The following is a 57,671-nucleotide window of genomic DNA, read 5'->3' on the forward strand; positions in this document are numbered from 1 at the left end:
CGCAAAATACAGGCCGATAAAAATAAATAGCGACCCGAAAACGCGGAATACAGGCCGATAAATAAAATTAGCGACCCGAAAACGCGAAATACAGGCCGATAAAAATAAATAGCGACCCGAAAACGCAAAATACGGACCGATAAAAATAATTATCGACCCGAAAACGCGAAATACAGGCCGATAAATAAAATTAGCGACCCGAAAACCAATAATTTTCGGGTCGCTTCCACTGTTAAACTAATTTTTTTCTAATTTTACCTGAGATGATGTCTATCACGGCTACCATAATAATTAATCCAATAAGTATGATACCAACACGATCCCATGTTCTTGTCTGTAGTGCAAATATTAATGGTGTTCCGATTCCGCCTGCACCTATTAATCCTAAAATTGATGCTGATCGTAAATTGAGTTCAAATCTATATAATACTAATGAGATGTACGATGGTAATATTTGTGGTACAACTGCAAACATTAGAGTCTTAATGGAGTTTGCACCACTTGCTACTAATGATTCTGTTGGACTTAAATCTAAATTTTCTAGATCTTCAGCAAACAGCTTACCCATCATGCCTATTGAATGGATACCTAAGGCTAGTACACCTGAAAATGATCCTGGTCCGACTGCTTTTATAAATATAATGGCCATAACGATCTCTGGAAATACACGTATGACACTTAAAATAAACTTACTGACACTTGATACGGGTTTGAATTTAACCATATTTTTTGCTGCTATAAAAGCGAATGGTATACAGAATATAGCGGATAAAAATGTACTAATTACAGCGATTGCGAATGTTTCTAAAAGTCCGCGTAATAAATCTTCTCCTTCAGGTATGTATACGTAAGACCAATCTGGATGGATTAATCCATCTAAAATTGAACGCATAATTGTTCCTGATTGTTCTTTTATTTCAAATGCTGAAACACCTACGAATGCCCAAATTAATAAAATCACAACGACGATAGTTGAAATCCATCGATATAATAAATTTTTCTGTTGAGTAGGGGAATGAAGTTGCTCTGTTTTGTTTGTCATACGAGTTTCTCCCTCACTTTCGTGCTAATGAAATCTATAATCACAACGATAACAAGTGTCACGAGAATGATTGTTAATGTCTTTGGATATTGGAATAAGCCTAATGTTTGATCGTAATACAATCCGATACCACCTGCACCGACTAATCCAAGAACGGCAGCTGCACGAATATTGATTTCAAATGCGTATAATACATAAGACATATAAGGTGCAATGGCTTGTGGAATAACAGCATATGTAATCCATTTTAATTTGTTAGCACCAACAGCTGTCATTGCTTCTAATGGACCATCATCAATACTTTCTAAAGATTCATACATTAGTTTAGAAATGATGCTGATTGATAAAATAATAATGGCTAAAATACCTGGAATTTGTCCTATTCCAAAAATAGCTACAAACACCGCTGCAAGTAATAAATCAGGTATTGTTCTGACAATGTTTAAAAGAAATCTACACGGAATAGAAATCCAATTTGATTTGATAACATTGCTCGCACATAACATTGAAATAGGAATGGATAATATTGCTCCAATGAATGTACCTACAACTGCCATACGAATTGTATCTAACATCGGCTTTGTAATATTTGATAAATAATTTAAATCTGGTGGAAACATGCTTTTAAACAGTTCCACCATTTGAGGAATACCATACATTAAATCGCCTAAACTAAATTTCGTATACAAAAAACTCCAAATAACTAGGGCAGCTACTACTAATATTGAAAATATTTGTTTTAATGATGATTTTCTTTCCAGATAAGGTGCTAAATGATCATTGTCATTGTCCATTTATCTCACTCCTAACTTTTCATCACTTTTAATATGACGTCCGTATATTTCTGCAAATGTATCATCATCTGCTTCTGAGGTAGGACCATCAAATACTAATTCTCCGGCACGTAAGCCAATTATGCGTGAGCCATATTCTCGAGCTAAATCTACAAAATGCAAATTGATAATAATTGTAATTCCGAGCTCTTCATTAATGCGTTTTAAATCATCCATAACTTGTTTAGTAGTGAGTGGATCTAAAGAAGCTACCGGTTCATCTGCAAGTATGATTGATGGTTCTTGGCAAAGAGCACGTGCTATAGAGATTCTTTGTTGCTGACCTCCAGATAATTCATCTGAACGACTATATGCTTTTTCTAAAATATTTACTCTGTCTAATGCTTCTAATGCTTTAAGTTTATCTTCTTTAGGAAACATACCGAGTACCATTTTCCAAGTAGGGTGATAGCCTACGCGTCCACTTAGGACATTTCTAATAACTGAAGAACGTTTTACTAAATTAAAATGTTGAAAAATCATACCAATATTACGTCTCATAGCTAATAAATTTTTACCAGAAGCTTTAGATATAGATTTTCCTTCAATAATGATTTCTCCTTCACTGATATCGTGAAGACGATTGATTGAACGGAGTAGTGTGGATTTACCAGCACCAGACAAACCAACGATGACAGCAAAATCACCTTTTTCTATATTTAAATTGATATTATCGAGACCTTTATGACCATTTTTATATACTTTAGTGACATTGTTGAATTCTATTTGACTCATATGAAATCACCTTTCGTGTAAATAAAGAGCCCAGCTCGCTAAATAGGAGCTGAGCCTTTATATTAGAATATTCATGCTTAAATCTTATTTTTCGTTTTCGTTAACTTTTTTACCGTATTCACGTACAACATCAAACTTAGAGTCTTTACTGTCTACATAACCTTCATGGCTATAAACTTCACTTACAATATCATGCCCTTTTTTAGTTTTAGCGATATCTTTAAACGCTTTTTTCAATTTATCGCGCCATTTATTATCCATATCACTACGAACTGAAATTGTGTCATTTGGAATAGGTTCTGTTAATTTTACAATTTCAGTATCTTTGAATACGTTAGGTTGGTCTTTTTTGACAATGTTACGAGCATCTTGGAACGTAACTGCAACGTCAACATCTCCATTTAATAAAGCGATAATTGCTTGGTCGTGACCTTTCACATTCGTAATATCCATATCGTTCATTGGATCGATTCCTGCATCTAATAATTCTGCTACAGGATATGTGTAACCAGCAGTTGATGAAACATCTTGTAGTGCGATTTTCTTACCTTTCATATCTTTTAAAGATTTAATATCTGAACTTTTTTTAACAATAAATTGTGATTTATATTCATCGACTAATTCATCACTATTTGAACCGTCCTCTTTAACACCGTAACGTTGTGCTTGTAATAGAACATCAGCTGCTTTTTGATCATGTGCTAATGTGTATGCTGTAGGAGGTAAAAAACCAACATCAACTTTTTTTGATTTCATTGCTTCTACAATAGTATTGTAATTTGTTGACACTGATACTTTGACTGGAATATCTAATTCATCTGATAGTAGCTTTTCTAAAGGTTTTGCTTTTGCTTCCAATGTGTCTGCATTTTGAGAAGGAACGAATTGAATCGTTAATTCTTCAGGCTTATAATCTCCACCTTTTTTATTATCCGACTCTTTCGATTGGATACTAGATTCCCCGTTGCCACATGCTGCTAATACGAAAATTGCGCCTAATAAAAAGATGAATAGACGGCTAAAATATTTCTTTTCCCTCATAATTTTACGCCTCCGAATATGTATTCTAATGCCCTACATATGAAATCCTATCACACTGAAAATACATATTTTGTTTGAAATTGGTAAACTATGTAAAAGTTTCATTATGTGTGTTAAGTACAATAGAATTATGTATATTTTTATATAATATATGGTTAATATTCATTTATTTAAATTTTTATAAACTAAAATGAATACATAAAAGATAAAGGAGTGTCACAATGTCTTATTTTAAAAAGTTAGTATTAACAGGTATGGTATCCATTTCAACATTATCAACTGGAGCGGTATATGCAGATGAAGCACCAGTTATAGGTAGCGATAGTGGTAAAGGACAAGTGCTAGTAGATAATACGCATGGACAAACAGCTGGTGCTGCTGATTGGGTGATAGATGGCGCATTCTCAGATTATGCAAATTCAATCGCTGAACAAGGTTACCAAGTTAAAGAATTACGAGATAAGTCAGGCATAACGACTGAGCGTTTAAATGGTGTTTCGATACTTGTAATACCTGAAGCAAACATTCCATTTAAATCAACTGAACAACAAGCCATTTTAAATTATGTTAAAAATGGTGGCAGTGTCATATTTGTTTCTGATCATTATAATGCTGACCGAAACTATAATAGAATTGATTCTTCAGAAGTGATGAATGGATATCGAAGAGGCGCATATGATGATATGACTAAAAATATGACTGAAGCTGAAAAGAATTCTGAAGCTATGCAAGGTGTTACAAGTTCTGACTGGTTATCAGAGAATTTTGGCGTAAGATTTAGATATAATGCATTAAACAACCTCAATGCAACTGATGTTGTTCAAGGTGAGGAAGGACTTGGTCTTGGAAATGGCATACAGTCTGTATCCATGCATGCAGGTTCAACAATTGCAGTGACAAATCCTAAAATTGCAAAAGGTATAGTATACGTTCCCGATAAATTGAGCGAAGCGGATAAATGGGGTCATGCTGTAGATCAAGGTGTCTACAATGGCGGAGGTAGAGAAGAAGGTGCATACATAGCCGTATCTAAAGTAGGTAAAGGTAAAGCTGCATTTATAGGAGATTCTTCCATGGTTGAAGATATTACACCTAAATACAAAAGAGAAGATGATGGAAGTACAAAGAAAACATATGATGGATTTAAAGAAGAAGATAACGGCAAGATGCTGAATAATTTAACAACATGGTTAGGTGAAAAAGAAGACTATACAACATTTGAAGAATTAGGAATTAAATTAGATCAAACAACGCAACTACTAGATTCAGAAAAGCCAGAGAACAGTAAAGAAACACAAGCAGAACCTTGGTCACAACCAAAAGCAGGTTACGAATGGTTTAATAGTGAAACATTCGCACCAGGAAGTTATGGCGGTTCAGAAGGTTCTGGTGGAAATGATAACCCAGGAAATACTCAAGGAACAGCTACATTAGAATTTCCTGATTCAGTAACAAACGGTGAAACTTTTACAGTAACAACATCATTAAGTGGATATGCTGCAAATAGTACAATTAAAGATTTGAAGTTAGGTATGTATACTGAAGGTGGTAATCAAATAGGCAAAATAAGCAAAGAAGGCGAGCAAGCTAGTGACTTTGGTTATAGTAAGCCAATTACCGTAAATACAGATAGTAAAGGAAACGCTAAAGTATCATATACAGTCGAAGTGAAGTCTGGTGTATCTGGAACAGCTAACTTAAGATTGAAACAAGGTAGTAAAAATATAGTTACAAAGCCTGTAAATATTCAATAGAAACGATAGGGTAGAAATGAGAAAGGATGGGACAAATTAATTTGTCCCATCCTTTTATTGTTTGGTGTTTTAGTCAATCTCTTCGATTAACTTCCGACTTAATCTACAATTCATCATTAAGTCATCAATAAACTACTTCAAAGTCCATAATGGATGGTAATGTTTCAATGGAATGGTTTTGTAAATATTGGATGATAAGCTCTGCACCTTCTAATTGTATTTCTTTTACTATTTGATTTGCATTAAACATATGGTAGCCGCCTCCTCCAACTGATCTATAATTGTTAACGACTATTTTGTACGTTGTGTCTAAGTTCAATGGTTCGTCTTTAATATAAATATCTTGAGCGCGTTCTCCTATAGGTTGTCTTATGTTTAATTTATATGATAATCCACCAAACATATCATAGTTGAAGTGTTGTGGCTTTGGTTCTAAAAATTCAGGATTAATGGTCAATTCGTTATCAATAATTGCAAAGTATGAAGCGGATCGTTCTAATGCTAACTTTAAGGTAGAGCCTGTTACTTCTAATACATTAAAAGTATTTGGAAAGGGATAATTATTAATAACATCTCTCATTGTGACATCTGTTCCAAATCCAGTAGCAGAATCAAATAATGCTGTTGCTGAAATATCTGCACCGCTAGTTTCCATCTGAGCATAATTTAATAAATTAATTAAAGGATGTGGCTTTATTCTTGCGGTAAAAGCATCTTCAATGTACATTGGTTCTGATAAATGCGTTATTTTTTGGTCTAACCATTGATTAACTTCTTCGTTTATTTTTCTCTTCGTACCTTCATCATTAATAGTTGGATTGGCGTCTTTTACATATAAAATTTCACTCTGAGATGAAATGATTTGTTGTGAGGCTTCGTCAATATTTAAAATGATTTTCCCTAAGCAATCTCCCTTTGAACCAGCTTGAATTACTTGAGTATTATTGATCTTTTCAGCAATTTCTCGATGCTGGTGACCAGTAATTAAAACGTCAATTCCTTCTACTTCATTGAGTAAATCATAGCCTTCATTCTCTCCAGTAATTAATTCTGTTGGTTCACCAGTTTGAAGGTCTTTCTCAAATCCGCCGTGGTAACATACGACGACAATATCTGATTGCTCACGAACATCTTCAATTAACTTAGCAGCAGTTTCTTTAACAGAGTAAAAAGACAAATCTTTGATTGTTTCTGGCTGCTCCCAATTAGGTATGTATTGAGTTGTTAATCCAATGATGCCAATTTTTGTATCGTTTTTATCAATATAAATGACGTCGTGACCTGTAAATGGCTTGTTATGTTTAAAAATATTTGCTGATAGTACAGGGAAATTAAAAGATTTAAGCGTTTCATATAAATAAGGCAAGCCGTAATTAAATTCATGATTACCAATTACTGCAAAATCGAAACCAATTTCATTATATATATCACTTAAATATTTACTAGAATGTAATTGTGAATGTAAATATGAACAAAAAGGCGATCCTTGTAAAAAGTCTCCATTGTCCATCAAGATGACATGCTCATGTTGCGATTTTATATCTGATATCATGGATTTTATTTTTAATAGTCCTTTAGGTAAATCTTGATGACTTGTTTGATAATCAGTTGGGAAAATATAACCATGAATATCACTGACAGTTAGTATTACGATTTCATTCATATTTTAAAGCCTCCAATTTTGGATATTACATCAATTATATCGATTAAATGTCATAGCATTGTGAAAAAAATAATAAGAAAACGTAAAATACTGGCTGAAAAAGTAATCAGTACTACCAAATATAAAATCATAAAAACAAAAGAATAGACAATTTTTAAATAAGTGCTATTATAGAGTTGTAATATCTATGATTAAGAGGTGTGTTATGAAAATTTCAAAAGGGACAGATTATGGTTTGCATGCATTAGCATATTTAATTGCTAAAAAAGAGCAACAACCTATTAATGTTAAACATTTATCTGAAGTATTAAATATATCTATAACATATTTATCTAAAATTTTAACTCAATTAGTAAAAGCGGGTGTTATTAAATCAGCTTCTGGTGCTAAAGGTGGTTATTATTTAGTGAATAATTGGGAACAGATTTCTGTATATGACATTATAACAGCGATTGATGGACATCAGAGTACATTAGAAGATAGTTTTAATCATGGGCCAGAATGTAAAATTCAAGCAATTTTATTATCTGCAGAAGATGAAATGACTAAAGCTTTAAAAAATAAAACTTTAAAAGATTTAATGTGAGTTAAATCTTTTTATTTGGACTAATCATAGATATTAGCACTCTATAATAGACGGGAAAAGGTGGCGTATAAAATGTTTGATTGTATCGTAATAGGTGGAGGGCCAGCAGGATTGGCTAGTGCTTTAACTTTAGGTAGAGCTTTGAAGAAAACTTTAGTAATAGATAATAATAATGCAAGAAATAAAGTGACTCGAAAATCACATGCATTTTTAACACAAGATGGTGTAACACCAGAAGAACTGAGAGCTAAAGCAGAACATGATGTAGATCAATATAAAGATGTTTCTCGTGTAAATGACACTGTTGTTAAATTGATAAAAGAAAATGATCATTTCATTGTTGAAACAAAACAACAAAAGTATACTACGAAAAAAGTGATGATATGTACTGGATTGAGAGAATCTTTGCCGGACATTAAAGGTTTAAAAGAAAGCTATGGTAAATCTATATTTTACTGTCCTTGGTGTGATGGTTATGAATTAAAAAATAAAGCATTGCTCATTTCTGTACAACCAGAACAAGTAAAACATATGGCATTACTTTTAAGTAACTGGTCAGAAGATATAGTTATAAGCAGTAAAGATTTTTCTGTTTTAACAGCAGAGGATAAAGCTTTCATGGATAAGAAAAAAATAAAATTAATAGAAAGTGAAGTAACTGAATTTAAACATATCGATGGAAACATTAATGAAGTTGTCTTTGAAAACGGAGAAAGTATACCTAGAAGTGGTGCGCTAATTGGTGTTAAATGGGATACGGAGTTTGAATTATTAAAAGGTTTAAATATTGAAAGAGAAGAAAATGGAAAAATTAAAATTAAACAATTTGGAGAAACATCAGTTCCAGGATTGTTTGTAGCAGGAGAAAGTAAAGATACAATGGCATCTCAGTTAATCGATGCAGCAGCAAATGGTAATCAAATTGCTAAATTTGTAGCAATGCAAATTATTATGGAATCTAATTAATAAAAAGATATAAAACTATGTACTTAAAAAACGCCTTATCAGCTTAATATAGCCGATAAGGCGTTTTGTTTGATTATTTTCTAGTGATACTAATATTAATTTCTAAGTCATCAAATGATAATTTACGATTGTTTGATTCGCTAGAATATTGTTCTTCTGTTTCGATTCTTACAAGTTCTGAAATTAATTCGTTCTTTTTAGCCGTTTTTGCAATTGATCCTGAAAAGCTTTTTGGTGGGTTTGCCTTCAACTCTGCTAATTCTGCTAAAATATCTTCTCTTGTTCTCATTTATATTGCCTCCTAAAGTTTTAGTTACAATAAAACAGCTCATCTTAAGATTAAGAAGAGCTGTTTAGAGAATCTTCTTATCTTTCAAGTTAAACTTGTTGGATTTAGCACAGTACTTACGCCTGTTGCTGAGGTTTCACAGGGCCAATTCCCTCCACCTACTCTTAATAAGACTACGAGCTATTTTATTGTTTCTTTATCATAACGAATAATATAAATTTTGTCTAATTTAAAATTTATATGTTTGGAAAATTTAGGAAGGTCTATATATAAAGTAAAGAGATATTAAGGAGGTATTAAGTATGAAGTTTAAAATGATTTCACTATTATTAGCGTCAGGCATCGTTTTAGCAGCATGTGGAAATGATAAAAGTGATGATCAAAAAGAAGAGAAAACTGAACAAACAACTGAACAAACAACAAAGGATGAAAGCAAAGACGATGAAGATACAAATAAAACAACTCAAAATACTATAAAATGGGATGATGTTAAAGTATCCCCTGAAGATGCTGTTAAGACAGCCCAGAAAGAATCTAAAGGTGAGTTGAAAGATTTATCTTTTGAAAAAGAAACAGGCGATTGGAACTACAAAGTAGAATTAGTAGATGGTAAAAATGAAAACAAAGTATTAGTTAATGCTGATGATAAATCTGTTGCTAATGTTGAGAAAGAAACAGATGACGATGATAATGAACAAACATTTAAATTATCCGACGTAGCAAAATTTGAAGATGTATTAAAAGTTGCACAAGATGAAGCAAAAGGTGACTTAAAAGAATGGTCATTAAGTGAAGATGATGGCCAACTTGTATATTCTATTGATCTTAAAGAAGGTAATAATGATTCAACAGAATTTAAAATAGATGCTAAATCAAAAGAAATTCTTGAGCAAGAACAAGATTAAATTAAAAAGCATATCTCTAAAAACCAACAAAGTTATAAAACTTTGTTGGTTTTTTATATTTAATTAATGATTATCATTCTCAATTATAAATAATGATTATTTTTAATAGATTTTCTACATTTAAAATCACTTTAGGTAAGGGGTTAAATTTGTATTTTTAATGAATTATATAAAATTTTTATTGACTATTTCTCTTTATAGGAATAAATTAAAGATGATAATGATAATCAATTAGATGGGAAGTGTAGAATTATGAAGAAGTTAGCTACAACATTTTTAGCGAGTGCCTTAATTTTAACGGCATGTAGTAATGATGAAGAGAAAAAGACATCTGAGAACAAAAAAGAGACGAAAGAAACAGCCAAAGTTGATTTTTCTAAAGAAACTAAAGCTTATAAAGACTTTACCACTGAGCAATTAGATCATTTTTTAGCGGATACTGAGAAGTTTGTTGAAGCAGTAAAAGCTGATGATATGGAAAAAGCTAAAGAAATATATCCTAAAGCACGTATGTATTATGAAAGATCAGAACCAGTTGCCGAGAGCTTTGGAGAATTAGATCCAAAGATTGATGCACGTTTAGCGGATATGAAAGAAGAAAATAAAGAAGACGAGTGGTCAGGTTATCATAAAATTGAAAAAGCATTATGGGAAGACAATACAACGAAAGATATGGGACCTGTTGCTGATCAATTGTTAAAAGATACTAAAGAATTAAGAGCTAAAGTTGATACTGTTGATGTGACGCCTAAATTGATGTTACAAGGCTCAATTGATTTATTGAATGAAGTTTCAAGTTCTAAAATAACAGGTGAAGAAGAAATTTATTCTCATACAGATTTATATGATTTTAAAGCAAATATTGAAGGCGCAGAAAAAATATTCGAAATCTTTAAAGATAAAGTTACGAGCAAAGATAAGAAACTTGCCGATACCACTCAAGAAAGATTTGAAAATGTAAATAAATTATTAGCTCAATATGAAACTAACAATGGTGGATATGAAGATTATACAAAACTTTCTAAAGAAGAAACGAAAAAGCTTTCAGAAGCTGTTGATAAATTAGGTGAATCATTAAGTAAAATGGCAGTGATTACGGAGTGATAAAGCATGTCTAATGAGGAGAACTATATAGCTAGAAGAGACTTTCTTAAGCTTGCCGGAGTTGGAGGAGCAGGATTATTAATAGGTTCTACTGGAGTTGGTGGAAGCATACTGGCTTCTCAATACTTTGCGAAAGATAAAAAGAATGTTAAAAATAAAATTAATTTCTATGGTAAATATCAATCTGGTATCACTACTGATGCACAGAAACATATTTATTTTGTAGTTTTAACTATTAACAAAATGTCCGTTTCTGATGCTAAAAAAATGTTTAAACTGTGGACGAATTATAGCGTGCATTTGATGAATGGTGAATTTGTAAAAGAACTTGGAGATAATAAAATGTTGCCGAGTCCTGATACTGGAGAAACAATTGGTTTGGATGCTAATCGACTCTCTCTTACTTTTGGAATTAGTCCTTCATTTTTTGAAAAAGTGGGATTAAATAAACATAAACCTGAGTTATTAAAAGACTTACCTCATTTTCCTAAAGACCAATTAGACGATGCTTATACAGGTGGGGACATTTGTATTCAAGCATGCTCAGATGACCCTCAAGTTAATTTTCATGCAATTAGAAATTTAATTAGAGTTGCTAAAGGTGAAGTTTCAATGAAGTGGAGCCAGGCAGGATTTAATTCATATAAAGAAAAAGATGGCAAAATAGAAACGCCTAGGAATTTATTTTCATTTAAAGATGGAACAGGTAATCCTTCCTTACATAAGCAATCCGAATTAGATAAGTATATCTTTATTCAAGATGGATGGGCTAAAAACGGCTCTTACTTAGTGGTGAGAAGAATTCAAATGTTAATGGAAACTTGGGATCGAACAGCTTTAGAAGAACAAGAAGCAACATTTGGAAGATATCGTCATTCTGGAGCACCAATAGGAAAAGAAAAAGAATTTGATACATTTGATCCGAATGTAAAAGATAAAAATGGTGAGAATTTAATTGAAAAAGAATCACACGTTAGCTTAGCAAAAGCATCAAAGACCAATTTATTAAGAAGATCTTATTCTTATTCAGATGGTATTAATTCACAAACTGGAACATTCGATGCAGGGTTATTATTTTTATCATTTCAAAAGTCACCTGAACAGTTCATTAAAATACAAAATAAAATGGGTGCAGTAGATAAATTAAATGAATACATTACGCATAGAGGCTCAGGTATTTTCTTATGTTTACCTGGTGTCCAAGAAGGAGAATATTTAGGTGAAACGCTATTTAATCGTTTTTAGTATTGCAACTTTAATTTGTTTAATTGCGCCGTTAACGATAAAAGCAGAAACAAGTTTAAGTGACATTTATATTAGTGTGACTGATGCAAAGTCAGCATTACAAGATAAAGATAACCATGCATTTGATAAACATTTTAAAGAAATTAAAGATAACTGGCAAAAAACAAATAAAAAAGAGCATAAACTCGTTCAAAAAATTAATGACGATATAGAAAAAGTTAAAAAAAGTAAGTCATCAAAAGAGAAAGAACAATCGTTAAGTGCACTTACTTCAGATTTAATTGATTACGAAAAAGTATTGAATCCTGTCGATAAGCAAAAGAAAAGAAATCAATTGCAGAACGAGATGCAGCCACTCATTAAAAATATATCAAAAGCAATATCTAATAAAGACTTTGAAAAAGCAAAGTCTATCAATAATCAATTAAATGCTACTTGGACGAAAAATGAAAAAATTGTACGCGAGGAAGATATAGGAAGATATGGCCAAATTGAAACTGCACTGATGTTTACTAGAATTGAGTTAACTAAAGATAAAGTTGATGCGACAAGTGCACAAATGCAAGTTGATCAGTTAAAAAAAGAGTTAGATGAATATCATGCAGGTAATAAATCAGGTGCTAAATCAGCCAATCAAGATGCAACTATTTTAAATAAGCATTTAGATCAAGCTATTAGTAATATCAAAGATGATGATTTAGCTAAAGCTAAACAAGATTTACAACAGTTTATTATTGTATGGCCAAATGTAGAAAGTGAAATTAGCACTAAAAATGGCGCGTTATATACAAAAATAGAACAAAAAATCCCACAATACGTAGGGCAACTTGATCAAGACAATAAAGATGAAATTCAAAGTAACTTAGAAACAATTAATCAAGAAGTTAAATCTACCATATCTAAGACGAGCTATTCATTCTGGGATGCCACGCTAATACTGTTACGTGAAGGGATAGAAGCATTACTTATTATTATGGCTTTATTAACTGTTACAAGTAAGTCAAAACAAACAAAAGCATCAAATTGGATTGTTATAGGTAATATAGTTGGAATTATGATAAGTATCGCTTTAGCATTTATATTTAAATCTGTATTCGACAACTTAGGATCAACAAGAGAGTTAACTGAAGGTATCGTCGGTATCGCATCAGTCGTATTGATGATTATCGTAGGCATATGGTTGCACTCTAAATCAAGCTTAGCATCATGGCAGAACTTCATTAATAAGAATATGGATAAAGCCATGTCTACAGGTAGTATCATAACATTTGGATTAGTCGCTTTCTTATCAGTGTTTAGAGAAGGCGCTGAGACAATTATTTTCTACTTAGGAATAGTAGGGAAAATATCAACATGGTCACTTATATTAGGTATTATAGTAGCGTTGATAATATTGGCAATCATTGCGACATTCTTTAATCAAATAACAAAATGGATTCCAATACACCGTTTATTCTTAATCATGTCATTATTTATTTTTATATTGGCATTTAAAATATTAGGCGTGAGTATTCATACATTACAAATATTAAACATTGTGCCACAACATACGATAAACAAATTACCATTTATTGATTTAATAGGATTCTATCCAACATATGAAACACTCATACCACAACTTGTACTTGTTATGATTGTAGTGATTTATTATGCGATGCGTAAAAAAATAGCATAATATATAAATGAGCGCTAAGACAAAACTTTGTCTTAGCGCTCATTTTTAGTCGCCAATGTAATTAAGGTAATAAACATGATCTATAAATTTTTGGGTAAGTTTATCTTCATATTTATTTGCTATTTTCTCAAGAGTATTTTCATCTAAAGATATATTGTTACTTATATAATCTTGATAATGTCCAATTTCATGCGCTAGTACTCTTAGAATGTTTAAGTCGCTATCAAAAAGTGACATTTCTTTTTTTAATTGTTCATATCTATTTGTAGAAACGACAATTTTTGGATAAGTAAATAAAGAAGTTGGATGTTGAAAATAACCTTGAGCACCTTCGAGTTTACTAGATGTAATATGAATATTAACTTTTAAAGGAAAATTCAATTCTTTTTTAATAAAATCTCTAAATTGTAAAAAAGCGTGCTTTAAATGATTATTTATTCCTGAATCGAATTTCATCGTAAGTCCATCTTTATAGGATATAGAACACTTATTATGATTAAATAAATATTTAAATGTTAAATAATTGCTGATGCGCATAATGTTATCTTCATAACAATCAAAATGACTAATTAGATCTTTATATGTAATATGTTCAAAACTTAAAATGTAGAAATGCGCTATATGATAATTTAAATCAAATATAATTTCAGATAATGCATATTCTAAGTCATTTACAATAATGTTATTTCGTTTCTTAGTAACAATATATTCTTCTATATTATACAAAGAATAGTATATATTTCGATTATCAAAATCTATTTGGCAATCAGATAGTTGACCGTATGAATATACGGGTGAATCATGGATAATAATTTTAATATTTTGGTCTAATAATTTTTTATTACTATTAATCCATTCAATATAACTTGTAATGCTTTTAACTAAATTTACGTAATTACTTTGATTAATTATTATAATTTTATTCATCTCTTTTTCTTATTTGATCCTTTAGTTTTTTTACCAAAGTTTCCATATTACACTCCCTCCTTTTATATATTATTATCTTTAAATTACAAATATTGTCAAATGAAATTCTGAATAATCATGACATTTTTCACATCACACTTGTAACACTTTGTAGTTGTATAATATATGTTAAGTAGGAGATAGTTAATTTACAGTCGATAAAAGTAATTACCAGTCCAAAAAATGAGATAAGTTGTAGATTAAGTCTGGAGTTAATCTAAGAGATTGCCCAAGTTGTAGATTAAGTCTGGAGTTAATCTAAGAGATTGCCCAAGTTGTAGATTAAGTCGGAAGTTAATCGAAGAGATTGTCTAAGTTGTAGATTAAGTCGGAAGTTAATCGAAGAGATTGTCTAAGTTGTAGATTAAGTCTGGAGTTAAGCGAAGAGAATGACTAAGTTGTAGATTAACTCAGTAGTTAATCGAAGAGTTCGGCCAAGTTGTAGATTAAGTCAGGAGTTAATCGAAGAGATCGACCAAGTTGTAGATTAAGTCTGGAGTTAATCGAAGAGATTGTCTAAATTGTAGATTAATTCGGAAGTTAATCGAAGAGAATGACCAAGTTGTAGATTAAGTCGAAAGTTAATCTACGACATCCTAAAAAACCAACAATATACAGTAAAAGGCAGGGACAAATTAATTTGTCCCTGCCTCTTATTATTATTTTGTTTTTACTGTGTGTATAAATTCATACAATCCGTCAAGTTGATCGAGTTGTTGGTTACATCTTTCGCTATCATGACAAATATAGTTGCCGTTTTTAGTATATGTTCCATCGCCTTTTGATTTAGTCGTAGATAAGAACATAGAAACATTTGATTCTTTCTTACATATGCTACAAATTCCAGGTTTAATGGTAGGTGATAATTCTCCTGACACGCCTGTCAATTTATCATTTTCATACATAATAATAAATTTCTTTTGTTTTCCTGAATCATTCCATCCTATATAAGATGACTCTTTCAAATCAATATTATCCCAGTCTGGTTGTTTTAACTTCTTAGTTTTTATAAAAAGTTTTTCCAATTGTTTACTTGATGGTTGTTCAAATGGGATGACATAGTTTTTAAGTCCGAATAACAATTTCTCAATTTGAGCTCGAGAAATTCTTTTATTCATGATTATATTTGTGAATTCTTCTATTTCAGTATGCTTTTCACTAAAAAGTTGTGAAATATGGTCATACGTAATTGCTTGGAAAGTATCGATTGTTTTGAAATCATTGACTGATTTATAGACATTAAATAATTGTTCTGATTTTTCTTTTATACTTACGAATTGATATGGTTTTATATAATTATTCATAAAAAATCCCTTCTTTAGTTAATTTGCTCGTTGGGTATGAATAATTGTAGAGAACATGACACATTTAGTAGCATCTTAAGATCCCTCCTTATCAAAAACTAGTATAGTCCTTTATCTAAGTTATTTCAAATGTATAATTTGTAATTGTTAATCATGTGTTTCTTTCTTCTTTGGTGGCCATATGAAATATGTAATACAAATGATTAAGTCTATTATGATAACAATTGTCCAAATATGAATCACACCATCCATAGCTTCTGTACGACTTTTATCATGTATTAAGTAAACGATCAAATGTAGTATTCCCGTTCCTATAATGTAGGATAGTAAATGTTTTAGCCAACTTTTAGCATAGCTTTTAGAGTAGGCATATCCTACAGGTTTATAAGGTTTTGGACCTTCTTTCATTACATAATATCTGAACCTATCATCTGCCCACTTTATCATGCTTTTTCCAAATACAAGGGATACAGAAATATAGACTGCTGCAATTGCATGTGGCGTTTCAGCTGTTGCACCATTCATTAAATCTACACTAGTTGTTATAAGTAAAATTAAATCTATAACAGGTGTAAGTGCTAGAAAGAATAATCCGAGTGCTTTCTGCTTTAATATATATCTGCTGACTAAGCCGAGTAATATAACTACCCAAAAAGCTACTTCACAAAATATAATAAGCCATATTATAAAATTCATGATTGTTCCTCCTATTTAAGTTAGCTTAATTATCCTTTATTTTGTAAAATGTTACAAATTTCATTGACTTTAATGTATACAATATCTATGATGAAACTACAATTAATAAATTTACAAAAAGTTTACAATCCTTACAAATAATTAACATTAGGAGGGGTAACTATGGCAAATTTCTTGAAACCAGCCAAGCATATTGATCCACTACCAGAGGAACAGGTGGATGATACATACAAGAAATTAAGACTACAAGTCTTTATAGGGATATTTCTTGGTTATGCTGGTTATTATTTATTAAGAAAGAACTTTTCACTTGCTATGCCTGCTTTAATTGATGAAGGCTTCACTAAGACAGAATTAGGGTTTGCTTTATCAGCAATTTCTATAGCATATGGATTCAGTAAATTTATCATGGGTACAGTGAGCGATAGGAGTAATGCAAGAATATTTTTAACGTTAGGTTTAGTATTAACCGCTATCGTTAATTTATTAATGGGGTTTATTCCTGTATTAACTTCAAGTGTATTTATTATGTTTATTATGCTGTTCTTAAATGGATGGTTCCAAGGTATGGGATGGCCGCCATCAGGAAGAGTACTCGTACATTGGTATAGTGTAAGTGAACGTGGGGGCAAAACAGCTATATGGAACGTTGCGCATAATGTTGGTGGAGGATTAATGGCACCAATTGCATTGCTCGGTATTTCTATAACTGGAACACTATCGTTTGGTTATTTAAAAGGATTTGAAGGGGCATTTATTTATCCAGCTATTATCGCATTAATTATTGCAGTAGTGTCATACATTCTTGTTAGAGACACACCTCAATCGATGGGTTTACCACCAATAGAGGAGTATAGAAATGATTATCCGAATAAATCACAACAAACATTAGAAGTTGAACTTACAACGAAGGATATTCTGTTTAAATATGTATTAAATAATAAATGGGTTTGGATGATTGCAATTGCCAACATTTTTGTTTATTTCGTACGTTACGGTGTACTTGACTGGGCACCAACTTATTTAAATGAAGAAAAAGGGTTCGATTTAAATGCTTCCGGTTGGGCATACTTCTTATATGAATGGGCTGGTATTCCTGGCACTTTATTATGTGGATATATATCAGATAAAGTGTTTAAAGGTAGAAGGGGACCAGCAGGATTTATCTTTATGCTAGGTGTCACAATAGCAGTTATCATATATTGGTTAAACCCTCCTGGAAATCCGTTAGTTGATAATATTGCATTAATTGCTATTGGATTCTTAATTTATGGTCCAGTTATGCTTATTGGATTACAAGCTCTGGATTATGTCCCTAAAAAAGCAGCAGGAACAGCTGCAGGATTAACGGGATTATTTGGTTATCTAGGTGGAGCAGTAATGGCTAATATTATTATGGGGTTAATAGTTGATAAATTAGGATGGGATTCAGGATTCTTATTATTAACGATTGTTAGTATACTAGCTATGTTGAGCTTCATATTTACTTGGAATAAACGTGGACAAGAAGTAGTTAAATCTTAAATAATTATATAGCACGCCCTAAAAGATAGACCATAAAGTCTATCTTTTAGGGCGTTTTTATTATGTGTATATCGTCATGCAATATATAAAATTAAAAATCTGATAATTTTGATTTTATATATTTACTCATTAAAGTTTTCCAATTATAATATTATTGTTGTAATTCAATATTTTATATTATATTTTGCCATGAATGATTTTCAAATGTACAAAAAGATTAAAATTAATTAGGAGATTTGTTGTGAGAAATATATATGAAATCAAATACCTAAAGCGTTCTGCCACTAAATACCGTAATCATGTTGGGGTTTCTTTTTTTGTAGTTCTGAAAGGAAAGGCTATGATTACAGTCAAAGATGTGAGCACTTTTTATGAAGAAGGTGACACATTTATTGTAAAGCATAATGAGTGTTACAAACTTGATGTAAGGGAAGGGAATATCGTCGTACAAATACATTTTTACAAATCATTAATTGAAACGATGGTTCCTGAATTATTATGTAATCATAGTCATGTGACTACACAATCAGAAATGATACCGTTAAGAAATCAACTTATATATCTTTGCTCTTTATACTTAACACAAGAAAATGACCGGAATTTTAAAATTATGAAGCAAATCATTGCTATATTAGAAATTTATAAAGAACAATTACATATAGATAACGAAGATAGTTCGAATATGTATAAAGACGTTAATCCGATTATTGAAGAAATTAGAAATTATATTCATGAACATTATAATGAGCGTATTACAATTAATACATTTACAAACAAATATCGTTTGTCTGAATCTTACTTTTCTAAAATGTTTAAAGAACAATTGGGTGTTAATTTTAAAGACTATTTAACAGATATTAGATTATTAAATAGCATATATGATTTAATTCATACTTGTGAAAAGATCATAGATATATCTGAAAAGCACGGTTTCTATAATGTGTCCGCATATATTCAAGCTTTTAAATTATATTACGGTGTCACTCCAAAGAAATATAGAAATATGATACAAAATAAACATGCACAATTTGAGAGACAAAACTTTTTTAATGAAGTGGATTAAGAATAATAAAGTGAAAAGTACTGTTATATCAATGCTTTGAGTGGTATTTATATCTATATTTTCAATAAAAAAGGGCAGAAAAAGGGCACTATGTGAGAAAGTCTTTATTTTATACATAAAAAATAGAGCCGATATTTCGACCCTACTAACTATTAACCGCTTCTAATTTACTCATCATATCTTTATCCATTTGTTCAGTAACATGACTGTATATTTGTAACGTTGTTTTATGATCTGTATGTCCTACTCGTTGCATAATTGCTTTTAATGAAACGCCTAATTGAGATAATAGTGATATGTGTGTATGTCTCATTGTATGCGTTGTAACATGCTTATCTATTCCAATATCACTACATGCAGATTGTATAAGTCTGTTTATACATGGTATTGATAAAGGGCTACCTTTAAAGTTAGTGAATACAAAGCCTCTCTCAATATAGTCGTCTCCCCATTTTAAAGACTTTTTATTTTCTAATATAACCTTTTTCAATATCTCACAACTTCTATTAGTTAATGAAATAGTCCTATAAGATGCTTCTGTCTTTGTTGTATCTTTGATACCTATATGACCTTCTTTATCTCTAATCCATTGAATAGTACCGTCTATTGTAAGTGTTTTGTTATCGAAATCAATATCTTGTGGCTGTATAGCTAATAATTCGCCTATTCGCATACCATTTAAGGCTTGAAATTCCATGATATAAGCAGAAATTAAGTAAGTTCGTTTAATATGTTCTGAAACCTTTTGTTTAGCAACCTCATTTAATCTATTAGTTACTTCTTTAACTTGATCCATTTCTAAATAGTTCTCACGTTTAGCCTTTATTTCGTCTCTTGTTTTTGCTTGCTTAGGTAAATCGACATCATCAATAAAGGATATATCTTTTATTTTATACTTTTTCTGTAAGTACTTCATAACATGCCTTACTAATCTAATTGTATCTTTAATATATTTATGACTTATACCGTCCTCATCAACACTCTTTACTAAATCATTGAGTATGTTCACATTAATCTTATTGGCTAGAACATCAGCAGCTATATGTTTCTTTGCTAGTTTAACCCTACTTGCTATCGATGTGATCGATGACTGCTTACTTCCCGAAACAGTTTTATAGTGTTCAAACCACTCATCACATGCTTGATGAAACGTTAACGTCTTTAATGTGCTGGGCGTTTTATCGTTCAACTTCACTTCAATACGCTCATTTAACCGCTTCTGTGCCTCTTTCTGTGATTGCTTACCGTTCTTATTCATAACTACGCTTACACGCTTCCATTTGTCTGTTAATGGATCTTTATACTTTTCATAGAAGCGGTACTGTACAATGTCATGCTTATTAGTAAACTCTTCAAACCACATATTTATTCACATCCTAAAATTTTATTTTTGAGGAATTTTCGAAACATTTTTATGCCATGATAATGGAAATCCATATGATTCTAGTACTAAATTCATACTACTATCATTTAATTTTTTGCTCATATTAATAGTTCTTTTTAAAATTGAATTATGTAATAAAGCATAATCCTCTGTAGGTAAAAAACACTTAAGCGCAATAAATACATGAAAAGGTGTTTGTCTAGAAGATTTAGAATCTATTTCTAAAGAACCATACAAAGCTGGTATGAATTTTATATTATTATTACACTTATATTTTAGGAGTTTGTTGTTATGTGCAACACAATTACGAACATTTAATACATTGTCTAATATTTTGTCTAAGTAGTTGGGTTCTAAGTTTATTTTTTGATGAATGTTAGTATCCAATATATCGGACAATTCTTTAGCTATTTCATTTCTTGTTTTATTATCTATAAATTTATAAAGCCTTATAATGTTACCTAAAGTTAAATCATTTACTATGACCCAAATAGGAACATCTTTATGATTAGAAAAATGATGTTTAATGGAATTTTCTTTTTTAGATCTAATTTGTTCATTAACTTTTTTTGAAATATAAGATAATGTTTGTGTTAGTGCAAGTGGATTGCTATTAGAGTAATTTGATGTATCAAGATACGCAAAAGGCTTATTGTGATATTTTTTTGCGAAATGATAGGCGAATATCGATTTAAAATGTTTTTCTGCAATAATTATATATTTCATTAATAAGTTTTTAATCTCAGTATCAAAAATATGTAAAGCTTTAATTTCCTCAAAAGTTGTCCCTTTAATATAAAGGTTTTCTTTTTCTTGAAATAACTTACTATACATATTTACAACATTATAATAATTATTATGGATTAAATATCGCTTAGCCTTATTGTAATCTTCGATAAGTAGTCCTCTATCTATTAGTATATTTATTTGTTCATCAATATTTTTAAATGGTCTCATCGTTTAATTTCTCCCTATATATAACAAAAACGCCCCTTATTACTACAAAGTAGTAGAATAAGAGGCGTTTTGCGCGAATAAGTCCTCCCAACTAAAAGTTGAGTCAGATACTTATTGCTTAACTTGATTCTTATTCTATAACTACAATCATTAAAAGTCAATTAAGAACTTTGCAATTTGTATAGTTCTTGTTTTCCAAAATTGATTTTGTATTGATATTCTTCATACCACATAGGCTAGTCCTCCTTTTAATAGTAATTAAGGAAATCATTTGTAATTTTTATTTCAGTACGATTTAAAATATCATTAATCGGCTCAACAAAAACATTTGGACTGTTATCTTCGAGGCTTTCGTATAGATGGATTTTAATGTCTTCTACAAGATTTGAATATAAAATTTTCTTCATTCCTTTAGATAATTTGTTATATGTCTCGACAATTAATTTTTTATCATCTGTATTTTCGAAAATAATTTCATAGTAAATCGTTGAAGATTCTAATAGTATTGCAGATACTTTTGTTAAATTTACTACTTTGAGCTCGCTATCAATACTATTCGTAATGCCATTATGCTTTATATCAATTAATAAATCTAAATTCAAATGATAATCACTGATTATTTTAGAGTCGTTATTATTTATATATATATTTTCAGAGTCAATGGTGAAGTCAATATCGAAAGGATAAAATTCAAAAAACTCACTAGGATCAATGTTTAGATATTGACAAATTTTATTAATTGTTTCCATTCGTAACATTTCACTGTCATTTTGTGCAGTATTTGTAATTGTATTCCTCGAAACACCTATTTCCTTTGCCATGCGTACAGTTTTAATGTCTCTTTCGAACATTAGTTCAGCCAGCCTATTTCTAATCATGATAATTTCCTCCTATTTTGTTCATATATCCATAATAAAGAATTTTAAGAAAATAAACAATAGAAAGTAATCAAATGATTACTTTCTTGTGCTTATGTTTAGTTTATGTGTTGACATATTTATGATACTTAAGTAGTATTAAGTTATCAGTTGCACAAGTAACTGAACATTACAGAAGGGGGGTGTGCATTTTGAAGTTATCATCTAAGAGTTATCAATTGAAAGCGACTTTAATGAAGAAGGGTTATTCTATAACTCATTTAGCCAAATCGACAGGATATAACATTTCGTATGTTAACCAAATTATTAATGGTAAACGTTACCCAAGTCCCAAAACTGCTTCAATAATTGCGAAAGAGTTAGAAATGGAAATCGAAGACCTATTCGAAATATACGAAAAAGAGGAGGTGTAAACAATGAAAAATATAACCGAAATACCAACACGTCAGAACACGGTAACAAGCGATGAACAGATTAAAGTAGAAGCTATCTACGCAAAAGTACCCCAATTGGCAAAACTATGCGGTATGAGCAAATCAACTATATATAGAATACTAGACCGTTGGGAAGATGAACCGAATGGAATCGATGATATGTATGTCAGTGTTTCAGCAACACTTAAGGTAGTTGAAATAGAAAAATTTAAAACTTATTTAAGAATAATTAATAAAAAATGGATGTAGGAGGTTTGTTATGAGTAATGGAAAGAAACTGCAAGATATTATTGATCGCTTAACTAGAGCGAGTGACATGAACAAAGATGAACTTGAGTATATTGGTAAAAACATCAATCGTCATGTAGATAAAGAAGAACTTTTGTATTACTTACTTGAAGATACGTTTAAAGAATTAATAACTTTAGAGGCAAAGTCTATGTCTAAAAGAGCAGTTGGTATCGTTATCAACATACAAACATTATTGGAAGAAGTTAGTTTTAACACTCAATGTGAGGTTAATATTGGCAATTTAAAGCTTACAAAAATTTCATTTCTTGTAATGGTTACAGGCTTTGTTAAACATCAATTAGAAACGATTTTAAAGGAGGAAAAGTAACATGGATAAAGTACAAGTGAAGATAGTTAAGACAGCGATAGGGTGGTTTAATTTACGTTCTAGTGAAACAGGTGAGTTATTGCTAAATGCACCATTAGAAACGATACAAAAATTGATTCCTAATTTTAGCGATAAGACAACACTTGCAGCTGCGGAATTAGATTTAAAGTTAATTCAGGAGGTACAACATGGCTAGATTCAAAGAAATTGAAGCGGGTTTTTTAGTAGTAGCAGAAACAGAAGAGGAAAAGATTTTACTAGAAAAGAATGACAGTCAGTTCCTTAAATTCTTAGAGCAACACATGAATCGTTTAATTATAGAATCGCATAAAAAGAACCTTACACACCGTAGCGACCAAACTGCAAGTGTGCAAGGCGTTTAGAACATAGATGAAATCATTCGATTAAAAATTTCATCTACTCAAATTATAGCATGAATTGAGAAAGTGAGGGAGTGATGCATGAGTGAAAACTTAGGTTGGATAAGCTTGCATAGGACTATCCAAAATCATTGGTTATTTCAAGAAGACAGAAAGTTTTCAAAGTTTGAAGCATGGATTGATTTAATCCTAATAGCAAATCACAAAGACGGAAAAGTTATGCACGATGGACAATTGATTGATGTAAAACGAGGTCAAAAATTAACGTCTTTAAGAAAACTAGGTAATCAATGGAGTTGGTCAATTACTAAAGTAGATAAGTTTTTAAACATACTCCATGAAGATGGAATGATAGTCGTAAAAAAAGACACTAAAAAAACACTTGTAACTATTGTAAACTATGATGTTTATCAAAATATAGATTTAGAAAAAAGACAGAGAAGTGACACAGAAAAGAATCAGAAAGAAATCAAAAAAGAATCAGAAAAGAATCAGAAAGAAACAAACAATAATGTTAATAAAGCTAATAAGGATAATAATGTTAATAATCATCAGAGCGTGAGCGATGAAGATTTTAAAAAGATAGCTGATTATTACAATAAAACAATCCAAGCATTAAATGGAACTGATTATGTTCATTTAGGAGAAGATGTTGAGAAATTTGGTAAAGAATTAGTTTGTAAAGCTATTCAAGAAGCTGCACGGAACAGCGCTCAAAGATATTCGTATATAAATAGAGTACTTATTGATTGGTCTAAGAATGGTGTTAAGACCAAAGAAGAAGCTGAACAATATTTAACAAAAAGGCATCATACTTTTAATAACAAAAATAAATGGCAAAAGGAAGATGGACATCATTCTCCTTATCAGGAAATGGAATTTGCCGAGATTCCAGATGATTCACTTCCTTTCTGATTGGAGGTTAAACGATGATACAAATGAAATATAGAGAAGCTGAAAAAGGATCGCCAGTAACATATGAATCCGAATCTTATATATGTTCTGGTTGTGGACGGATAGTGAGTGACTTGGAACATGCAAACGGGTATGAGTGGCGATATAACTGTCATTGTAATTTAAACGAATTAGCTAAAAGCAATATTAAACAATCCGAAAAAATCAATAGAGATAGATACTTTAATAAATCACTCTCTTTTATTCCTAAGAAATTTCAGAATGTTCATTTTGATGAATATGAAGTAGAAAATGAAATGAACGCTAGGGCAATGAGGATATGTAAAAGGTATTCAGATAACTTTGATTTATATAATCCTCAATCATTATTTATCTATGGTGATTATGGAACAGGGAAGTCAATGTTAGCAGCTTCAATAATGAATGACACTAGAAAGAGTTTCAGAGTAATGTATCTAGATATTAATTTACTCTTAAACAATATAACCATGAGTTGGAACTCTAATACAGTATTAGCAAAGCAAAATTACCAAGAAACAATGTTAAAGCTAATTAGAACGGCAGATTTAGTTATCTTCGATGATGTTGGTGCTTCTGCTAACTACAAAGCGCAAATGTCAATACTACTAACAATCATTCAATCGAGATTAGGTAAGCACAATATTTATACGACCAACCTTACTCAAAAAGAGCTATCAAGCGATAAAGATTGGGAACGGATATTTTCAAGAATGATGGAGAATACAACACCAATAGAAATGCGAGGCACTGATAGAAGGAGAAAAGGTAAATTTAAGAACACATCAAATGAAGAAAAAAAGAAAGTCGGAAAAACGAACGATAATAATTTGCCTTATGATATTAGCAATCCACCATTTTAGGAGGTCATACCATGCACATAGATGAATTAGAACATAAGTGTATTAAATCTACTAAAGACTTCACACAAGGTGAGCTATACGATTTAATACCAACTGAAATCAGAATAGATGAAAATGTGTATAAATGGTTTAGTCATGAATTAGGTGTGTTATTCGATGATGAATTTAAAAAAGAACACTTCGACCAAATCCATTTAAAAAAAGAGAATAGAATAATTGAATTTGATTAAAATTATAGGCTATTCAGGACGATAACATGTTAAGTAATACTAATTATCATAAAATGGCAAACGTTCCAAATATAGCCTTTAATATGCAAATTAACAACAGGTGTAATTAGGAAGCTGGGGTAACGATTCGTTCCGTCAGCTTAAAGGGGATAACAGTTCGTTCAGTCCTTTCGAAGTGAGTGGGTATATTACCTAGTCATCTCAAAGGGATAGGCAAATCAACCAGTCCTTTCAAAGGGGCTCGTGAAACACGAGGTCATAACTTATCGTGGTGAAACATGATGTCCTTGAATGGGATTACGTCACATATTCGATATAGGAAGCTGATGCACCAATTTACAGTATCAGGTGAAAACTCAAATGTGAGTTCTCAAAACGCAAAATTGCGTTCTGCTATTAGAAAACCGAAATGTCGGCTCTCTAATAATGATTTCATCGTCCAGATTTGGACTGTGAGATTTAACTGGTCGAAATGTCGGCTCGTTGATTAACCAAAGCAAAATTGCGTTCGTTAATATCCTCAAAAGTGAGGACATTAGATACGCTCAAATTCGAGCTGATTAGAAGCCGCTTCATTATAAATTGACAAAATTGACACATTAAAAAGTACGTGGTCAAAAAAGATCGCATACTATTGCTCAAAAAAGAGCGATAGCTGTTACTCAAATATAAGTAATAGTAACACTAAATATAAAATACAGTCGGACTAAACCACATTGTTAATTCAGCAAGATGGTTCGAATTATAAATAAAATACAGTCGTACTAAATTGTACAAGTGTACTTACAAGTACGGTTGTAAAAAAGTCCATAACTTAAAACTAAAGGAGAAATTAAAAATGAAAACAGATAAATTTTATAAAGCATACTTAGAGGCAAATAAAAAGGTAGATTCAGAACTAAAGGTGTTAGAACAAAAAAGAAGTGAATTAATCACTGAATTATCAGAAGTAGAAGCAGAGTACGGTTTGGTTACTAATAACGGTGAATTTGAAAAGGCGCAAGAGACATATAAAGAAGTTTTGAAAGCTAAAGAGAAATTAAAAGAACACGATGACTTATTAAAAATTAAGCAAGATACTGTACCTGCAATCAAGAGAAAGAATAAATTTGAATTGCTGAACAAAGTAAATGACTTAAGATCGTTTTATCAAGAAGAAGCGGAAGATATACAAGTAAGAATGAATAAAGTGATAGATGAATATAACGGCATTATAGAAGAACTTAGAGATTTAAATATGCTATACAACTCAGATTTATCACAATACGATAATTTACATTATTATTTACCGGTTAGAGAAAAAGATTTGTTTAAAAAGGAATATGGAGAATGGAGATATAAAACTCGACATATGATTACACCTAAAAATGAAATAGAAAAAGTTGAAATTAATGAATATTAATAAAATGAGGTCGTGTTTTACGACCTCATACTTTAAAAGGAGGCAACTATGAAGGGTCTTAACAGTAACTTTAAAGAGCATTTTAAAGAGCAATATAAATACGCAATACAAGAGTTTAGTGATGAGGGGTTGCGCTGGGAACTACATCGACATGAGTGTTTTAATACTGATCCTAACGAGTGGTATAAAAATACTATGTTAGAAGTGTTACTTGAGGAGTTTGAAGAACGAGACCTATCACGTATAACAAAAGATGAAGTGATTGCTCAATATTATACAAAGCTTAGGTTTTGCGAATACCAAATCGCTACAAAACTTAAAGGATATAAATTCTTAATTAATGTATTAGAAGATATGAAAAATCATCCTTATATGCCCGACAATTATTTGAAGTGGATAGATGAATTAATAAATGTAATTGTAGAAGAAACCAAAAAAGAGCAAAGTGAAAAGATTGATAATACACCAGACATTGAAACGGAAAAAGAACGTGAAGCAATAGATTTTACTAACTTTCTGTGAGGTGTTTTAAGTGACATATTCCGTTACTGATAGGGCGTTATTAACTAAATACAATAGACTGTATCAACGAGCATATATTAAGCATAGACAAGAGGAAATAGAAGAACTGTACCATATGAATTGCTCGACAATGGGCATTGATGAAGCAATGGGTTTAAGAACTAAAGTGTTTAATATATGCGATTTATCAATTCATATCATTGAGTGTAAAGAACGATTACAACGGAAAATAGACGTGTTTAATCAAGCTAACGATGATGTTGAAAATGCTTTTATAGAAGCTAATGATTATAACACTGTTAGAGCGGTTAGATACTTTCAAAAGTATGGCGTGAGAAGAAATCGGAACGACCAATACCCGATAAACAAGTTCAAAAAAGCGTTAGCAAAGATACACGATGAAAGACTACATGATGATCCAATTGAACAAGAAGTGGTCGACGTATTAAGCGATGAGATACAAAGTTATATTGATTATGAGTTTAAGGTCGAGCCAATAGTGATTGATTGGCGTGAAGTACACGCTCATTTAAGTGGTAAGCATTTAGCTGAACAGAACGATTTCAAACGAAGAAAGGAGGTTATGTAATGGCTAGAGTTAATTATAAAGATTGGATAACTAAAGAGGGACTAACTAAGATAGAAGGTTGGGCTAGAGATGGATTAATTGATGAACAAATAGCACATAACATAGGGTGTAGTGTAAAAACATTATACAACTGGAAGAAAGCTCATTTACCTATTTTACAAGCCTTAAAAAGAGGTAAGGAAGTTGTAGATAGAGAAGTCGAAAGTTCGCTACACAAACGAGCATTAGGCTACTATGTTGAAGAAATAACATACGAACAAGGTATTGAAGTAAAAAGAGTTAGAAAACATGTTGCACCAGATACAACAGCGATTATATTTTGGCTTAAAAATAGAAAGGTTGAATGGAGTGATAAGCACTCTATCGAACATACAGGGGATATTACGTTCATTGATGACATCATGACTGATATGACAGAAGAAGAACTACGTAATTTAGCCAAATTAGACGACTAGGAGGCACAGAATGAACAGGGAACAGTTAAGAGATATAAAGTTATCTGCTGAACAAGTAAAGCGTGTAATGGCTTTATATGGTCAATCTATTAAACAACAGTCTAACAAGATTAAAGAATTAGAAGCGGATAACGAAATGCTATCGAATAAAATTAATGATATAGATAATCAAACATCAAATGATGATAAAAGAGTATTGGAATTAGAAAGTGAACGTGACTACTTAAATCAAGAGTTAATACGTCATAAAGATTTAATAAATGAGTGTGAGTTAGATAAAGCAATATTAAAGAACGTTGCACGTGATATGCACGATCCAGGCGATATATTCAAAGTGTTGGATAGAAGCCGCTTCAAATTCAATTCAGAGACAGGCGAGATTATTAATCTTGATGAGGTGCTGGAAGAGTTAAGAGAACAAAAGAAATATTTATTTAAAGCATAAAAAGAAGCCTTGTACAATTAAGTACAGGGCTTACTTTTCGCAAAAGAAAGTGAGAACGATGATTGATAACCAAACCGAAAATAGAATAAAAACCAAGCATTAGTATTTCATCAATAAATATGTGGATTTATATTTTGTAAATTCATTATACCACACATTAGAATTTGGTACTATTACTAGGTGCTAATTATATTCAAAAACTCAAGTTTATAGTATAATATACATATTAAGAGCTGTAGGCTCACTTTAGCCTTTAACAAGTCTCTGAGGGCTATAATTTTATAACGAGAGAATGCATTTCCTAAAGATGTAAGATTCTTGATAGTTGAACCGTTCCCTTCTCGTATTGCTCTTAATGTTTTATAAGAACTAGCTAGTGCAATTGCTTTACCTAAAATTTCAAATACATTTGTAGCAGTTCCGTTGCTATAACTATATCTCCTAGCTTACTGGAATAGGCTAGGGTGTTTTTTTGTTCGCTTTTATGTTCTACCTTTTGCCCAATTAAATTTTAGTGTAATATTAATTTAATTAGACTAAAAAGGGGAATACATTTGGATATATTAATGAATTTTGAAGATGAAATTAGATTAGTTGAAAACCACTTAAAACTTGTAAAAAATACATATACCAATAAAGATAAAGATAACGTTACACTACTTGATAAAGTAAATTTATTGCGGGATATGGCTATCATTAATTATTTAGAAAAGAATAATATCGAAATTGATATATTTGAGAAAGAAATTGCTGAGATGATAAAAAATGTAGGTAGTAGTATGATCAAAAAAGATACTATCTCAAATAAAATCTATAACTCTTTTATTGTTAAAGTTGACGATGATAACGAAATTCAAATAAAAATGACACATCCAGGATTATTGAATTCCTTATTTAGTAAAGAAGAAGAAAACGACGAGTTTAATGAAATATTTGGTTATAAAACCGTTTTGTATAATTTATGTTCGTCAATAGAGAACGTTTTTAGCAGTATACTAAAAGATTTTTATTTGAAAATTGATCAGTCTAATAGAATGGATAAATTGAATTTAACTTTGAAAGAACTTAAAGAAATAGATAGTATTAAAGATGCAGAAGTTATGCTTCTAGAAAAAGAAATTGAGAACAAATTTTATAATTCATTTAACAATTGGCTTGAACAGATTGAAAGAGAAGTTAATTTAAAAAATATTAAGAAAATACCTAACTTAGAAAACGAAAAAGAATTTATTAATGAAATGTTTTTAATTAGAAACTTATTTATACATAATTCAGGTATAGTGAATGATAAATTTAAAAATAAGAGCAAAATTTATGGTGATTTAGAAAAAGAAGTAGAATTTCCTATTGATTTAAAGTTCGTTAACAAATGTGTTAATACTACACGCAACTTTGTATTTAATTATATATATGAGTATTATTTTAGTAAGTATAAAGACAAAGAAATTATTTCAGATTATTTCAGTATTTTGAACTCTATTTTACTAAAGTACATAGATAGTGAGTTAATATCAATTCCAAGGATTTATAAAGATTTATCAAAGAATGACATATTAAATAATATGTGCACTAGTATTGCTTTAGTTAATTACTATATCAATCGTTATCATAAATTAAATGAAAAAGAATTTAATTCGTTGGTAAATGAGATTGATTTTTCTGCACATGACCTTCAATTCAAAATGGCAGAAGCAATTTTGAAAAAGAATGAAAATTCTCTCGATTTAATAGAAGAATTTTTAAATACCACAGATGAAGATTTTGTTTTTAATGTCTTCGATTGGCCACTAATTAAAATTGCAAAGAGTAACGATGAGAGAGTTAAAGATTTGTTGAAAAGAAGAATATTTGATATATTATCTATTGAGGGAGATGAAAATGATGGATATGAACAAGAAAAAAACTAGTAAACTTAAAGGTGTAAAAATTAAATAAATTGCTAAGCTCACCTTAATTGGTGGGCTTTTTTGTGTCTACTCATATCTCTTTTAAATGTAATATAACTAATGCTATACTTTATATAGATTCACATATTATCTCCGTAATTGTGATGACTCGTAATTAATTATCTTTACACCTCACTATTGTGGGGTGTTTTTTTATGTCTAAAAACATAGTGCACATGGTATAATGCACCTAAAAGAAGGTGTTTATATGTACATGCTATTTGAATATATATGGGACTATGAAAATTCACAAACTAATGTAATATGTGTTAGTGAAAATAAAAAACTGATAACAAGCATATTATCAAATTATAAATTCGGTAGAATATTAGAACTAGAAAATAGAGTTATATACGAATTAGAAGATAGAGAGTTTATTCTAATTTATACTATTAAAGATAATTTCCTTAAAAAAGAGGTAGTTATATGAAGAAATATATTAGATTAATCATTATATTTATACTACTCGTAATTATAATAGCTAAATATGCAATAAACTATGATTATCCAGAAAATAGCCAAAATTTTTTTGATGAAAGTATCATAAGTTTTTTAGCCTTATTAATTTTAGCGATTACTACAATGATGCAATCTTATGAACTAAAATTGCAAAGGGAGGATATAAAATATAGTAATGAAGCTCAAATAAAACAAAGTGAAGAGTTATACAATAGTAATGCTTTAACTAAAGAATCGGTATATCAATCTAGATACTTTGAATTGTTAAGACTTAAAGAAGAAATAACTAATAAAATTAATATGGGTTTATTTTCGGATAAGATAGAAACATGTACTAAAATGATAAGTGTAGATACAATTAATGATTTGAGTATAGAAGAAACCATTGAGTTTGGAAACTTTATTTATACATATTGCCATGTAACTGAAGATGAAATGAGAGAGGCATACAATATACAAGACTTTGATGAAAAACATGGTGAAAAGACAGAAATAATAGAAATATTACCTAGCTTAAAATTTAGTTTTGAATGGTTTAATAATTTACTTAATAATAGAGAGAGTATGCGTACATATTTTGATGACACATATCCAGATGAAATTTTAAATAAGTATGAAAAGGTGTTTAGTTCAATTGTAGAAAAAAACAAAAACAGAAATCATGAAATAATAGTATCCATGTTAGATGAAAAATTAGAAAAATTATACAATATACAGAAAGTTATAATTGAATTACTCTCAGACATAAGTACTGATAAAAGCAATTTAATGAGTTTGAGTAATATGCATAAGTCATTACTATCAAAAGATGAGGATATAGTTTATAAAATAATCGACAAGGGATTAACATTTCATGAGATCATGGAAATTGAAAGTTCTAAACATAAAAATGTTTAGAATAATATATTTATAGAAAATTTTTGAATTACAAAACAAATTAGTTTATTAAAGGGCAGAAAAAGGGCAAGTAAATGATAAAAAGGGCAAGCATCTGAAACAACTCAAACAATCCTAACACTAATAAGTGTTGTAAAATCAATGTTTTGGGGAACTAGGAATATGGTGTAAATAAATTATATGAATGAAGTGGATAATGAAAGAAACCTTACTTTAGAAGAAATTAAATTTTATTTAAGAAAATTTAAACAAAAATATACAAAAACGCTCTGCATATACGCTTAATATAAAAAAGGGCTGAGACACAAATTGTCTCAGCCCGTAGTTTGAACTTATGATTGTGCGATATAATTTTTGATGATGTCTTTGTTCTTTTCTTTAAATACATCATTATGACTTGAAACACGACCGCCTTCTTGTGCTTCAGGATCGATATAACTTTTAGCTAAGTTTGCTGCATTAGCTGCATCTGTAAAGCAAGCTGCAATTAAATGTACTTTTGCTTCGTGTTTAAGGATGTCTCCAGCTCCAAATATACCTGGAACAGAAGTCTTGCTGCTTCCTAAACCTTCTATAAAGAAATCATTTACTAAGTTAATTTTCGTTTGTGCATTGTGGAGTAATTCTGATTCATAATCAAATCCGTGACTAATAATTACTTCATCAACTGGTACGATTTCTTGTTCTTTTGTTTCAACATGTTCTAATACAACTTCTGAAATAATGGGTTTGTCTGGATGACTGTTAAGTTGTTTAATTACCATACTTGGCTTTTTAGTAATGTTGAGTTTATCTAATAAGTCACGCATATGTTCATGACCGGAAATTTCATCTTTTCTATAACAAATCGTGACACTTTTCGCATATTCAGATAAATCACATGCCCAGTCTAGTGCTGAATTTCCTGCTCCAGAAATAAGAATGTGTTTATCTTTAAATTTTTGAATAGATTGGACTACGTAATTCAAATTCGAAAGTTCAAAGCGCTCAGCACCTTCAATATCTAGCGTAAGTGGTTTGATTATCCCGCCACCAACAGCAATAATAATAGATTTTGAATGGTATTCATTCCCTTTTTCTGTATATAAAATAAAATGTTGTTCTTCAACTTTTTTTATATCGATAACTTTTTCTTCTAAGCAAACTTCAGGTCCAAAATGAGTACCTTGTTTCACTAAATCTTCTATGACTTCATAGCATGGTTTTGGAGCTATCGCGCCAATATCCCAAATGATTTTTTCAGGGTATACATGCATTTTGCCGCCTAGTTTATCTTGAAAATCTAGAATTCTGACGTTCATTCCCCTTAACCCGGAATAGAAACTCGCGAATAAACCAGCAGGACCTCCGCCAATAATCGTAACGTCTGTCATATTCATAAGTCATGATTCCTCCTATACTTCTACTTGGTTTCATTATCCTACATTTGCAAATGATAATCAATATCAATAGAAGAAAAAGCTGAGACAATTATTTTGTCTCAGCTTTGAATGATGTGAATTATGAAATTGGGAATAAAGACTCTATTTGTTTAATGTTGTCTTCAGTTAACTGAACATCCAATGTTTTAAGGTTATCTATTACTTGCTCATTTCTTTTAGCACCAGGAATAATAACATCTAATGAAGGTTTAGTTAAATAATAGGCAAGCACAATATGTGCAACATCGACGTTGTGTTCTTTAGCAATATCTCTTAGTTTATTAACTTTTTTAAGATTTTCTTTGAACTGTTCACCTTGGAAATCAGGTTTACTCGCTCTTAAATCATCGAATGTTGTATTTTCGTCATACTTACCAGCAAGTAACCCTGCAGCTAATGGAAAGTATGGTATAAATGTAATATTATGTTCAGCTGTATATTCTAAAATATGTTCATTTTCACGATTTAATAAGTTATATTCATGTTGAATTACGTCAACATTTCCATTCTTATTCGCTTCTTTTAATTGATCCAAAGTAAAGTTAGAAACACCAATTGCTTTAATTTTGCCTGCTTCTTTCAATTCTTGTAATGCAGCAACAGCTTCATCTTTCGGTGTTTCTTCATCTGGAAAGTGAATATAATATAAATCTATATAGTCAGTTTGTAATCTTTTAAGACTATTCTCAACTTGTTCTTTAATGAATTCTGGGTCATTAGAAAGTTTCGTGTCGTCTCCTTCGAAATAATGAGCACCTTTAGTAGCGATAACAACATCTTTTCTATCGTATTCTTTAACAACTTCACCTACAAGTTCCTCAGATCTGCCTGGACCATAAATAAAAGCTGTATCTAGTAAAGTGACACCATTATCAATAGCAGCTCTGACAACATCTTTACCTTGTTCTTCATTGAGGTTAGGGTATAAATTATGTCCTCCTACTGCATTCGTTCCTAAACCAATCGGATTGACTTCAATATTTGATTTACCTAATTTAGCCATTTGAATCGCTCCTTTTAAAAATGTTTATATCTATTCATTTTAATAATATTTATTCTAAAATTCTTCGTGAGTTGCTGGGTCTTGGCCTTTAAGACGTCCATCTTTCCTTGTTAATGAATCAATTTCAGCTAAGTCTTCTGATTCTAAATAGAAATCAAAGATATCTTTGTTCTGTATTTGTCTGGCGATTGATGTAGATTTAGGAATTGGTACTACACCGTTTTGTACATGCCATTTCAAGATAATTTGTGGAATAGTTTTATTATATTTCTTAGCAATTTCTCCAATTTTCTTGTCGTTTATTACTTCTGATGCACGACCTAATGGACTCCATGCTTCTATTATAATGCCTTTTTCTTTGTGATATTCTAGAACATCTTTTTGATTAAAGTAAGGATGTAACTCTATTTGATTAACTGCTGGTAATACGCCTGTTTCTTTTTCTAGTGTTTCAATGTGTTCTTCTAAGAAATTACATACACCAATAGATTTAATGAGTCCAAGTTTTTGAGCATCAATGAGTGCTTTCCATGCTTCGACATACTTACCTTGTTTAGGATTTGGCCAATGTATTAAATATAAGTCTAGATACTCAACACCAAGTCTATATATTGACTCTTGGATAGCAGTGATTGCTTGATCATAACTATGATAACGTCCTGGTAATTTAGAAGTTACAATAATTTGATCTCGATCTACGTGACTTTCTTGTATTGCTTTTCCGACTGTACCTTCATTCTCATAATTATATGCCGTATCAAGAATTCGATAGCCATTGTTCAAGGCATTTACAATTGCACGTACTCCAGTTGATCCATTCAGTTTATATGTACCAAACCCAACTTGTGGTAATACTTGTCCGTCATTTAAATGATAATTTTCCATGAAAAATGCCTCCTATTTAAAATGTAAAGTCTCTACATTTGTAAACTATATCATATCCTTTATAACGTACTTTAGTAATCAGCTTGTATGAAAAATTCCAAATCAAAAATTTCTTTTTTAAAATTTTAGTAAAACGTATTGAATTCATAGAATGAATGTAGTAATATGAGTCTCATTGCGAAAGACAAGTAGCTAATAGCTAGAGTCATATTATGGAGTAAAGAAGGGTTAGAATGGAGCGCTTATGTGTTATTTCATTAAGCATTGTAGATGCGATAATGATACTCATGTTGTTGCTGTTTAATACAATGATAATATCTAATATTTATGTGTTAACAGTTTATGCTTTAATCATGGTACTGGTTTCTGGTTATATAGTGTATTTAGCTATAAGTATGAAATGTGATCAATCAATTAATCAATTTGATCAATATCCAAATTAATAATAATTAACGAGTATATGATAATAAATGGTAAGAGGCTGGGACAATTTAATTGTCTTTGCCTCTTGTTTTTTTATGAAAATCATTTATGTCCCATGATTTTTCATTGTATGGTGTTGATTTTGAGTATGTCTTAGATTAATGATGGAATTAATCTACAACTAGGCCGAACTCTTCGATTAACTCTTAACTTAATCTACAACTTGGTTAAACTCTTCGATTAACTTCCTAATTAATCTACAACTTACTTTATGTTTTATAAAAAATTGTAAAAGTGTCTTTAAAATGTAGTAACATACTTTTAATTTGCATGTTATAATAATGTTGATTTTAATAATAAAAAAGGGTGGACAAAAACAATGTTTCTAATCATCAATATAATTGGTTTGTTGATATTCATTGGTGTCGCTTTTCTTTTTTCTAGGGATAAGAAGAATATTGATTGGAAATCTGTTTCAATACTAATCGTAATTAACTTAGTATTAGCATGGTTCTTCACTCAATTTTCATTTGGAGCAAAATTCGTTAAAGGTGCGGCTGATGGTGTGTCGTGGCTTTTAGAATCTGCTTTTTCGGGAATAGGATTTGCATTTGGTAGCTTTACAGCACCAGGACCAGGGAATATGGATATGGCAGTTTCAGCGTTGCTACCAATTCTACTAGTTGTACCAGTATTTGATATTTTAATGTATTTAGGGATTTTACCGAAATTTATTTCAATTTTAGGTTGGGTTATTTCAAAAATAACAAGACAACCTAAGTTCGAGTCATTCTTCTCGATTGAAATGATGTTTTTAGGAAATACAGAAGCTTTAGCAGTATCATCTAAACAGTTAACTTCTATGAATAAAGTTAGAGTACTGACAGTTGCAATGATGTCTATGAGTTCAGTTTCAGGTGCAATTGTTGGTGCATATGTCACAATGATACCTGGGGAATATGTATTAACTGCTATACCATTAAACATAATTAATGCAATTATTGTAACAACTATTTTAAATCCATTTGATTTAGATCCAGAAGAAGATGTTGTAGCTGAGATAGACGAAGGGGAAAGACAACCATTCTTCTCATTTTTAGGGGATTCAGTAATCAATGCAGGTAAACTTGTATTAATCATTATCGCGTTTGTTATCGCGTTTGTTGCAATCGCAGACTTGATTAATAAATTATTAGGTATTATGGATCCTATTCCATATTTACCAAACATAAGATTAGAGTACATACTCGGTATCTTTATGTTCCCATTTGCAATTTTACTTGGTATGCCAGTTGGAGAAGCATGGGTAGTTGCTCAACAAATGGCACTTAAAATTGTAACAAATGAATTTGTTGTGATGAGTACAATTAGTAAAGAGATAAGTGAATATTCAACACATAGAGCGGCAGTAATTAGTACTTTCTTAGTATCATTTGCTAACTTCTCTACAATTGGTATGATAATAGGAACACTGAAGGGCATTGTCAAAGACGATGTATCTAATTTTGTATCTAAATATGTACCAATGATGCTGCTTTCAGGTATTTTAGTATCACTGTTAACAGCTGCATTCGTTGGATTATTTGCTTGGTAAGCTTAATAAATACTTATATAGATTAAATTTAAAAGCAACAAGCACATTTAATGTACTTGTTGCTTTTTTTATAAGGGGGAGATATCATGCTCAGACGTGTGCTAGATATTTCAAGTATTGTTATGTGGTTATTTTCTATAATATTAATTATAATTAATTTTGACGTGTTGCCCGATAATATACCAAGTCATTATGATTTTGCAGGTAATCCAGATGCATGGGCAACAAAAGCCTTTATCTTTTTTATGCCAGCATTAGGAATATTTATCTGGTTAATATTGCATACTATTGTAAGTAGACCTGAATTAGATCAATACATACATGTTCCATCACTTTATGGTAAGCCAAACGAAGAACAAATAGAAAATGCTAAATTACTTATTTATTTTATAAAATTTGAAATTATGGCGTTATTTACATTTATCGTAGTTAAAGATTTATATACAGCATTGGGGATGCCTTTTAAATTAGGCGTTTGGGAGACGATTTTAATATTAAGCGTATTTGGAATTACAATTATAATATTTATGGTTCGAAATCATAAGTTAGATAAAAAATATGGAATGAGTGATTAAGCATGACTGAATGCACGTGGCCAAGTAGTGATTTAATGAAAGTATATCATGAGAAAGAATGGTGTAGAATAAATAAAGATGATCAATATATATTTGAAATGCTTTCTTTAGAAGGCGCTCAAGCAGGTTTGTCTTGGGAAACTGTTATACAAAAACGTCATGCATATCAAGAAGCATTTAAACAATTTGATATCGAAAAATGTGCACAATTAACAGACGATGAATTAGAGGAAATTAGAACAGAATACAACGTTATAAAACATAAAGGAAAAATCAAATCCGTAAGAAACAATGCATTATTAGTGCAAAACATTCAACAACAATATGGAAGTTTAGCAAACTTTTTATGGTCTTATGTAGATGACAAACCTATAATCAACGAATGGCATAATACAACAGACATACCAGCTGAAACAGAACTTTCAATTAAATTAAGTAAAGACTTAAAAAAAATTGGGTTTAATTTTGTCGGTCCAAAGATTGTCTATTCATTTTTACAAAGTATAGGAATTATTGACGATCACATTATCACATGCCCATATCATAGTTATAATAGGTAAGAGAGTGTGAGTGGTGTTGAAAGGGACTAAGGGACAAAATTCCGAGAAATGTCCGTAAGAAGTGTTGTAAGGGACATAATTCTGAGAAATGTCCGTAAGAGGTAGTATCTAAGGAGCACAATTCAGAATTCTGCCAGTAAGAACAATCTAAGGAGCACAATTCAGAATTCTGCCAGTAAGCTCAATCTAAGCTCACTCTAATCAGCAATATTAGAAAAAGCAGTAGAAATTCAATGTTTACAATGAATTTCTACTGCTTATTAAATATCAAAAGACATTATACAATGTGGTAGTTAATTAATTTATTCTGCTATGTCTTTGTTAAGCGTTGTTTGTATGAATTTTTCTATAGAATCTCTTAATTCTAAGGATTTCTCAGAATTTACTTCTAATCCTTGAAATACTTTTACGATTTCTTCTGAGATTTCAGATTGTGTTTCAATGCCTTGTTCAGTTAGTGAAACGCGTAAATTTCTTTCATCATTAATCGCTCTTTCACGGTTAATGAATCCTTTTTCTTCTAGTTTTTTTAATAATGGTGTTAATGTTCCAGAATCTAAATATAGTCTGTCGCCTAAAGTTTTAATATTGATGACTTCGTTTTTATCTATAGCTACAAGAACGATATAACCTGTATAAGTTAAGTTATATTTCTTCAATATCGGTGTATATTTTTTAATAAGCTCTTTTGACGCAACATATAATAAGAAACCAAGCTGTTTGTTGATTGGTGGTGTTTCCATTTTATTTTCCTCCTTACGTCAAAATTAAGCCTATTATGAAATTAATGTAAAGTCAAGTTGTATCGAAAATGTTCATAAAATAGAAAAATTTAGCATTTTAAATGTAGTTTTTGAAAAATCTTTTGAAATCCCAAATTTTTTTATTTTTATTACTTTTAAAGTTAAAATGTAATGTTATATTTGATATTCTTATATAGATGTAACTAAGAAACGAGGTGTGTATAGTATGAATCAAAAAAAGCATTCAAAAGAATTAGTTCAAGAAATAGTGATGAATGCGGGTCTAGTTCTTTTAGAAGCGGGTTCAGAGGCATTTCGTGTTGAGGATACGATGTTTAGAATGGCTAAACGTCTAGGATATCCTAATAATCAATGTTATGTAAGTTCAACTTTTATAAATTTTGCTTTAGATATAGATGATAATATAAGAGTTTATAGAGTGAAAAAGAGAGATACTAATTTAGGCAATATTCATCGTGTAAATAATGTATCGAGAATGTTAGAAAAAGAACAAATATCGGCAGAAGAGGCTTTAAAGAGAATACTTACTATACATAATTCACCATATCCATATTCTTTACCATTTAAAATGGTTGCTGCAGGACTTATATCAGTATTTTTCCTATATTTATTTAGTGGAATTAAAGAAGATATTATCGCAACTTTCATTGCCGGCGCAATAGGGTATTGTATCGTAGAGTTATTACATTCTTGGACGAATGTGAAGTTTATAGCAGAAATAGTTGCTGCTAGTGTAATTGCTTTAATAGCTATATGTAATCAAATCATAACTGGTGGGAATACAGTAAATATTTCAATAATATCTGCAGTCATGCCTATTGTACCAGGGGTATTAATAACAAATGCGATACAAGATTTATTTCTTGGACAATTGTTAGTTGGTATTTCTAAAGGTTTAGAAGCAACATTTACTTCAATAGCGATAGGAGTAGGTGTAGGCGTTGTATTATTAATTTTCTCTTGAGAGGTGAGTTATGATAATAACAATAATATTAAATATTGTATTTAGTTTTGGAGCATCTTTATTATTTGGCGTATTATTTAATTCACCTAAATACTTGTTAGTACCTGCAGGAATAGTTGGTGCAATAGGATGGATGGCATTTCAATCAAGTCTATTATTTAATGATTCAGATGTACAATCTTCATTTATAGGTGGTTTCTTTATTGGAATCATGAGTCACTTTATGAGTAAGAGATTCTTTTCGCCAATTATTTTGTTTATCATTCCTGGAATTATTCCACTTGTACCAGGAGGGACAGCTTATGAAGCAATTAAAAATTTAGTGCTAAATGACTATCATGAAGCTTTGATAACAATGATTAAAGTAGCTTTAATATCAAGTTCTATTGCACTTGGATTGCTCATAGCAGATTTATTATCAAAAGTTTATTTTAAATATAAGAAACAAATGAAAATGAAATTGAAATGATTAATAAAAAGGAGTGGAACAGAAATCTATTTTTTAAAACTAGATTTCTGTTCCACTCCTTTTTAAAATTTTTACTCATAAATGTATTTAATAACATCTAATGCTTGATCGACTGTTTCTACAGTGACATTAGCTTTGTTTGATAGTTCTTTTAATGGATGGATTAAGTCTGTTGGACGTACAAGAATCAATGGTTTGTTGAGTGCAATTGCAGTTGATGCATCCATAGCTGTATTCCATTGTTTATATTTTTCTCCAAATAAAGCAATTACGATATCTGCTTTGTTCATCAATACTTGTGTACGCAAATTATTGATGTCTGATGCTGCGTTATCTTTATAATAATTGTTTGGTTGTTCTCCTAATATGGCTTCACCTACATTATCAGAACGATCATGATTTGTTTGTGGCCCAACAAAAGTTAATGGTAAATTACTTTCTTGTGCTTTTTGGGTGATTTCTTCTCTCCAATTATCATGTATTTGTCCTGCTAGATAGACTGTTAATTTTGTCATAAAATATTTCATCCCCTATAAATTCTTTATAATTAACTCATGAAACTTTGAATAGCATCTACTAAACTATAAATACCTAAGAACGAAACGACTAAAACAACGAATATTCCAATGATATTAAGCACGATGCCATTTGCAAATTTGCCCATCATATTTTTCTTGTTTAAGATAATAAAAATTAATACTGCAATAAGCGGTAATATAATACCATTTAATGCTTGAGCAATTAATAATACTTCTAATGGTTCAAATCCAAGAGAAGAAGTGATTATGCCGATAAATATCACGATAGCAAAGACTAGTCGATATTTTTTACTCTTTACGCCACCTTTCCAGCGAAGACAACTACTTATAGTAGCTGCAGCACCCATAGGAGAGGCAATGGCAGATGATAAACCTGCAGAGAATAAACCGATACTCATAAATAATGGAGCAAAATCACCAAGTATTGGTTTAAGCGGTTCAGATAATTCAACTAAACTCTTAACTTCTCTGCCTTCTATTAATGTACCTGCAGTTATTAGAATGGCAGCTGAAATCAGACCGCCTAGCCCAATAGCTAGAATTGTATCTATTCTAACAATTTTTAAATCTTTAATACCATTAAAACGTTCGTGAATAGATGTCGCATGTATAAAAAAGTTATACGGAACGACTGTTGTACCAATTAACGCAATCACTGTTAGAAGTGATCCATTAGGTATGCTTGGTACGAATGCTCCTTTAAGAACAGCACCAAAATCTGGTTGAATAACAATTACAGTTGTTATAAAAATAACACCCATAATAAGAACGAGCACGGTCATGACTTTTTCTATTAAATCATAACTTCCTTTTAATCCTATTAATAAGATGATGATACCGATTACTGGTGCAATGAGATGTTCAGGTATATCAAGTAAGTAGGCAGCACCTAAAGAAGTACCTAGTAAATCACCAGATATATAAGCGGCACAACCTACTGCGACAGCAACCATACTAAACCAAACAGTGATGATTTTTAGGAGGTGATGATTAAAAATATCACGTATTGCTTCACCTAAACCTTCATTTGTAACGAGCGCTAATCGAGCAACCATCTCTTGTAATGCAATTGTTGCAATAATTGAGAATATCACTGCCCAAAGTAGACTATAACCAAACCCGGCTCCACCTTGAGTCATAGTTGTAACTGTCCCTGGTCCCACAAATGAAGCGGTTATAATCATGCCAGGACCAAATATGCTGAACTTACTTCTTTCTCTCTGTTCTGCCATATGAACCCATCCCTTCGTATGTCAGGCATTAAACTTTATTTAAGTATTTAATGTGTCCGGCTAATACATAAAGCACAGCTGTTGATACAAAGTGAGATGAATTTTGGTTAGCATCTTGCATTGGATAGACTTCAACAAAGTCCATACCTACAAGGCCTAATTTACCAAATTCATATATCATAGTAAGTAATTCGTAACTTGTCAGTCCGTTACCATCAACTGGACCGCCTGGATTAAATGCGAAATCTAATACATCGCTACAAATTGTTAAGTAAACAACATCTACATCTTTACTAGCTTGTGCATAGATATCTCTTGCAAATTTTCTTAAATCTGACGTTTCTTTGATTTCGTTAATCGTGATTGTGACAGCACCATTTTCTTTAGCGAATTTACCTGTTTCAGGCTGATTTCGAGGTCCGTGTATACCAGTATGAATTAAACTTTCATTACGAATGCCTTCAGTTTCATACAACCTCATAAATGGTGTGTTTCGTGCAAATCGTTCGTTTTCATAGTGTGGCATATTATCGTAATGTGCGTCTAAGTGAATAATACCTACTTTTTTTCCGGTATTTGTTAAACCTTTTAAAATTGGATATGTAATACCATGGTCTCCACCTAATCCAACTAAAAATTTATTAGAGCGCCATAAATCTTCTGCAAATGTCTCAATATTATTTACTGTTTGTTCAACATCATGAGGTATAGTTGAAACATCTCCAACGTCACCGATTGATAAATGTTGATTAACATCTATATGATCTAATTCAGGGAGATAGCCACTATATCTAGCAGATGATAATCTGATTTGTTTAGGGCCTAATTCACACCCCGTATAGTCTCCCCATGTGCATGGGCCTTCGAAAGGTACACCATATACGAGAACATCTGTCGAATAATCTTTTTCTTTAGTTAAATTTTTACCACCTAAAAAGCAAGGCGTATTACCATAAATTCGTTCTGTCATTGTAAAAGGACTCCTTTCAACTAGTTAATGACCATTATATAAAAGTAAACAAACGTTTTCAAATTTTTCTGAATATTATCTTTGAAATAGGGAATAATAATTTTAATAAATTTAGCATTATTTATTTAATTGAGTTAGGAGGGATTTATATTAATGAAATATAAATTTTTATTTATCATTGCGACGATACTACTTTTATCGGGATGTAGTATTACTATAGGAGATCCACCAAATAAAAATAATCATAATAAATCATCTCAATCAAAAAAACATAACAGTAATAAGAGTGAATCTGCTCCGAAAATTGATATTTTGTCACAAGATTTTTCAGATCATTATATGAATGAAAATCATGTAACGGGTTATAAAGGTATGATGAAAACGATGAATAAAGAGAATATAGAATCAAAGTTTGGGCAGGAAGAAGATGTGCGTAACTTCTTAGGTAGAGAAGGGCATGTATATGGAAATTTCATGGTCATGTACTATTTGAGTGAAGGTAGACCTGTAGAACAATTTAGTATTGTTCCTACAGACCATGTAACTTATAAAGAATTTATAGACTTTCATGGTGAGCCAGCTCAAGATTTAAGAACGGGGCAAGGCCATTCATTTGTTATTTATAATAATACGCCGAACAATGGATATCAAATTGCAGTATATACAAATGGGAATGACGATAATGATAACATTCAATATATTATGCAATATCCTGATGACTTTGAATTCGTAAATTCTAGTGATAATCAAAATACTGTCATAACAAGAGATAACGTGTTTGATGCTGTAGAAGCATTTGAAGGTATAGATAAAGTGGATACAGATGAAACAGTTTGGAAAGAACCGGAGAAACATGGAGATAAATTTGGTTTTTCATATACGAGTAAAGATGGGGAATTATTAGGATCATATAATGTAAGCGAAGATGGTTATGTAGAATCATTTGATGAAGAAGGCAAAAAAATTAGAGCAGGTTACATTAATTTAAATAATTGATAGAACGTCAATCATAATATTTGTTTCATACTCTATTTATTTCGTACAATAGAGAGAGTAATGAATGGAGGTTTCAAGCATGAAATTAAATGAAATTGATGAAAATGAATTATATCCTACTGAAAAAGTTGGACCAAGCGTGTTAGGTACAATCATATATAAAGTAGGAGAACAAACACAGTTTAAAGGTGCATACATTACAACAAACGAACGTGTAATTATGAGTGTTGATATGAATGGCGAACCTTATAAAAGAGTATTTAGTTATCAAGATATTAAAGCCGTAACAATAGAAGACAAAGGCGTATTATTTATTGAATTCCCTCAAGGTAAAGTTGCCATGATAGATATAGAAGAAGGTAACAAAGAAGAATTCAAAGATTATGTAAATAATTTAGTCCAAAAATAAAACAGTGGGATAGCATTCCACTGCCAATATAATGATAAAAGGCTGAGACAATTAATTTGTCTCGGCCTTTTATTTTCCCTCATTTAAACTAATGATATTAATTTCATTAAATATTTCGTCTAGCTTTGAGTAGTCTAAGTCGCCTTGTAATGAATCAGACCAATGTATGATGGCTGATAAATTTGATCCATAAATATATGGAAGTAGAGATTGTGGTATATGGGTTGGGGTTGCGACTTTATCAATATTATTTTTGAAATCTTTACTAAATACTTCTATGAAATGCTTAATAAGTTCATCCATAAATTCTTTATCATTATTCATTTGTTTTTCAAATACATCATTTAATTTATTTACGAAAGATTTTTCCATAGATTGAAATGGTTTGTGAAGTCGATCATAAATATCTAATATGAAGAACTCTTTAGTATTTTCTTTTAATGCATATTGTAATAAATCAATTTTATCCATAAAATGTTTATAAAAAGTTGTACGATGAATGAGAGATTTATTACATATTTCATTTACAGTGATATCAGAAAAATTTTTAATAGTTAATATTTCGAGTAATGTGTCATTGAGCGCTTTTTTAGTTTTGATGACACGTAAATCAGTTTGTTTAGCCAAGATAAATCCCACTCCTTTTTTATACAGTGTATGCATAAATGTTTAAAAATGCAAAAAATAAATTGATGAATTATAATTATAGGTAATGTTGTATAGGAGCGTGAAGAGCTGAATAGATAACGCACGAAGACTCAGAAGATATCGTGCGATTCAGGCAAAATCCGGTCAAAACGCACGAAGACTCCAAAGATATCGTGCGATTCGGACTAAATCCGAGCAAAACGCACGAAGACTCCAGAGATATCGTGCGATTCTGGGTAAATCAGGCTAAAACGCACGAAGACTCCAGAGATATCGTGCGATTCAGGCAAAATCTGGTCAAATCGCACGAAGACTCGGAAGATATCGTGCGATTCAGGGAAAATCGGGCTAAAACGCACGAAGACTCAGAAGATATCGTGCGATTCAGGGTAAATCAGGCTAAAACGCACGAAGACTCCAGAGATATCGTGCGATTTAGGCAAAATCTAGTCAAAACGCACGAAGACTCCAGAGATATCGTGCGATTCAGGGTAAATCCGGCAAAAACGCACGAAGACTTTCGAGATATCGTGCGATTCGGACTAAATCCGAGCAAAACGCACGAAGACTCAGAAGATATCGTGCGATTCTACACATATCATATTAAACATAAAATAATGAGGCTAGGACACATTAAATGTCCTAGCCTCCTATTTATTATTTTGTCAGCATATTTTTTAAATACTCAGTTTGTTTCTCTATTGAAATTGGGTCTGAATACATAAATTCATTTTTTGGATAATAATAAACGTGATCTTCTTTAACTGCTTTTGTGTTTTTCCAAATGCTACCGTCGATTAATGAAGAGGTTGGTTTTTTGCCGTCTTCAGTTGGTATGAGTAAATAATCACCTGTATATTTGCTGAAGTTTTCAAATGAAGTTGTTAACCATCCTTCTTTTGGTATATCTTTTTCTGCGGCTTCTGGGTGTTTAAATCCAAAGCCTTGATAGATGACTTCTGAACCTCTGCCAAAGTTTTTACCTATTAAAGTTAATTCTTTTGGACCAACTTCCATAATAGAAACTGTGCTATCTTTACCGATTTCTTCTTTTACTGTTTTACCTTCTTTAGACATTAAGTCTTCTAATTCTTTTACTTGTTCTTTTGCTTTGTCTTCTTTACCTAGTAATTTCCCGATTTCAACGTGCACTTCTTTAAATGTACGTTTACTATGATCAAATGGAACTGTAGGTGCTATTTTTTCGAATTTTTTAATTTGAGGATTTGCGTTATATGTGATGATTAAATCAGGTTTTAATTTTGTTACAGCTTCGATGTCTTCTGATCCAACGCGTTTAGCATCTTTATCGTCTACATATTTAGATTTAGGGAAGTCAGCGTCTGTCCCAACTGGATCTACACCAAGCTTTTGGAAGTTACCTTGATCCGTTGTTAATACAACAACTCGTTTTGGCTTATCTGGAATTTCAACAGTTTTACCTTCGTCTGTTTTGTATTTATGTGTATTACTTTTTGATGAATCGTCATCTTTATTTCCACAAGCTGCTAAAATAAGTAACAATGTAGTGATTAATACGAATAATTTTTTTGACATATTTTTCTCTCCTAATTGGTAATTACTTGCAATTATAACATGTAATTTCTATGAATTGATTTTATGTTTTAAAATTTCTAATTTGTTTATTAAAAACATATGATTCATAATATGAGTAATTAAGGAAGTGATGCTTTATGGAAGAAATTAGAATTGAGTGTCCAGATATTTTCGACTATGAACAATGTTTAGCTTATTTAAAAAGGGACGAAAATGAAGTGCTCTTTGATATAGTGGATGACAAAATTTATCGTGCAATAAAGATTGATGATATTAAATTGTTGTTATCTATTTCTTATGAACGCCACTATTTAATAGTAGAAATTCTAAATGATATATCTATCTCACCTGAAAATACAGAAAGGTTAGTAAATTTTATTGAAGAATGGTTTGATTTTTCTGCAGATTTATCTTTATTTTATCAATATGGTAGAAAAAATGAGATATTGGAACCTTTAATAAATGAATTATATGGATTGAGATTAATCAGAATACCTGACTTTTTTGAAGCTATTTCCTGGGGGATAATTGGACAGCAGATTAATTTAACTTTTGCTTATCAACTGAAGAAGAGATTAGTAGAAAGTTATGGTGAAAAAATGACGTTTGAAAATAAATCATATTATATTCACCCAACAGTTGATGTGATATCCAAAATTACTGTAAAAGAATTGATGGATTTAAAATTTTCTAGAAGAAAAGCTGAATATTTAATCGATGTAGCAAAGATAATCCATTCACAAATGTTAACTAAAGATATGTTATTGAATATGGAAGATAAGGTAGAAATTGAAAAAACACTTGTTAATATTAGAGGCATTGGGCCGTGGACTGCACATTATGTCATGATGAGGTCATTAGGAGTTAAGAATGCTTTTCCTATTGGAGATGTTGGTTTACAAAATGCTTTGAAAGCTATATTAAATTTAGAGCAAAAGCCTTCAAAAGAACAAATGATTGCTTTGAATAAAGGATGGGAAATGTGGAGTTCTTACGCAACATTTTATATTTGGCGAGCACCATATATTAAAAAATAACAGTTTGGATAGGGAAATCGTTTAATAACGTAGATCCCAGTCCAAACTGTTTTTTTTATAAAGTTTCCTCTTTACCATTAAATATAAGTTTCGGTTCAATTGTAGCTTTTAGTGAATGTGCAACTGTACAATATTTTTCTACACTTAATGTAATTGAGCGTTTTAATTTTTTTAAATCAACTTCGCCTTCAACATCAAAAATTAAATTTACATGTTTAACTGCACGAGATGTTATATCTTCTCTTTCATCATCTACTGTAATTTCCAATTTCGTAACATTGGCTAATCGTTCTTTCATAAGATTTGTAACATCTATACCCGTACATCCAGCTAAACCACTTAACATTAATTCAACTGGTGATGGGCCATTGTCATCTCCACCAGATTCAGTAGGAGCATCAGAAACTATATTATGACCGAATTTAGATTGTGCTTTAAAAGTTTTCTTACCTTGCCATGTAGATTTAATCATAAAGATAACCTCCATATCATTCATATTTGCTTTAATTGTACCAACTTAAAGTAAGGCACACTAGTAAATTGTCTATAAATGAACATTAATTAAATAGCTTGTATTATATCTATCTTCAAAGTTTTTAACTTTTTATAAAGTTTTTTTGTTTTATGTCTTATTGTTCATATTCAGTTCACATTGGGTCGTTATTATAAGTTTATACATTAAGAGAGAGGAACGGATAAACATGAAATTAGCACTTAAAGAACTTACTTATTACAAATTTAAATATTTACTTGTAACTTTAATTCTATTCTTATTAGCATTTTTAGTATTATTTATTTCAGCATTAGCACAAGGGTTAGCGAAAGAGAACGTTTCAGGAATTGAACAATGGAATAAAAGTGAATATGTCATAGCGAGTGACGCAGATAATAATTTAAGCCAATCAAATATCACTGATAAATCAGATGAGGCAATTAACAATGTAGCAAAAGGTGACACAATCAAGACGGCAATGCAGAAAGTTGAAACGGATAGTGGTAAAGCAGATTTAATGTTTACACAACTTACAGATGACATTAAACCTGATCCTTCAGAAGGTCACTTACCGAAAAGTGACAATGAAGTATTACTAAACGAGAAATTGAAAGCTGAAGGATTTGAAGTAGGGGACAAAATTAAAATAGCAGATAAAGATCAATCATTTAAAATCTCTGGATTTGCTAACAATATCATGTTCTCACATACTTCAATGGCATACGTTAATAAAGATGGAATGAACGATTTAAAAGGGAATCACATTTCAGTTGTTGCATACGATAGTTTAAGTGACAGCCAAAAAGATGAAATCAACAAATTAGATGACGTAAAAGTTATTTCACAAGATGATATGTTAAATTCAATTCCAAGTTATAATGCAGAACAACAACCATTAAACTTGATGATCGTATTCTTATTCGTAATTTCAGCAATCGTTATTACAGCATTCTTCTACGTAATGACAATTCAAAAAACTAGTCAATTCGGAATTTTAAAAGCAATCGGTACGAAAAATAAAAATTTAATATCTTCATTAATGCTTCAAATATTAATTATTACATTAATCGGAGTTGCATTAGCAATCGCAGTAATTTTAATTTTAGGTGGCGTGATGCCAGTAACAATGCCATTCTTCCTAAATACGAACTTGATGTTATTGATGGTTGCAGTATTCATTGTCGTTTCATTAATCGGAGCAGTATTATCACTTGTTAAAGTTATGAAAATTGAACCACTAGAAGCTATAGGAGGAGAATAATTATGGGATTAGTCGTTGAACATGTTACAAAATCATTCGGTGAAAAAGAAGCAAAAACTCAAGTATTAAATGATATTACATTTACAGCAGATAAAGGTGAATTAATCGTATTAAACGGTGCATCTGGATCAGGAAAATCAACATTATTATCAATCATCGGTGGACTTTTAGGTAAGAGTTCAGGAGAAATCACTTTAGATGATTTAGATTATGTGAATTTATCAGATAAAAAACTTACAGATATGAGATTAAACCAAATAGGATTTATCTTCCAATCATCACATTTAATACCTTATTTAAATGTAACAGACCAATTAACTTATGTAGGTCAAATGGCTGGAATGGGTAAAAAAGCAGCAAAAGAAAGAGCAGAAAAATTATTAACAGAAATAGGTTTATCACATAGATTGAAATCATATCCAAACGCATTATCAGGTGGGGAAAAACAACGTGTAGCTATAATGAGAGCGTGGATGAACCAACCAAAAATGATTTTAGCAGATGAACCAACTGCAAGTTTAGATTCAAAACGAGCAATTGAAGTAGTTAAAATGATCAAAAATAATGTAAAAGAAAATAATTCAATCGGTATTATGATTACACATGATGAAAGAGTATTTGAATTTGCAGATAAAGTAATCAAACTAAGTGATGGCAGAATAGAAGATAAAACATCATAAAATAAAAAGCTAACTAGGATTAAAAAGCTGTTATAGCACATTTTCAATCCAGATAGCTACTACCATTATAATGAAAAGAGGCGGAGACAATTAATTTGTCTCCGCCTCTTATTTTTAGTTGACCTAACGATATTATTTTTTCATAAATCCTTTAATATTCAATTTCTCTAATATATCTGGTCTTGTTTTTTGGCTCATCATTTTTCTAATTTGTTCAGACCATGATTCAGAACGTTTTCCGTTAGAGCGTTGTTCATAATAATCTTTAATATCATTGTCATATTGTTTGATTTGTTCAAGTTGTTGTTCTTTGTCTGAGTTATATTGATTCTCATGAAAGACATGTTCAAATGGTAATCGTTGTTTTGGTGAACCTTGCTCATCATCACTTGGCACGCCTACAGCCATACCGAATAATGGGAAGACATGCTCAGGTAAGTCTAATATTTCACTAACGCGACCAACATCATTTCGTAAAGAACCTAAATATACAATACCAAGACCCATATCTTCAGCAGTTAGTGCTACATTTTGTGCTGCTAATGCAACATCAATTGTACCTACTAAAAGACCTTCCGCAGATTCAAAACTTGTTTCCATATTTCCATTTGTTTCTTTATTAATTAAACTATGTCTATAATAATCAATTACATAAACGAATAAGTAGCCATTGTCTACAACATGTTGTTGTCCAGAAATTTCTTTTAATTCTTTCTTAATTTCAGGATCAGTAATACCGATTATAGAATACGCTTGAACGTAGCTAGATGTAGAAGCCATTTGTCCAGCTTCGACTAATTTTTGAACAGTTTCTTTAGATAGAGGTTCATCTTTAAACTGGCGAATAGATCTATGTTGTTGAGTTAAATCATATACAGATTGTTTCATTACTTAGTTCTCCTTTTTGATACATATGATATATAAATGTTATCAAATTTATAAGAATTATTCATTTTAGCTGACTTATGATTAAAAAAATAAAGGATTGGAAACTGCAAGAGCAATAGGCTCAACGGCGAAGAAATTGCTAAAAAAATAGGAGTTAGTAGGTCTACAGTGTATTGGGTTATTAATCATTAAATCCTATTCTATTATGTACTTTTCATTCCAAATCACGATGATGTTATAATGTATGTAACGAAAATAAGTATACACTTATACACCAATCCACTCACTATTAACTTTTCTTTTTTAGGTGTATATATTAAGTAAAGTCAGCCGCTTCATTAATAATACTGAAATTTTAAACCTAGCTTTTACTTTTAAATTTTTATGTACTATTATATTAGCACTTTTTATACATAATGAAGTTATATGGTTTTTATGGATAATCCCTTTATCTATTTCTTCGTTATTTAATAATTTTATGGCACCACTTGTTTACGCGAAAGGGGAACTAACTATGGATTTTAGAGATTTAGAAATAATAAAAACGCTGAATGAGGAAAGAAATATTACAAGGGCTGCGACAAAGTTATATGTATCTCAACCTTCGTTAAGTTACAAAATTAATACTATTGAACGAGAGCTTGGAGTGTCTTTAATAATACGTACTAAAAAAGGTATTAGATTTACTCCTCAAGGTCTTCATCTCGTTGAGTATGCTAAGAAAACTTTGAATGGATTCAATGAGATGAAGGATAATCTTCATAGCATAGATAACGAAAATGAGGGCGTAATCAGACTTGGTGTTTCTCATAATTTAGCGAGATATGATTTGCCTGAAATACTTAGTAGTTTTACGAATGATTTTAATAAAATTCAATTCAAAATTATTACTTCTTGGAGCCAATCTATTTATAAATTAATAGCATCTGATGAAGTTTCGCTTGCAATAGTAAGAGGAGATGTATCTTGGAAAGGCTATAAAATTCTATTAGATCAAGAACCTATATGTATAATCAGCAAAGATGAGATTGATATAGAAAACTTACCTTCAAAGTCAAGGATAGCTTTTAAGACTGATATAGGATTACAAAATACTATTGATAACTGGTGGAAAGAATCTTACAATGAGCCTCCGAATGAAGCGATGTTAATTGATAACATAGAGTCTTGTTTGAAGCTAGTAGAAAAAGGCATGGGTTATGCAATTGCTCCCAATATCGGTATCAGAGACCATGAAAATTTAAATATAATACCTATAAAAAACAAAAAGAATGAAATAATTTATAGGGATACTTGGTTATTATATAGGGAAGAAGTGGATTATCCATTAATGCAAAAGTTTATTAGACACATTAAATCATATTATAAGTATATTGATTAGTATAAGCAAAGTGTCATAAAAATATTTTATGATAGTGAATAGAATATATGTATTTCCTTTCTACTATTTTATTATGTAATCTAAATTTAAATACTTTTAGATTACTTTTTTTATGGAGGGATATTTTTGAAAAAATATGACGTAATTGTAGTTGGAACAGGAAATGCTGCACTAAGTTCAGCAATATCAGCAAAAGAGAATGGTAGTGAAGTGCTTGTATTAGAAAAAGCTCCCAAAGAAAAAAGAGGGGGAAATTCAATATTTACTGATGGAGCAATAAGGTTTGCTTATAATGATTTACAAGGAATCAATGAAGTTGTCACAGCACTATCAGAAAGTGATTTATCAAAAATACAAATGCCTGATTATAATACTGAAGACTTTTATGAAGATATTTTAAAAGTAACTAATGGTGAGAGTAATCCAGAATTAGCAAAATTTTTATCAAATGAGTCATTTGAAACTATTTTATGGATGAAAAAACAAGGAGTAGAGTTTCAATTAAATGAAAATCAGTACTTTGAAATTAATGGAAATAAAAATTTTTGGGGTGGCTTACCTATAAAGACAGTGGATAAAGGGATAGGATTAATGAACACTTTATTCGAAAGATCCCAAGAACTAGGTATCGATATTATATATAGTGCTGAAGTTAATAAAATTAAAATGGATCATAATAAAGTATCAGCAGTAACTTACTTGGATAATAATAAGCAAGAGGTAACTGTAAATACTGAGGCTATTATATTAGCATGTGGTAGTTTTGAAGCGAGTATAGATAAAAGAGTTGAAAACTTAGGTGAAGAATGGGAAAAAGCAATTGTTAGAGGTACTGAATATAACACAGGTGACGGAATAGAAATAGCGACAGCAATTGGAGCTAAAAAAGCAGGTCAATATGATGGTTGTCATGCTCATACTACAGATTATAACGCTCCTAAGGTGGGTGATTTTTCAAAACCTGGTGATATTTATAAAAAATCATCTTATCCGCTGGGCTTAATCATTAATAAAAATGGAGAAAGATTTGTAGATGAAGGTGCTGATTTTAGAAATTATACTTATGCAAAATATGGAAAAGAGACTTTGAGACAACCTGATCAAAAAGCTTTTCAAATATTTGATTCTCAAGTCTGCCCTATGCTGAGAAAAGAATATAATTTAAAAGAAGCTACTAAGATTGTAGCGGACACTTTAGAAGAACTAGCCATAAAAATGGAGATAAATCCTGATAATTTTATTAAAATGATTGAGAAATATAATTCTAGTGTTCAAGATGGAGACTACAATCCAAGTGTGAAAGATGGTAAATCTACAAAAGGTATTAGCCCAGAAAAGACGAATTGGGCATTAAAATTTGACCAAGCACCTTATTATGCTTTTCCTATTACATGTGGCATTACTTTTGCTTTTGGAGGTGTTTCTACAAACACTAAAGCTGAAGTTTTAGACGAACAAAACAATCCTATAGATGGATTATTTGTAGCAGGAGAAATGGTAGGGGGATTGTTTTATCATAATTATCCAGGCGGATCTGGTTTAATGTCAGGTTCAGTTTTTGGTAAAAGAGCTGGGAAATCAGCTGCTGAGTATGTACAAATGAACAAATTAGAAAATTGAGCATAGTTTTTTATATATTGTATAAAAAACCAAGTATTATTATGCTTTGTAATAGCCCAATTGGCTAGATGTTACAAATAAATATCCATTAGCGACAAGCGTGCATAATGAATTCTATAGAAGCATTTGCCCTTGATCGCTCTGGATGTTTCAATAAATAATCTAATTATAGTTGCATACATAGTTAACATTTTACTATTATAAAAAATCAGAATTTTCAGTCTAAAAATCACTGTATTTAATGACTGATTATGTTCTGGGTAACATTTTTAATAGAGTATCATACAAATTTTTGTAAACGCTTTCAAAATAAGGGGTGGTTCGATGAAAAGATGGGGTATTTTAATCATCGTTTTTTCAATTATATTAGCAAGTTGTGGCAAAGATAATAATTCGAAGGCGTCAAGTAATCAATTTCCCAATGAAACGGTAGAAATTGTTGCACCGGCTTCACCTGGAGGCGGCTGGGATACAACAGCTCGTGCTATCCAAAAAATTATGATGGATGAAAACTTAACCAAGCAAAACGTCAATGTTATTAATAAACCTGGAGGTGGCGGAGAAATAGGTTGGCAATATTTAAAAACACGTTCACCGAACACTATATCTATTAATTCCAGTTTATTATTATCTAATAACGAATTAGGATTAAGTGATTTAAGTACAGATGATCTCACTCCTATTGCTATTTTAGCAACTGAATGGATTAGTTTAACAGCATCAAATAAATCTAACTTAAGTTCTGGTAAAGAAGTAATGGAAAAACTAAAAGATGATCCAGAATCTTTAACTATAGGTGTTGCACCAGGTTTAGGCAACAATGATCACTTAGCTTTTGTACAGGCAGCTAAGGCGTATGGCGTTGATGTAGATAAAATAGATTTCCTTGTATATAAAAGTGGAGGAGACTTACAAACCGCTTTATTAGGAGGACATGTAGATGTTGCCTCTACTTCTGTTTCTGAAGTAAAAGAACAACACCAGATTGGAAAGTTAAAAATATTGGCAGTGACTTCTGATGAACCTGTTGAAGGTATTGAAGAGGTACCTACATGGAAAGAACAGGGTGTTGATGTTGTCTTTCCACATTGGCGTGGTGTGATGGGGCCGAAAGATATGACACCAGAACAAATTGCCTATTGGGATAAAACTATGAAAAAAGTAGTGAAATCGAAAAGTTGGCAAAAAATAAGAAAGAATAATGATTGGGAAAACTTTTACAAAGACAGTAAAGAAAGTAAGAAATTTTTAGAAGATCAACGTAAGAAATATAAAGGATTAGTCGAAGATTCAGGAATGAAATAAAGGGGGAGTATAAATGTTGAGACTTGTCTTTCCAGTATTATTAATATTATTTGGCGTTATTTATCTAGTGCTGACTTTAAATATACCTAAATCAAATATTGGCAATCCAAATAGCCCAATGTATTTTCCAATGTTAGTTGGATTATTACTTCTTATAATGAGTATTGCTTATTTCTTTCAAGAATTTAAAAAACGAAAGGAATCATTTACAGCATTTTCACAATTACTAGAGAGAAAAACATTCATACGTATCATCTTAACAATTGTCTTAACAGTAATATACGCTTTAATATTCGAACGTCTCGGTTTTTTAATTTCAACAATTGTGTTCTTAGGTGGCATTATGTTCTTAATTAATGGATATAAAAGATGGTTACAAAATATTTTAGTTACGGTGATTTTTTCTGGCATTGCATGGTACACATTTTCGCAATTATTGGATGTCAGCTTACCTTAAGGAGGTAATTTAAATGGGAATTGATGCAGGAAGTTTTTTAGAAGGACTATCAACTGCGTTTCATCCGATGAATATATTATGGGTGCTTATTGGTGGTTTTCTAGGTACAGTGGTAGGTATGCTACCAGGATTAGGACCTGCGACTGCGGTTGCAGTACTCATACCTATGACATTTGGTATGGAACCAGTGAGCGCATTGATTTTAATGGTTTCAATTTATTATGGTGCCATGTATGGTGGCTCGAGAAGCTCGATTTTATTAAATACGCCAGGTGATGGTTCAGCGATTGCAGCTACATTTGACGGTTACCCGATGACTAAAAATGGAGAGGCTGGTAAAGCACTAACAATTTCAGCTATAGCTTCATTAATTGGTGGTATTATTGCAGTATTTGGTTTTATCATTTTAGCTAAACCGTTGTCTGACTTTGCTTTAAAATTTGGTTCACAAGAATATTTTTTACTATTCTTATTTACACTTTCAGCAATTGTAACTTTATCGTCTGGAAAGATGGTCAAAGGCTTTATTGCCACGAGTATTGGCTTAATCATTAGTACAATAGGTGTTGATTTACAATCAAGTATTTATCGTTTCACTTTTGACAATCCTCAATTAAGTGAAGGTATCGACTTCTTAGTTGTTATCATTGGTGTATATGCAGTAGCAGAGGTATTGTATAATTATTTGCATTTAGATGCATTGAAACCACCTAATGCTGATGTAGGATCAATGAAATTATCAAAAGAAGATTGGAA

General features: G+C 30.9%; 65 protein-coding genes and 1 riboswitch (1 of these 66 running past the window's edge). Of the genes, 42 read left to right on the forward strand and 23 right to left on the reverse strand.

Translation table 11 applies throughout. The features are described 5' to 3' along the window. Positions 1 to 232 precede the first annotated feature (232 nt). From phnE (LQ608_RS04225) to LQ608_RS04240, 4 genes are all read right to left on the reverse strand, one after another. Complete coding sequence (gene phnE / locus LQ608_RS04225; protein WP_239749932.1) at positions 233 to 1,042, reverse strand: phosphonate ABC transporter, permease protein PhnE; 810 nt, start codon at positions 1,040 to 1,042, stop codon at positions 233 to 235. Then, a complete protein-coding gene (gene phnE, locus LQ608_RS04230; protein ID WP_239749934.1) occupies positions 1,039 to 1,836 on the reverse strand; it encodes a phosphonate ABC transporter, permease protein PhnE in 798 nt (265 codons plus the stop codon). The genes phnE (LQ608_RS04225) and phnE (LQ608_RS04230) overlap by 4 nt, the downstream gene beginning before the upstream one ends. Further along, complete coding sequence (phnC, locus tag LQ608_RS04235) at positions 1,837 to 2,610, reverse strand: phosphonate ABC transporter ATP-binding protein (protein ID WP_239701667.1); 774 nt, start codon at positions 2,608 to 2,610, stop codon at positions 1,837 to 1,839. An 84-nt stretch (positions 2,611 to 2,694) separates the two neighbouring features. Further along, the gene (locus LQ608_RS04240) at positions 2,695 to 3,651 is read right to left on the reverse strand and encodes a phosphate/phosphite/phosphonate ABC transporter substrate-binding protein (protein ID WP_239749936.1); all 957 of its coding nucleotides are present in this window, start codon (positions 3,649 to 3,651) and stop codon (positions 2,695 to 2,697) included. A 221-nt stretch (positions 3,652 to 3,872) separates the two neighbouring features. Between LQ608_RS04240 and LQ608_RS04245 the strand changes: the two genes are divergently transcribed. Then, complete coding sequence (locus LQ608_RS04245; protein ID WP_239749937.1) at positions 3,873 to 5,405, forward strand: GldG family protein; 1,533 nt, start codon at positions 3,873 to 3,875, stop codon at positions 5,403 to 5,405. Positions 5,406 to 5,529: 124 nt separating this feature from the next. Here the strand turns inward: LQ608_RS04245 and LQ608_RS04250 are convergent, their stop codons facing one another. Then, the gene (locus LQ608_RS04250) at positions 5,530 to 7,068 is read right to left on the reverse strand and encodes a bifunctional metallophosphatase/5'-nucleotidase (protein ID WP_239749938.1); all 1,539 of its coding nucleotides are present in this window, start codon (positions 7,066 to 7,068) and stop codon (positions 5,530 to 5,532) included. A gap of 205 nt (positions 7,069 to 7,273) precedes the next feature. Here LQ608_RS04250 and LQ608_RS04255 point away from each other — a divergent pair, with 205 nt between their 5' ends. Both LQ608_RS04255 and LQ608_RS04260 read left to right on the forward strand, forming a co-directional pair. Continuing rightward, positions 7,274 to 7,654, forward strand: coding sequence for an RrF2 family transcriptional regulator (locus tag LQ608_RS04255; protein WP_239749939.1), 381 nt, complete (start codon positions 7,274 to 7,276; stop codon positions 7,652 to 7,654). A 72-nt stretch (positions 7,655 to 7,726) separates the two neighbouring features. Next, positions 7,727 to 8,620, forward strand: a complete 894-nt coding sequence (locus LQ608_RS04260) for an NAD(P)/FAD-dependent oxidoreductase (RefSeq protein ID WP_239749941.1) — start codon at positions 7,727 to 7,729, stop codon at positions 8,618 to 8,620. 73 nt (positions 8,621 to 8,693) lie between these two features. Here the strand turns inward: LQ608_RS04260 and LQ608_RS04265 are convergent, their stop codons facing one another. Then, positions 8,694 to 8,909 (reverse strand): hypothetical protein, encoded by a 216-nt coding sequence (locus tag LQ608_RS04265; RefSeq protein ID WP_078357263.1) that lies wholly within the window; start codon positions 8,907 to 8,909, stop codon positions 8,694 to 8,696. A gap of 74 nt (positions 8,910 to 8,983) precedes the next feature. Next, positions 8,984 to 9,083: riboswitch (SAM riboswitch) on the reverse strand. A gap of 128 nt (positions 9,084 to 9,211) precedes the next feature. Between LQ608_RS04265 and LQ608_RS04270 the strand changes: the two genes are divergently transcribed. The 4 genes from LQ608_RS04270 to LQ608_RS04285 all read left to right on the forward strand — a co-directional run bounded on the left by LQ608_RS04270 (position 9,212) and on the right by LQ608_RS04285 (position 13,838). Further along, on the forward strand, positions 9,212 to 9,814 hold the full coding sequence (locus tag LQ608_RS04270) for a PepSY domain-containing protein (protein WP_239749943.1): 603 nt from the start codon (positions 9,212 to 9,214) through the stop codon (positions 9,812 to 9,814). Between the two features lie 252 nt (positions 9,815 to 10,066). Further along, positions 10,067 to 10,918 carry an iron uptake system protein EfeO gene (gene efeO, locus LQ608_RS04275; RefSeq protein ID WP_239749946.1) on the forward strand — a complete coding sequence of 284 codons (852 nt, stop codon included), beginning with the start codon at positions 10,067 to 10,069 and terminating at the stop codon, positions 10,916 to 10,918. 6 nt (positions 10,919 to 10,924) lie between these two features. After that, complete coding sequence (efeB, locus tag LQ608_RS04280; protein ID WP_239749957.1) at positions 10,925 to 12,163, forward strand: iron uptake transporter deferrochelatase/peroxidase subunit; 1,239 nt, start codon at positions 10,925 to 10,927, stop codon at positions 12,161 to 12,163. After that, on the forward strand, positions 12,138 to 13,838 hold the full coding sequence (locus tag LQ608_RS04285) for an FTR1 family iron permease (RefSeq protein WP_239749959.1): 1,701 nt from the start codon (positions 12,138 to 12,140) through the stop codon (positions 13,836 to 13,838). Before efeB ends, LQ608_RS04285 begins: the two co-directional genes overlap by 26 nt. Before the next feature lie 45 nt (positions 13,839 to 13,883). Here LQ608_RS04285 and LQ608_RS04290 read toward each other — a convergent pair whose 3' ends face one another. From LQ608_RS04290 to LQ608_RS04300, 3 genes are all read right to left on the reverse strand, one after another. After that, positions 13,884 to 14,765, reverse strand: coding sequence for a hypothetical protein (locus tag LQ608_RS04290; RefSeq protein WP_239749961.1), 882 nt, complete (start codon positions 14,763 to 14,765; stop codon positions 13,884 to 13,886). A gap of 698 nt (positions 14,766 to 15,463) precedes the next feature. Continuing rightward, positions 15,464 to 16,108 (reverse strand): FusB/FusC family EF-G-binding protein, encoded by a 645-nt coding sequence (locus LQ608_RS04295; protein WP_078357269.1) that lies wholly within the window; start codon positions 16,106 to 16,108, stop codon positions 15,464 to 15,466. A gap of 147 nt (positions 16,109 to 16,255) precedes the next feature. Next, complete coding sequence (locus tag LQ608_RS04300) at positions 16,256 to 16,804, reverse strand: hypothetical protein (protein ID WP_239749963.1); 549 nt, start codon at positions 16,802 to 16,804, stop codon at positions 16,256 to 16,258. 162 nt (positions 16,805 to 16,966) lie between these two features. Here LQ608_RS04300 and glpT point away from each other — a divergent pair, with 162 nt between their 5' ends. Continuing rightward, positions 16,967 to 18,328, forward strand: a complete 1,362-nt coding sequence (gene glpT, locus LQ608_RS04305) for a glycerol-3-phosphate transporter (RefSeq protein ID WP_078357271.1) — start codon at positions 16,967 to 16,969, stop codon at positions 18,326 to 18,328. Between the two features lie 340 nt (positions 18,329 to 18,668). Beyond that, entirely contained in the window at positions 18,669 to 19,391 is a 723-nt protein-coding gene (locus LQ608_RS04310; protein ID WP_239749968.1) for a helix-turn-helix transcriptional regulator, read from the forward strand. A 145-nt stretch (positions 19,392 to 19,536) separates the two neighbouring features. On the opposite strand, the gene LQ608_RS04315 is transcribed toward LQ608_RS04310, so the two are convergent. The 3 genes from LQ608_RS04315 to LQ608_RS04325 all read right to left on the reverse strand — a co-directional run bounded on the left by LQ608_RS04315 (position 19,537) and on the right by LQ608_RS04325 (position 22,610). Further along, positions 19,537 to 20,754 carry a tyrosine-type recombinase/integrase gene (locus LQ608_RS04315; protein WP_239749970.1) on the reverse strand — a complete coding sequence of 406 codons (1,218 nt, stop codon included), beginning with the start codon at positions 20,752 to 20,754 and terminating at the stop codon, positions 19,537 to 19,539. A 21-nt stretch (positions 20,755 to 20,775) separates the two neighbouring features. Further along, positions 20,776 to 21,732, reverse strand: coding sequence for an Abi family protein (locus tag LQ608_RS04320; RefSeq protein WP_239749975.1), 957 nt, complete (start codon positions 21,730 to 21,732; stop codon positions 20,776 to 20,778). A 248-nt stretch (positions 21,733 to 21,980) separates the two neighbouring features. Beyond that, positions 21,981 to 22,610: a helix-turn-helix domain-containing protein gene (locus LQ608_RS04325; protein ID WP_239749976.1), complete on the reverse strand. Its 630-nt coding sequence runs from the start codon at positions 22,608 to 22,610 to the stop codon at positions 21,981 to 21,983. A gap of 191 nt (positions 22,611 to 22,801) precedes the next feature. Here LQ608_RS04325 and LQ608_RS04330 point away from each other — a divergent pair, with 191 nt between their 5' ends. The 16 genes from LQ608_RS04330 (at position 22,802) to LQ608_RS04405 (ending at position 32,784) form a co-directional block, all read left to right on the forward strand. Then, positions 22,802 to 23,023, forward strand: coding sequence for a helix-turn-helix transcriptional regulator (locus tag LQ608_RS04330; RefSeq protein ID WP_239749978.1), 222 nt, complete (start codon positions 22,802 to 22,804; stop codon positions 23,021 to 23,023). Between the two features lie 3 nt (positions 23,024 to 23,026). Further along, positions 23,027 to 23,293, forward strand: a complete 267-nt coding sequence (locus LQ608_RS04335; RefSeq protein WP_239749982.1) for a helix-turn-helix domain-containing protein — start codon at positions 23,027 to 23,029, stop codon at positions 23,291 to 23,293. 10 nt (positions 23,294 to 23,303) lie between these two features. After that, complete coding sequence (locus LQ608_RS04340; RefSeq protein WP_239749984.1) at positions 23,304 to 23,663, forward strand: hypothetical protein; 360 nt, start codon at positions 23,304 to 23,306, stop codon at positions 23,661 to 23,663. Position 23,664: 1 nt separating this feature from the next. Next, complete coding sequence (locus LQ608_RS04345) at positions 23,665 to 23,859, forward strand: hypothetical protein (protein WP_239749985.1); 195 nt, start codon at positions 23,665 to 23,667, stop codon at positions 23,857 to 23,859. Then, positions 23,852 to 24,046, forward strand: coding sequence for a hypothetical protein (locus tag LQ608_RS04350; protein ID WP_239749987.1), 195 nt, complete (start codon positions 23,852 to 23,854; stop codon positions 24,044 to 24,046). The genes LQ608_RS04345 and LQ608_RS04350 overlap by 8 nt, the downstream gene beginning before the upstream one ends. A 78-nt stretch (positions 24,047 to 24,124) precedes the next feature. Next, the gene (locus LQ608_RS04355; protein ID WP_239749993.1) at positions 24,125 to 24,958 is read left to right on the forward strand and encodes a DnaD domain protein; all 834 of its coding nucleotides are present in this window, start codon (positions 24,125 to 24,127) and stop codon (positions 24,956 to 24,958) included. 14 nt (positions 24,959 to 24,972) lie between these two features. Next, on the forward strand, positions 24,973 to 25,839 hold the full coding sequence (locus LQ608_RS04360; protein ID WP_239749998.1) for an ATP-binding protein: 867 nt from the start codon (positions 24,973 to 24,975) through the stop codon (positions 25,837 to 25,839). Between the two features lie 11 nt (positions 25,840 to 25,850). Continuing rightward, positions 25,851 to 26,069, forward strand: coding sequence for a hypothetical protein (locus LQ608_RS04365; protein ID WP_239750000.1), 219 nt, complete (start codon positions 25,851 to 25,853; stop codon positions 26,067 to 26,069). 838 nt (positions 26,070 to 26,907) lie between these two features. Next, entirely contained in the window at positions 26,908 to 27,471 is a 564-nt protein-coding gene (locus tag LQ608_RS04370) for a hypothetical protein (protein WP_239750001.1), read from the forward strand. 48 nt (positions 27,472 to 27,519) lie between these two features. Further along, positions 27,520 to 27,993, forward strand: coding sequence for a hypothetical protein (locus LQ608_RS04375; protein ID WP_239750003.1), 474 nt, complete (start codon positions 27,520 to 27,522; stop codon positions 27,991 to 27,993). A gap of 10 nt (positions 27,994 to 28,003) precedes the next feature. Then, the gene (locus tag LQ608_RS04380) at positions 28,004 to 28,582 is read left to right on the forward strand and encodes a hypothetical protein (protein ID WP_239750005.1); all 579 of its coding nucleotides are present in this window, start codon (positions 28,004 to 28,006) and stop codon (positions 28,580 to 28,582) included. Next, entirely contained in the window at positions 28,582 to 29,037 is a 456-nt protein-coding gene (locus LQ608_RS04385) for a hypothetical protein (protein ID WP_239750007.1), read from the forward strand. The genes LQ608_RS04380 and LQ608_RS04385 overlap by 1 nt, the downstream gene beginning before the upstream one ends. A 10-nt stretch (positions 29,038 to 29,047) precedes the next feature. Continuing rightward, complete coding sequence (locus LQ608_RS04390) at positions 29,048 to 29,482, forward strand: phage scaffolding protein (RefSeq protein WP_239750008.1); 435 nt, start codon at positions 29,048 to 29,050, stop codon at positions 29,480 to 29,482. Between the two features lie 554 nt (positions 29,483 to 30,036). After that, positions 30,037 to 31,389, forward strand: a complete 1,353-nt coding sequence (locus tag LQ608_RS04395) for a hypothetical protein (RefSeq protein WP_239750010.1) — start codon at positions 30,037 to 30,039, stop codon at positions 31,387 to 31,389. A gap of 247 nt (positions 31,390 to 31,636) precedes the next feature. Continuing rightward, positions 31,637 to 31,858, forward strand: a complete 222-nt coding sequence (locus LQ608_RS04400; protein ID WP_239750016.1) for a hypothetical protein — start codon at positions 31,637 to 31,639, stop codon at positions 31,856 to 31,858. Further along, positions 31,855 to 32,784, forward strand: a complete 930-nt coding sequence (locus LQ608_RS04405) for a hypothetical protein (protein WP_239750018.1) — start codon at positions 31,855 to 31,857, stop codon at positions 32,782 to 32,784. The genes LQ608_RS04400 and LQ608_RS04405 overlap by 4 nt, the downstream gene beginning before the upstream one ends. A 332-nt stretch (positions 32,785 to 33,116) precedes the next feature. Here the strand turns inward: LQ608_RS04405 and LQ608_RS04410 are convergent, their stop codons facing one another. From LQ608_RS04410 to LQ608_RS04420, 3 genes are all read right to left on the reverse strand, one after another. Continuing rightward, positions 33,117 to 34,157 (reverse strand): NAD(P)/FAD-dependent oxidoreductase, encoded by a 1,041-nt coding sequence (locus LQ608_RS04410; RefSeq protein ID WP_239750785.1) that lies wholly within the window; start codon positions 34,155 to 34,157, stop codon positions 33,117 to 33,119. A 127-nt stretch (positions 34,158 to 34,284) separates the two neighbouring features. Continuing rightward, on the reverse strand, positions 34,285 to 35,208 hold the full coding sequence (locus LQ608_RS04415; RefSeq protein ID WP_239750024.1) for an aldo/keto reductase: 924 nt from the start codon (positions 35,206 to 35,208) through the stop codon (positions 34,285 to 34,287). A 54-nt stretch (positions 35,209 to 35,262) separates the two neighbouring features. Further along, positions 35,263 to 36,093: an aldo/keto reductase gene (locus tag LQ608_RS04420; protein WP_239750030.1), complete on the reverse strand. Its 831-nt coding sequence runs from the start codon at positions 36,091 to 36,093 to the stop codon at positions 35,263 to 35,265. A gap of 233 nt (positions 36,094 to 36,326) precedes the next feature. Between LQ608_RS04420 and LQ608_RS04425 the strand changes: the two genes are divergently transcribed. From LQ608_RS04425 to LQ608_RS04440, 4 genes are all read left to right on the forward strand, one after another. Continuing rightward, complete coding sequence (locus tag LQ608_RS04425) at positions 36,327 to 36,536, forward strand: hypothetical protein (protein WP_239750037.1); 210 nt, start codon at positions 36,327 to 36,329, stop codon at positions 36,534 to 36,536. A gap of 359 nt (positions 36,537 to 36,895) precedes the next feature. Further along, a complete protein-coding gene (locus tag LQ608_RS04430; RefSeq protein WP_239750038.1) occupies positions 36,896 to 38,110 on the forward strand; it encodes a NupC/NupG family nucleoside CNT transporter in 1,215 nt (404 codons plus the stop codon). An 86-nt stretch (positions 38,111 to 38,196) separates the two neighbouring features. Continuing rightward, positions 38,197 to 38,685, forward strand: coding sequence for a DUF1648 domain-containing protein (locus LQ608_RS04435; protein ID WP_239750040.1), 489 nt, complete (start codon positions 38,197 to 38,199; stop codon positions 38,683 to 38,685). Positions 38,686 to 38,687: 2 nt separating this feature from the next. Beyond that, complete coding sequence (locus tag LQ608_RS04440; protein WP_239750041.1) at positions 38,688 to 39,245, forward strand: DNA-3-methyladenine glycosylase I; 558 nt, start codon at positions 38,688 to 38,690, stop codon at positions 39,243 to 39,245. Between the two features lie 302 nt (positions 39,246 to 39,547). Here LQ608_RS04440 and LQ608_RS04445 read toward each other — a convergent pair whose 3' ends face one another. Beyond that, positions 39,548 to 39,988 (reverse strand): MarR family winged helix-turn-helix transcriptional regulator, encoded by a 441-nt coding sequence (locus LQ608_RS04445; RefSeq protein ID WP_239750042.1) that lies wholly within the window; start codon positions 39,986 to 39,988, stop codon positions 39,548 to 39,550. A gap of 226 nt (positions 39,989 to 40,214) precedes the next feature. Here LQ608_RS04445 and LQ608_RS04450 point away from each other — a divergent pair, with 226 nt between their 5' ends. Together LQ608_RS04450 and LQ608_RS04455 are read left to right on the forward strand one after the other, a co-directional pair. After that, on the forward strand, positions 40,215 to 40,973 hold the full coding sequence (locus LQ608_RS04450; RefSeq protein ID WP_239750048.1) for a threonine/serine exporter family protein: 759 nt from the start codon (positions 40,215 to 40,217) through the stop codon (positions 40,971 to 40,973). Positions 40,974 to 40,983: 10 nt separating this feature from the next. After that, positions 40,984 to 41,442 carry a threonine/serine exporter family protein gene (locus LQ608_RS04455; protein ID WP_239740985.1) on the forward strand — a complete coding sequence of 153 codons (459 nt, stop codon included), beginning with the start codon at positions 40,984 to 40,986 and terminating at the stop codon, positions 41,440 to 41,442. A 71-nt stretch (positions 41,443 to 41,513) separates the two neighbouring features. On the opposite strand, the gene LQ608_RS04460 is transcribed toward LQ608_RS04455, so the two are convergent. Genes LQ608_RS04460 through LQ608_RS04470 form a run of 3 tightly spaced genes read right to left on the reverse strand, consistent with a single transcriptional unit; the run spans position 41,514 to position 44,183 of the window. Continuing rightward, on the reverse strand, positions 41,514 to 41,957 hold the full coding sequence (locus tag LQ608_RS04460; protein WP_239750050.1) for a YtoQ family protein: 444 nt from the start codon (positions 41,955 to 41,957) through the stop codon (positions 41,514 to 41,516). A gap of 32 nt (positions 41,958 to 41,989) precedes the next feature. Further along, positions 41,990 to 43,213 carry an Nramp family divalent metal transporter gene (locus LQ608_RS04465; RefSeq protein WP_239750059.1) on the reverse strand — a complete coding sequence of 408 codons (1,224 nt, stop codon included), beginning with the start codon at positions 43,211 to 43,213 and terminating at the stop codon, positions 41,990 to 41,992. A 28-nt stretch (positions 43,214 to 43,241) separates the two neighbouring features. Then, complete coding sequence (locus LQ608_RS04470) at positions 43,242 to 44,183, reverse strand: agmatinase family protein (protein ID WP_239750061.1); 942 nt, start codon at positions 44,181 to 44,183, stop codon at positions 43,242 to 43,244. Between the two features lie 153 nt (positions 44,184 to 44,336). On the opposite strand from LQ608_RS04470, the gene LQ608_RS04475 reads away from it, so the two are divergent. Continuing rightward, positions 44,337 to 45,179 carry a hypothetical protein gene (locus LQ608_RS04475; RefSeq protein ID WP_239750063.1) on the forward strand — a complete coding sequence of 281 codons (843 nt, stop codon included), beginning with the start codon at positions 44,337 to 44,339 and terminating at the stop codon, positions 45,177 to 45,179. A gap of 79 nt (positions 45,180 to 45,258) precedes the next feature. Continuing rightward, positions 45,259 to 45,588, forward strand: a complete 330-nt coding sequence (locus LQ608_RS04480) for a hypothetical protein (RefSeq protein WP_078357286.1) — start codon at positions 45,259 to 45,261, stop codon at positions 45,586 to 45,588. Positions 45,589 to 45,657: 69 nt separating this feature from the next. On the opposite strand, the gene LQ608_RS04485 is transcribed toward LQ608_RS04480, so the two are convergent. Both LQ608_RS04485 and LQ608_RS04490 read right to left on the reverse strand, forming a co-directional pair. Next, positions 45,658 to 46,215, reverse strand: coding sequence for a TetR/AcrR family transcriptional regulator (locus LQ608_RS04485; RefSeq protein WP_239750065.1), 558 nt, complete (start codon positions 46,213 to 46,215; stop codon positions 45,658 to 45,660). A 678-nt stretch (positions 46,216 to 46,893) separates the two neighbouring features. Then, the gene (locus LQ608_RS04490; protein ID WP_239750075.1) at positions 46,894 to 47,793 is read right to left on the reverse strand and encodes an ABC transporter substrate-binding protein; all 900 of its coding nucleotides are present in this window, start codon (positions 47,791 to 47,793) and stop codon (positions 46,894 to 46,896) included. A 137-nt stretch (positions 47,794 to 47,930) separates the two neighbouring features. On the opposite strand from LQ608_RS04490, the gene LQ608_RS04495 reads away from it, so the two are divergent. Beyond that, a complete protein-coding gene (locus tag LQ608_RS04495) occupies positions 47,931 to 48,830 on the forward strand; it encodes a DNA-3-methyladenine glycosylase family protein (protein ID WP_239750082.1) in 900 nt (299 codons plus the stop codon). A gap of 55 nt (positions 48,831 to 48,885) precedes the next feature. On the opposite strand, the gene LQ608_RS04500 is transcribed toward LQ608_RS04495, so the two are convergent. Beyond that, a complete protein-coding gene (locus LQ608_RS04500; RefSeq protein WP_239734337.1) occupies positions 48,886 to 49,302 on the reverse strand; it encodes an OsmC family protein in 417 nt (138 codons plus the stop codon). 229 nt (positions 49,303 to 49,531) lie between these two features. Here LQ608_RS04500 and LQ608_RS04505 point away from each other — a divergent pair, with 229 nt between their 5' ends. Then, positions 49,532 to 50,584: an ABC transporter permease gene (locus tag LQ608_RS04505; protein ID WP_239750084.1), complete on the forward strand. Its 1,053-nt coding sequence runs from the start codon at positions 49,532 to 49,534 to the stop codon at positions 50,582 to 50,584. 2 nt (positions 50,585 to 50,586) lie between these two features. After that, a complete protein-coding gene (locus LQ608_RS04510) occupies positions 50,587 to 51,264 on the forward strand; it encodes an ABC transporter ATP-binding protein (RefSeq protein ID WP_078357292.1) in 678 nt (225 codons plus the stop codon). 132 nt (positions 51,265 to 51,396) lie between these two features. Here the strand turns inward: LQ608_RS04510 and nfsA are convergent, their stop codons facing one another. Continuing rightward, on the reverse strand, positions 51,397 to 52,152 hold the full coding sequence (gene nfsA / locus LQ608_RS04515; RefSeq protein ID WP_239750086.1) for an oxygen-insensitive NADPH nitroreductase: 756 nt from the start codon (positions 52,150 to 52,152) through the stop codon (positions 51,397 to 51,399). 96 nt (positions 52,153 to 52,248) lie between these two features. Here nfsA and LQ608_RS12540 point away from each other — a divergent pair, with 96 nt between their 5' ends. The 6 genes from LQ608_RS12540 to LQ608_RS04540 all read left to right on the forward strand — a co-directional run. Next, complete coding sequence (locus LQ608_RS12540) at positions 52,249 to 52,344, forward strand: HTH domain-containing protein (RefSeq protein WP_481817128.1); 96 nt, start codon at positions 52,249 to 52,251, stop codon at positions 52,342 to 52,344. 322 nt (positions 52,345 to 52,666) lie between these two features. Further along, positions 52,667 to 53,533 carry a LysR family transcriptional regulator gene (locus LQ608_RS04520; RefSeq protein ID WP_239750088.1) on the forward strand — a complete coding sequence of 289 codons (867 nt, stop codon included), beginning with the start codon at positions 52,667 to 52,669 and terminating at the stop codon, positions 53,531 to 53,533. A 126-nt stretch (positions 53,534 to 53,659) separates the two neighbouring features. After that, positions 53,660 to 55,153 (forward strand): FAD-dependent tricarballylate dehydrogenase TcuA, encoded by a 1,494-nt coding sequence (gene tcuA, locus LQ608_RS04525; protein WP_239750089.1) that lies wholly within the window; start codon positions 53,660 to 53,662, stop codon positions 55,151 to 55,153. 324 nt (positions 55,154 to 55,477) lie between these two features. After that, positions 55,478 to 56,458: a tripartite tricarboxylate transporter substrate binding protein gene (locus tag LQ608_RS04530; protein ID WP_239750098.1), complete on the forward strand. Its 981-nt coding sequence runs from the start codon at positions 55,478 to 55,480 to the stop codon at positions 56,456 to 56,458. Between the two features lie 13 nt (positions 56,459 to 56,471). Further along, positions 56,472 to 56,915, forward strand: coding sequence for a tripartite tricarboxylate transporter TctB family protein (locus LQ608_RS04535; RefSeq protein ID WP_239750100.1), 444 nt, complete (start codon positions 56,472 to 56,474; stop codon positions 56,913 to 56,915). Positions 56,916 to 56,928: 13 nt separating this feature from the next. After that, positions 56,929 to 57,671: the beginning of a tripartite tricarboxylate transporter permease gene (locus LQ608_RS04540; RefSeq protein WP_239750109.1), read on the forward strand. Its footprint extends 763 nt past the window's final position; 743 of the gene's 1,506 nt are visible here — the first part of the coding sequence; its start codon is at positions 56,929 to 56,931; the stop codon falls past the right edge of the window.

This window comes from Mammaliicoccus sp. H-M34, assembly GCF_022386495.1.
GTDB classification, from domain to species: domain Bacteria; phylum Bacillota; class Bacilli; order Staphylococcales; family Staphylococcaceae; genus Mammaliicoccus; species Mammaliicoccus fleurettii.

Coding starts and splice junctions, on each gene's coding strand:
- LQ608_RS04475 (WP_239750063.1), top strand. CDS start 44,337: ATGAAATATAAATTTTTATTTATCATTGCGACGATACTACTTTTATCG.
- LQ608_RS04410 (WP_239750785.1), bottom strand. CDS start 34,157: ATGACAGACGTTACGATTATTGGCGGAGGTCCTGCTGGTTTATTCGCG.
- LQ608_RS04420 (WP_239750030.1), bottom strand. CDS start 36,093: ATGGAAAATTATCATTTAAATGACGGACAAGTATTACCACAAGTTGGG.
- LQ608_RS04480 (WP_078357286.1), top strand. CDS start 45,259: ATGAAATTAAATGAAATTGATGAAAATGAATTATATCCTACTGAAAAA.
- LQ608_RS04360 (WP_239749998.1), top strand. CDS start 24,973: ATGATACAAATGAAATATAGAGAAGCTGAAAAAGGATCGCCAGTAACA.
- LQ608_RS04490 (WP_239750075.1), bottom strand. CDS start 47,793: ATGTCAAAAAAATTATTCGTATTAATCACTACATTGTTACTTATTTTA.
- LQ608_RS04460 (WP_239750050.1), bottom strand. CDS start 41,957: ATGACAAAATTAACAGTCTATCTAGCAGGACAAATACATGATAATTGG.
- glpT (WP_078357271.1), top strand. CDS start 16,967: ATGGCAAATTTCTTGAAACCAGCCAAGCATATTGATCCACTACCAGAG.
- LQ608_RS04370 (WP_239750001.1), top strand. CDS start 26,908: ATGAAAACAGATAAATTTTATAAAGCATACTTAGAGGCAAATAAAAAG.
- LQ608_RS04300 (WP_239749963.1), bottom strand. CDS start 16,804: ATGAATTTTATAATATGGCTTATTATATTTTGTGAAGTAGCTTTTTGG.
- LQ608_RS04345 (WP_239749985.1), top strand. CDS start 23,665: ATGGATAAAGTACAAGTGAAGATAGTTAAGACAGCGATAGGGTGGTTT.
- LQ608_RS04440 (WP_239750041.1), top strand. CDS start 38,688: ATGACTGAATGCACGTGGCCAAGTAGTGATTTAATGAAAGTATATCAT.
- LQ608_RS04400 (WP_239750016.1), top strand. CDS start 31,637: ATGTACATGCTATTTGAATATATATGGGACTATGAAAATTCACAAACT.
- LQ608_RS04260 (WP_239749941.1), top strand. CDS start 7,727: ATGTTTGATTGTATCGTAATAGGTGGAGGGCCAGCAGGATTGGCTAGT.
- LQ608_RS04445 (WP_239750042.1), bottom strand. CDS start 39,988: ATGGAAACACCACCAATCAACAAACAGCTTGGTTTCTTATTATATGTT.
- LQ608_RS04510 (WP_078357292.1), top strand. CDS start 50,587: ATGGGATTAGTCGTTGAACATGTTACAAAATCATTCGGTGAAAAAGAA.
- LQ608_RS04240 (WP_239749936.1), bottom strand. CDS start 3,651: ATGAGGGAAAAGAAATATTTTAGCCGTCTATTCATCTTTTTATTAGGC.
- LQ608_RS04500 (WP_239734337.1), bottom strand. CDS start 49,302: ATGATTAAATCTACATGGCAAGGTAAGAAAACTTTTAAAGCACAATCT.
- efeB (WP_239749957.1), top strand. CDS start 10,925: ATGTCTAATGAGGAGAACTATATAGCTAGAAGAGACTTTCTTAAGCTT.
- LQ608_RS04470 (WP_239750061.1), bottom strand. CDS start 44,183: ATGACAGAACGAATTTATGGTAATACGCCTTGCTTTTTAGGTGGTAAA.
- efeO (WP_239749946.1), top strand. CDS start 10,067: ATGAAGAAGTTAGCTACAACATTTTTAGCGAGTGCCTTAATTTTAACG.
- LQ608_RS04255 (WP_239749939.1), top strand. CDS start 7,274: ATGAAAATTTCAAAAGGGACAGATTATGGTTTGCATGCATTAGCATAT.
- phnC (WP_239701667.1), bottom strand. CDS start 2,610: ATGAGTCAAATAGAATTCAACAATGTCACTAAAGTATATAAAAATGGT.
- LQ608_RS04390 (WP_239750008.1), top strand. CDS start 29,048: ATGAACAGGGAACAGTTAAGAGATATAAAGTTATCTGCTGAACAAGTA.
- LQ608_RS04535 (WP_239750100.1), top strand. CDS start 56,472: ATGTTGAGACTTGTCTTTCCAGTATTATTAATATTATTTGGCGTTATT.
- LQ608_RS04270 (WP_239749943.1), top strand. CDS start 9,212: ATGAAGTTTAAAATGATTTCACTATTATTAGCGTCAGGCATCGTTTTA.
- LQ608_RS04350 (WP_239749987.1), top strand. CDS start 23,852: ATGGCTAGATTCAAAGAAATTGAAGCGGGTTTTTTAGTAGTAGCAGAA.
- LQ608_RS04375 (WP_239750003.1), top strand. CDS start 27,520: ATGAAGGGTCTTAACAGTAACTTTAAAGAGCATTTTAAAGAGCAATAT.
- LQ608_RS04335 (WP_239749982.1), top strand. CDS start 23,027: ATGAAAAATATAACCGAAATACCAACACGTCAGAACACGGTAACAAGC.
- LQ608_RS04405 (WP_239750018.1), top strand. CDS start 31,855: ATGAAGAAATATATTAGATTAATCATTATATTTATACTACTCGTAATT.
- LQ608_RS04355 (WP_239749993.1), top strand. CDS start 24,125: ATGAGTGAAAACTTAGGTTGGATAAGCTTGCATAGGACTATCCAAAAT.
- LQ608_RS04385 (WP_239750007.1), top strand. CDS start 28,582: ATGGCTAGAGTTAATTATAAAGATTGGATAACTAAAGAGGGACTAACT.
- LQ608_RS04295 (WP_078357269.1), bottom strand. CDS start 16,108: ATGAATAATTATATAAAACCATATCAATTCGTAAGTATAAAAGAAAAA.
- LQ608_RS04505 (WP_239750084.1), top strand. CDS start 49,532: ATGAAATTAGCACTTAAAGAACTTACTTATTACAAATTTAAATATTTA.
- phnE (WP_239749932.1), bottom strand. CDS start 1,042: ATGACAAACAAAACAGAGCAACTTCATTCCCCTACTCAACAGAAAAAT.
- LQ608_RS04450 (WP_239750048.1), top strand. CDS start 40,215: ATGAATCAAAAAAAGCATTCAAAAGAATTAGTTCAAGAAATAGTGATG.
- LQ608_RS04320 (WP_239749975.1), bottom strand. CDS start 21,732: ATGAGACCATTTAAAAATATTGATGAACAAATAAATATACTAATAGAT.
- LQ608_RS04315 (WP_239749970.1), bottom strand. CDS start 20,754: ATGTGGTTTGAAGAGTTTACTAATAAGCATGACATTGTACAGTACCGC.
- LQ608_RS04465 (WP_239750059.1), bottom strand. CDS start 43,213: ATGGCAGAACAGAGAGAAAGAAGTAAGTTCAGCATATTTGGTCCTGGC.
- phnE (WP_239749934.1), bottom strand. CDS start 1,836: ATGGACAATGACAATGATCATTTAGCACCTTATCTGGAAAGAAAATCA.
- LQ608_RS04435 (WP_239750040.1), top strand. CDS start 38,197: ATGCTCAGACGTGTGCTAGATATTTCAAGTATTGTTATGTGGTTATTT.
- LQ608_RS04290 (WP_239749961.1), bottom strand. CDS start 14,765: ATGAATAAAATTATAATAATTAATCAAAGTAATTACGTAAATTTAGTT.
- LQ608_RS04365 (WP_239750000.1), top strand. CDS start 25,851: ATGCACATAGATGAATTAGAACATAAGTGTATTAAATCTACTAAAGAC.
- LQ608_RS04310 (WP_239749968.1), top strand. CDS start 18,669: ATGATTACAGTCAAAGATGTGAGCACTTTTTATGAAGAAGGTGACACA.
- LQ608_RS04425 (WP_239750037.1), top strand. CDS start 36,327: ATGGAGCGCTTATGTGTTATTTCATTAAGCATTGTAGATGCGATAATG.
- LQ608_RS04250 (WP_239749938.1), bottom strand. CDS start 7,068: ATGAATGAAATCGTAATACTAACTGTCAGTGATATTCATGGTTATATT.
- LQ608_RS04415 (WP_239750024.1), bottom strand. CDS start 35,208: ATGGCTAAATTAGGTAAATCAAATATTGAAGTCAATCCGATTGGTTTA.
- LQ608_RS04430 (WP_239750038.1), top strand. CDS start 36,896: ATGTTTCTAATCATCAATATAATTGGTTTGTTGATATTCATTGGTGTC.
- LQ608_RS04520 (WP_239750088.1), top strand. CDS start 52,667: ATGGATTTTAGAGATTTAGAAATAATAAAAACGCTGAATGAGGAAAGA.
- LQ608_RS04495 (WP_239750082.1), top strand. CDS start 47,931: ATGGAAGAAATTAGAATTGAGTGTCCAGATATTTTCGACTATGAACAA.
- LQ608_RS04530 (WP_239750098.1), top strand. CDS start 55,478: ATGAAAAGATGGGGTATTTTAATCATCGTTTTTTCAATTATATTAGCA.
- LQ608_RS04340 (WP_239749984.1), top strand. CDS start 23,304: ATGAGTAATGGAAAGAAACTGCAAGATATTATTGATCGCTTAACTAGA.
- LQ608_RS04265 (WP_078357263.1), bottom strand. CDS start 8,909: ATGAGAACAAGAGAAGATATTTTAGCAGAATTAGCAGAGTTGAAGGCA.
- nfsA (WP_239750086.1), bottom strand. CDS start 52,152: ATGAAACAATCTGTATATGATTTAACTCAACAACATAGATCTATTCGC.
- LQ608_RS04325 (WP_239749976.1), bottom strand. CDS start 22,610: ATGATTAGAAATAGGCTGGCTGAACTAATGTTCGAAAGAGACATTAAA.
- LQ608_RS04455 (WP_239740985.1), top strand. CDS start 40,984: ATGATAATAACAATAATATTAAATATTGTATTTAGTTTTGGAGCATCT.
- LQ608_RS04245 (WP_239749937.1), top strand. CDS start 3,873: ATGTCTTATTTTAAAAAGTTAGTATTAACAGGTATGGTATCCATTTCA.